Origin of the sequence: Eubacterium barkeri, assembly GCF_900107125.1 — a bacterium.
Taxonomy (GTDB): Bacteria; Bacillota; Clostridia; order Eubacteriales; family Eubacteriaceae; genus Eubacterium_O; species Eubacterium_O barkeri.
In genome coordinates this window covers 1-57,671 of record NZ_FNOU01000018.1, presented here as the reverse complement: position 1 = coordinate 57,671, position 57,671 = coordinate 1, and the positions used below count along the sequence as shown (strand labels likewise).

Annotated in this window: 53 protein-coding genes (1 of these 53 running past the window's edge); 15 read left to right on the top strand and 38 right to left on the bottom strand. The window is 51.2% G+C overall.

Going from position 1 to position 57,671, the window contains the following annotated elements:
* The 15 genes from BLU30_RS10615 to BLU30_RS10545 all read right to left on the bottom strand — a co-directional run.
* Positions 1-806, bottom strand: partial view of a YitT family protein gene (locus BLU30_RS10615; protein WP_090246239.1) — the 5' portion only. Its footprint begins 97 nt before the window's first position; 806 of the gene's 903 nt are visible here — the first part of the coding sequence; its start codon is at positions 804-806; the stop codon falls past the left edge of the window.
* 121 nt (positions 807-927) lie between these two features.
* The gene (locus BLU30_RS10610; RefSeq protein WP_090246237.1) at positions 928-1,245 is read right to left on the bottom strand and encodes a cupin domain-containing protein; all 318 of its coding nucleotides are present in this window, start codon (positions 1,243-1,245) and stop codon (positions 928-930) included.
* A 47-nt stretch (positions 1,246-1,292) separates the two neighbouring features.
* Complete coding sequence (locus tag BLU30_RS10605) at positions 1,293-3,005, bottom strand: hydantoinase B/oxoprolinase family protein (RefSeq protein ID WP_090246235.1); 1,713 nt, start codon at positions 3,003-3,005, stop codon at positions 1,293-1,295.
* On the bottom strand, positions 2,998-5,052 hold the full coding sequence (locus BLU30_RS10600; RefSeq protein WP_090246234.1) for a hydantoinase/oxoprolinase family protein: 2,055 nt from the start codon (positions 5,050-5,052) through the stop codon (positions 2,998-3,000). The genes BLU30_RS10605 and BLU30_RS10600 overlap by 8 nt, the downstream gene beginning before the upstream one ends.
* Before the next feature lie 157 nt (positions 5,053-5,209).
* Positions 5,210-6,139, bottom strand: coding sequence for a transketolase family protein (locus BLU30_RS10595; RefSeq protein WP_090246233.1), 930 nt, complete (start codon positions 6,137-6,139; stop codon positions 5,210-5,212).
* Positions 6,136-6,993 carry a transketolase gene (locus tag BLU30_RS10590; protein WP_090246231.1) on the bottom strand — a complete coding sequence of 286 codons (858 nt, stop codon included), beginning with the start codon at positions 6,991-6,993 and terminating at the stop codon, positions 6,136-6,138. Before BLU30_RS10590 ends, BLU30_RS10595 begins: the two co-directional genes overlap by 4 nt.
* A gap of 13 nt (positions 6,994-7,006) precedes the next feature.
* Complete coding sequence (locus BLU30_RS10585; RefSeq protein WP_090246229.1) at positions 7,007-8,308, bottom strand: transaldolase family protein; 1,302 nt, start codon at positions 8,306-8,308, stop codon at positions 7,007-7,009.
* Positions 8,309-8,442: 134 nt separating this feature from the next.
* Positions 8,443-9,165, bottom strand: a complete 723-nt coding sequence (deoC, locus tag BLU30_RS10580) for a deoxyribose-phosphate aldolase (RefSeq protein WP_090246228.1) — start codon at positions 9,163-9,165, stop codon at positions 8,443-8,445.
* 145 nt (positions 9,166-9,310) lie between these two features.
* Positions 9,311-10,831, bottom strand: a complete 1,521-nt coding sequence (locus BLU30_RS10575) for a xylulokinase (protein ID WP_090246226.1) — start codon at positions 10,829-10,831, stop codon at positions 9,311-9,313.
* Positions 10,832-10,849: 18 nt separating this feature from the next.
* Positions 10,850-11,572, bottom strand: coding sequence for a deoxyribose-phosphate aldolase (gene deoC, locus BLU30_RS10570; protein ID WP_090246224.1), 723 nt, complete (start codon positions 11,570-11,572; stop codon positions 10,850-10,852).
* Positions 11,573-11,603: 31 nt separating this feature from the next.
* Positions 11,604-12,323, bottom strand: coding sequence for a deoxyribose-phosphate aldolase (gene deoC / locus BLU30_RS10565; protein ID WP_090246222.1), 720 nt, complete (start codon positions 12,321-12,323; stop codon positions 11,604-11,606).
* A gap of 207 nt (positions 12,324-12,530) precedes the next feature.
* Positions 12,531-13,265 (bottom strand): GntR family transcriptional regulator, encoded by a 735-nt coding sequence (locus BLU30_RS10560; protein WP_090246221.1) that lies wholly within the window; start codon positions 13,263-13,265, stop codon positions 12,531-12,533.
* Between the two features lie 107 nt (positions 13,266-13,372).
* Positions 13,373-14,092, bottom strand: a complete 720-nt coding sequence (gene deoC, locus BLU30_RS10555) for a deoxyribose-phosphate aldolase (RefSeq protein ID WP_090246219.1) — start codon at positions 14,090-14,092, stop codon at positions 13,373-13,375.
* A gap of 27 nt (positions 14,093-14,119) precedes the next feature.
* Positions 14,120-14,791, bottom strand: a complete 672-nt coding sequence (locus tag BLU30_RS10550; protein ID WP_090246217.1) for an HAD family hydrolase — start codon at positions 14,789-14,791, stop codon at positions 14,120-14,122.
* Complete coding sequence (locus tag BLU30_RS10545) at positions 14,791-16,581, bottom strand: ketose-bisphosphate aldolase (protein WP_090246216.1); 1,791 nt, start codon at positions 16,579-16,581, stop codon at positions 14,791-14,793. The genes BLU30_RS10550 and BLU30_RS10545 overlap by 1 nt, the downstream gene beginning before the upstream one ends.
* A 182-nt stretch (positions 16,582-16,763) precedes the next feature.
* Between BLU30_RS10545 and BLU30_RS14110 the strand changes: the two genes are divergently transcribed.
* Positions 16,764-17,267: a MerR family DNA-binding protein gene (locus tag BLU30_RS14110; RefSeq protein WP_143024235.1), complete on the top strand. Its 504-nt coding sequence runs from the start codon at positions 16,764-16,766 to the stop codon at positions 17,265-17,267.
* Here the strand turns inward: BLU30_RS14110 and BLU30_RS10540 are convergent.
* The 5 genes from BLU30_RS10540 to BLU30_RS10520 form a co-directional block, all read right to left on the bottom strand.
* Entirely contained in the window at positions 17,196-20,792 is a 3,597-nt protein-coding gene (locus BLU30_RS10540; RefSeq protein WP_176770911.1) for a PAS domain-containing hybrid sensor histidine kinase/response regulator, read from the bottom strand. The two genes, BLU30_RS14110 and BLU30_RS10540, sit on opposite strands and share 72 nt — an antisense overlap.
* On the bottom strand, positions 20,785-24,228 hold the full coding sequence (locus BLU30_RS10535; RefSeq protein ID WP_090246212.1) for an EAL domain-containing protein: 3,444 nt from the start codon (positions 24,226-24,228) through the stop codon (positions 20,785-20,787). Before BLU30_RS10535 ends, BLU30_RS10540 begins: the two co-directional genes overlap by 8 nt.
* Positions 24,229-24,409: 181 nt before the next feature.
* Positions 24,410-24,763, bottom strand: a complete 354-nt coding sequence (locus BLU30_RS10530; RefSeq protein ID WP_176770910.1) for a tetratricopeptide repeat protein — start codon at positions 24,761-24,763, stop codon at positions 24,410-24,412.
* Positions 24,764-24,934: 171 nt separating this feature from the next.
* Positions 24,935-25,636 carry a response regulator transcription factor gene (locus tag BLU30_RS10525; RefSeq protein WP_090246208.1) on the bottom strand — a complete coding sequence of 234 codons (702 nt, stop codon included), beginning with the start codon at positions 25,634-25,636 and terminating at the stop codon, positions 24,935-24,937.
* Positions 25,623-26,696 carry a sensor histidine kinase gene (locus BLU30_RS10520; protein WP_090246206.1) on the bottom strand — a complete coding sequence of 358 codons (1,074 nt, stop codon included), beginning with the start codon at positions 26,694-26,696 and terminating at the stop codon, positions 25,623-25,625. Before BLU30_RS10520 ends, BLU30_RS10525 begins: the two co-directional genes overlap by 14 nt.
* A 181-nt stretch (positions 26,697-26,877) precedes the next feature.
* Here BLU30_RS10520 and BLU30_RS10515 point away from each other — a divergent pair, with 181 nt between their 5' ends.
* Positions 26,878-28,242, top strand: a complete 1,365-nt coding sequence (locus BLU30_RS10515; RefSeq protein ID WP_090246204.1) for an MATE family efflux transporter — start codon at positions 26,878-26,880, stop codon at positions 28,240-28,242.
* A 101-nt stretch (positions 28,243-28,343) separates the two neighbouring features.
* Here BLU30_RS10515 and BLU30_RS10510 read toward each other — a convergent pair whose 3' ends face one another.
* The 6 genes from BLU30_RS10510 to BLU30_RS10485 form a co-directional block, all read right to left on the bottom strand.
* A complete protein-coding gene (locus BLU30_RS10510) occupies positions 28,344-29,627 on the bottom strand; it encodes a sensor histidine kinase (RefSeq protein WP_090246202.1) in 1,284 nt (427 codons plus the stop codon).
* Complete coding sequence (locus BLU30_RS10505; protein ID WP_176770909.1) at positions 29,624-30,364, bottom strand: LytR/AlgR family response regulator transcription factor; 741 nt, start codon at positions 30,362-30,364, stop codon at positions 29,624-29,626. The genes BLU30_RS10510 and BLU30_RS10505 overlap by 4 nt, the downstream gene beginning before the upstream one ends.
* A 264-nt stretch (positions 30,365-30,628) precedes the next feature.
* Positions 30,629-32,905, bottom strand: a complete 2,277-nt coding sequence (locus BLU30_RS10500) for a hydratase (protein ID WP_090246198.1) — start codon at positions 32,903-32,905, stop codon at positions 30,629-30,631.
* A 204-nt stretch (positions 32,906-33,109) separates the two neighbouring features.
* The gene (locus BLU30_RS10495; RefSeq protein ID WP_090246196.1) at positions 33,110-34,030 is read right to left on the bottom strand and encodes an exopolyphosphatase; all 921 of its coding nucleotides are present in this window, start codon (positions 34,028-34,030) and stop codon (positions 33,110-33,112) included.
* 39 nt (positions 34,031-34,069) lie between these two features.
* Entirely contained in the window at positions 34,070-34,261 is a 192-nt protein-coding gene (locus BLU30_RS10490) for a hypothetical protein (protein ID WP_090246194.1), read from the bottom strand.
* Positions 34,262-34,431: 170 nt separating this feature from the next.
* Entirely contained in the window at positions 34,432-35,181 is a 750-nt protein-coding gene (locus BLU30_RS10485) for an ATP-binding protein (protein ID WP_090246192.1), read from the bottom strand.
* Positions 35,182-35,277: 96 nt separating this feature from the next.
* On the opposite strand from BLU30_RS10485, the gene BLU30_RS10480 reads away from it, so the two are divergent.
* From BLU30_RS10480 to BLU30_RS10450, 7 genes are all read left to right on the top strand, one after another.
* Complete coding sequence (locus BLU30_RS10480) at positions 35,278-35,826, top strand: GNAT family N-acetyltransferase (RefSeq protein WP_090246191.1); 549 nt, start codon at positions 35,278-35,280, stop codon at positions 35,824-35,826.
* 31 nt (positions 35,827-35,857) lie between these two features.
* Positions 35,858-36,544: a Crp/Fnr family transcriptional regulator gene (locus BLU30_RS10475; protein ID WP_090246189.1), complete on the top strand. Its 687-nt coding sequence runs from the start codon at positions 35,858-35,860 to the stop codon at positions 36,542-36,544.
* A 101-nt stretch (positions 36,545-36,645) separates the two neighbouring features.
* The gene (locus BLU30_RS10470) at positions 36,646-38,187 is read left to right on the top strand and encodes an ABC transporter substrate-binding protein (protein ID WP_090246187.1); all 1,542 of its coding nucleotides are present in this window, start codon (positions 36,646-36,648) and stop codon (positions 38,185-38,187) included.
* 4 nt (positions 38,188-38,191) lie between these two features.
* Positions 38,192-39,208 carry an ABC transporter ATP-binding protein gene (locus tag BLU30_RS10465; RefSeq protein ID WP_090246185.1) on the top strand — a complete coding sequence of 339 codons (1,017 nt, stop codon included), beginning with the start codon at positions 38,192-38,194 and terminating at the stop codon, positions 39,206-39,208.
* Entirely contained in the window at positions 39,198-40,157 is a 960-nt protein-coding gene (locus tag BLU30_RS10460; protein ID WP_090246184.1) for an ATP-binding cassette domain-containing protein, read from the top strand. The genes BLU30_RS10465 and BLU30_RS10460 overlap by 11 nt, the downstream gene beginning before the upstream one ends.
* Entirely contained in the window at positions 40,100-41,110 is a 1,011-nt protein-coding gene (locus BLU30_RS10455; protein ID WP_090246182.1) for an ABC transporter permease, read from the top strand. The genes BLU30_RS10460 and BLU30_RS10455 overlap by 58 nt, the downstream gene beginning before the upstream one ends.
* A complete protein-coding gene (locus tag BLU30_RS10450) occupies positions 41,103-41,984 on the top strand; it encodes an ABC transporter permease (protein ID WP_090246181.1) in 882 nt (293 codons plus the stop codon). The genes BLU30_RS10455 and BLU30_RS10450 overlap by 8 nt, the downstream gene beginning before the upstream one ends.
* Positions 41,985-42,032: 48 nt before the next feature.
* On the opposite strand, the gene BLU30_RS10445 is transcribed toward BLU30_RS10450, so the two are convergent.
* From BLU30_RS10445 to BLU30_RS10435, 3 genes are all read right to left on the bottom strand, one after another.
* Entirely contained in the window at positions 42,033-42,554 is a 522-nt protein-coding gene (locus BLU30_RS10445; protein ID WP_090246179.1) for a GNAT family N-acetyltransferase, read from the bottom strand.
* Between the two features lie 82 nt (positions 42,555-42,636).
* The gene (locus tag BLU30_RS10440; RefSeq protein ID WP_090246177.1) at positions 42,637-42,963 is read right to left on the bottom strand and encodes a branched-chain amino acid transporter permease; all 327 of its coding nucleotides are present in this window, start codon (positions 42,961-42,963) and stop codon (positions 42,637-42,639) included.
* Positions 42,960-43,661: an AzlC family ABC transporter permease gene (locus BLU30_RS10435; protein ID WP_090246175.1), complete on the bottom strand. Its 702-nt coding sequence runs from the start codon at positions 43,659-43,661 to the stop codon at positions 42,960-42,962. Before BLU30_RS10435 ends, BLU30_RS10440 begins: the two co-directional genes overlap by 4 nt.
* A gap of 263 nt (positions 43,662-43,924) precedes the next feature.
* Here BLU30_RS10435 and BLU30_RS10430 point away from each other — a divergent pair, with 263 nt between their 5' ends.
* Positions 43,925-44,152 (top strand): DUF3006 domain-containing protein, encoded by a 228-nt coding sequence (locus BLU30_RS10430; protein ID WP_143024234.1) that lies wholly within the window; start codon positions 43,925-43,927, stop codon positions 44,150-44,152.
* Positions 44,142-45,026, top strand: coding sequence for a ComEC/Rec2 family competence protein (locus tag BLU30_RS10425; protein WP_090246172.1), 885 nt, complete (start codon positions 44,142-44,144; stop codon positions 45,024-45,026). The genes BLU30_RS10430 and BLU30_RS10425 overlap by 11 nt, the downstream gene beginning before the upstream one ends.
* Positions 45,027-45,091: 65 nt before the next feature.
* On the opposite strand, the gene BLU30_RS10420 is transcribed toward BLU30_RS10425, so the two are convergent.
* Entirely contained in the window at positions 45,092-45,916 is an 825-nt protein-coding gene (locus BLU30_RS10420) for a MetQ/NlpA family ABC transporter substrate-binding protein (protein WP_090246169.1), read from the bottom strand.
* Between the two features lie 102 nt (positions 45,917-46,018).
* Positions 46,019-46,924 (bottom strand): LysR family transcriptional regulator, encoded by a 906-nt coding sequence (locus BLU30_RS10415; RefSeq protein WP_090246167.1) that lies wholly within the window; start codon positions 46,922-46,924, stop codon positions 46,019-46,021.
* Positions 46,925-47,103: 179 nt separating this feature from the next.
* Here BLU30_RS10415 and BLU30_RS14270 point away from each other — a divergent pair, with 179 nt between their 5' ends.
* Positions 47,104-47,280: a hypothetical protein gene (locus tag BLU30_RS14270; RefSeq protein WP_176770908.1), complete on the top strand. Its 177-nt coding sequence runs from the start codon at positions 47,104-47,106 to the stop codon at positions 47,278-47,280.
* The gene (locus BLU30_RS14105; RefSeq protein WP_143024233.1) at positions 47,277-47,669 is read left to right on the top strand and encodes a hypothetical protein; all 393 of its coding nucleotides are present in this window, start codon (positions 47,277-47,279) and stop codon (positions 47,667-47,669) included. The genes BLU30_RS14270 and BLU30_RS14105 overlap by 4 nt, the downstream gene beginning before the upstream one ends.
* Here the strand turns inward: BLU30_RS14105 and BLU30_RS10405 are convergent.
* Genes BLU30_RS10405 through BLU30_RS10380 form a run of 6 tightly spaced genes read right to left on the bottom strand, consistent with a single transcriptional unit; the run spans position 47,664 to position 52,096 of the window.
* Entirely contained in the window at positions 47,664-48,785 is a 1,122-nt protein-coding gene (locus BLU30_RS10405; RefSeq protein ID WP_090246164.1) for a nucleotidyltransferase domain-containing protein, read from the bottom strand. The two genes, BLU30_RS14105 and BLU30_RS10405, sit on opposite strands and share 6 nt — an antisense overlap.
* Positions 48,769-50,430: an ABC transporter ATP-binding protein gene (locus BLU30_RS10400; protein ID WP_090246163.1), complete on the bottom strand. Its 1,662-nt coding sequence runs from the start codon at positions 50,428-50,430 to the stop codon at positions 48,769-48,771. Before BLU30_RS10400 ends, BLU30_RS10405 begins: the two co-directional genes overlap by 17 nt.
* Complete coding sequence (locus BLU30_RS10395) at positions 50,412-50,861, bottom strand: S24/S26 family peptidase (protein ID WP_090246161.1); 450 nt, start codon at positions 50,859-50,861, stop codon at positions 50,412-50,414. Before BLU30_RS10395 ends, BLU30_RS10400 begins: the two co-directional genes overlap by 19 nt.
* Positions 50,858-51,121, bottom strand: coding sequence for a PqqD family protein (locus tag BLU30_RS10390; RefSeq protein WP_090246159.1), 264 nt, complete (start codon positions 51,119-51,121; stop codon positions 50,858-50,860). Before BLU30_RS10390 ends, BLU30_RS10395 begins: the two co-directional genes overlap by 4 nt.
* A complete protein-coding gene (locus BLU30_RS10385) occupies positions 51,111-51,803 on the bottom strand; it encodes a hypothetical protein (RefSeq protein ID WP_090246157.1) in 693 nt (230 codons plus the stop codon). Before BLU30_RS10385 ends, BLU30_RS10390 begins: the two co-directional genes overlap by 11 nt.
* Entirely contained in the window at positions 51,800-52,096 is a 297-nt protein-coding gene (locus BLU30_RS10380; protein ID WP_143024232.1) for a hypothetical protein, read from the bottom strand. Before BLU30_RS10380 ends, BLU30_RS10385 begins: the two co-directional genes overlap by 4 nt.
* Before the next feature lie 381 nt (positions 52,097-52,477).
* Here BLU30_RS10380 and BLU30_RS10375 point away from each other — a divergent pair, with 381 nt between their 5' ends.
* Complete coding sequence (locus BLU30_RS10375; RefSeq protein WP_090246152.1) at positions 52,478-52,753, top strand: type II toxin-antitoxin system RelB/DinJ family antitoxin; 276 nt, start codon at positions 52,478-52,480, stop codon at positions 52,751-52,753.
* Complete coding sequence (locus BLU30_RS10370; protein ID WP_090246151.1) at positions 52,746-53,012, top strand: Txe/YoeB family addiction module toxin; 267 nt, start codon at positions 52,746-52,748, stop codon at positions 53,010-53,012. Before BLU30_RS10375 ends, BLU30_RS10370 begins: the two co-directional genes overlap by 8 nt.
* Positions 53,013-53,057: 45 nt before the next feature.
* On the opposite strand, the gene BLU30_RS10365 is transcribed toward BLU30_RS10370, so the two are convergent.
* Positions 53,058-57,662, bottom strand: a complete 4,605-nt coding sequence (locus tag BLU30_RS10365; RefSeq protein ID WP_479691033.1) for an RCC1 domain-containing protein — start codon at positions 57,660-57,662, stop codon at positions 53,058-53,060.
* Positions 57,663-57,671 lie beyond the last annotated feature (9 nt).

Sequence of the window (57,671 nt, the reverse complement as noted above, 5' to 3'; positions counted from 1 at the left end):
ATCTGCTTAACCTCTCCCCTGGAGACGATGGAGTACACCATATTGCGCTCCACCAATTCATAAGAGCCCACGCCATTTAAAATGGTGGCCCCATGACGGCTAATGGCATAAATGGCCTGGCAAACCTCCTGGGGTTTTTCTGTTAGAATGAAAAGGGTCTGTTGCTGGTACTTATGGTACAGGGTCGTGATTACCTGGGTAAAGGCATATTGGAAGATCATGGAATAGAGTGCCTGATCCCATCCAAAGAGAACCCCTGCCAGCATCAGAATAACAACATTAAATCCCAGAATGATATTCCAGGCATCCATTCCCTTTCTGAGGGACAGATAAATGGAGATAAAATCCATTCCGCCTGCAGTTGCGTCTACCCATAGGCATAGAACCGAGGCAAAGCCACCGATGACCCCACCAAAAATACTGATTAAGAGGACATCATAGGTAATAACATAGGTGGGAATCATGTCCGTGATCACGGCCGCCAGCACAATGGTATAGCATGAATAAGCCGTAAACTTCTTCCCGAGATATCGAAAGCCGATATACACCGGAATGGCATTGAGCAAGATATTAATGGGTGTGTAGCCGATGGCCGTGTTAAAATAAGTGGCCGCAATCCGTTGAATCAAAAGGGTAATCCCACCAACACCCCCGGGGAATAAGTTCCCCGCACTGATGAAGGTCTTTGTATTCACTGCGGTAAGAACGGCTGACATCGTCAAGAGGATCATCCGGAAGGCGATTTTTCTCGCTTTGTCTATTGGTTCCTGGTGTTTGTGATAAAAACCCTTTACTTGTTGTTTCATTTTTCCGCTTCTCCATTCTATTTTACATTGCCCTTATTATCCCACGATAACTCCCTTTTGGCAATGCAGGTATCCTGCTTTCTGCTTCTGTTCCCTTACGAAAAAATGAACAGCCAAAACCTTACTTTCCTACTAACATCCAGACCAAAACACAATCCGCATCCGAATCATTGAAGCTGGAATGGGATTCACCCGCCGGGATAAATCCACTGCAGCCAGCAGTCATGGTGGATACCACACCCTCTTCGGTTTTACATTTAACCTCTCCTGACAGAATATAGGAATATTCGTCAGCGTCGTGGGCGGCAAAGGGGACTACGGTCCCCGGGGGGAAGACCGCATGACCCATGGTGGCATTGCCTTCATCAAATAAAGTAGTCATGGCGACGCCATCCTCCCGGATCAGGGTCGTCATGCATTCCGGTGTCATTACCTTCATAATCGCTCCTTCTTTTATCAACTCAAACCGCTAAAACACCACCGGACCTAGCGACAAAGGGCCGTGACCTCAAAGCTCTTGGGATCGACGATAACGCCATAGTCGGACTTGGCCTGGGCCGGGGTAATATAACCGCCCCGAACATCCTCAGCCACCCGCTTGGGATCCCGTTTCATGGGATCGCCGTAGCCTCCGCCGGTGCAGGTCACCATCCGGACGCTATCGTTCTTATTCATCACCCGACGGGCTGCCATGGCTTGGGGCGGATGTTCCGTACCGTCGGCATCGATGAAGACGAAATAATTAATACTGCCGTCTGCCCCGCCATTGGAGCCCCAGGCCGGGTAACGGTTCCGCCCAAAGGAAGCAGTGAAGGATTCGCCGTCATTCATGGCCCGGTAGGTCCGCACCGCACCGCTGCCGCCCCGGAATTCCCCGGCACCGGCACCATCGGTGTGGAGGCTGTATTCATCCACCTGGATACCATAACGGGTCTCTGCCATTTCCACCGGGACATTGTAGGTCTCACCATCCCCCACACAGAACTGGCCAACTTCCCCATCCTTGCCCTGGGAGGCCCCCCAGCCACCACCGGTGGGCTCGATGATCAGGAAGGATTCGCCAGTGTCCTGGTGGAGGCCCCCCATGACTACCGCACACACTGACAGCATATGGCCGGCACCCAAATATTCTGGAAAAATGGGTGCCAGGGCCTTCCACACCACATCCGTGGCGTAGATCATACATTCGTAGTAACAGGAGGTGGGGGCCGGGCGGGTACAATGGGTCACGCTGTTTTCCTCAGCAATGACCCGCATGGGCCGGAACACCCCATCGTTCACCTCCATGGAGGGATTGATAATGGACATATAGGCCACCTTCACCCCACAGCACAAGGAGCTGTATCCCGTGTTCACCGGACTGGCCACCTGGGGGGAGCTGCCGGTGAAATCCACCAGGAATTCATCCTCGGTAATGGTAATCTTCACCTTCAAACGCACGGGATTGCCATGACCGTCATCATCCATGAATTCTTCCATCTCCCAGGTCCCCTTGGGCATTTCCTTGAGACGCTTCCGGGCCAGCAGCTCACCCTGGTCCAACAGACGGGCCATGGAGCTTTTCACGGTTTCCACACCGTATTTATCACAGAGTTCACCCACCCGCTTATAGCCAGTGCGCAGGGAAGCAATCTGTCCCCACATATCTCCCGTAGCCACATCCGGGAAGCGGGTGTTGCTGCGAATGATGGTGTGGAGGATGGGCGACAGCTCACCGGCATCCACCAGTTTAAGGGCGCTGAAGCACAATCCCTCCTGGAAGACCTCCGTGGAGTCGGTGGTGAAGGAACCGGGAGCCATGCCCCCCACATCCGTCCAATGGGCCTTGTTCCCCACGAATCCAATGAGCTCCTCTTCGTAGAAGATGGGCATCACCATGCCGATGTCTGACAGATGCGTTCCCCCGCCCATGTAGGGATCATTGATGATGTACACATCCCCGGGCTTCATGTTCTCCTTGCCGTGGACAGCAATCACTTCCCCAATCATGGGGGCAATGAGTCCGATGAAGCCGCAGGCCCCGTTACCCTGGGTGAGCAGCTGCCCATCGGCATCGGTGATTCCGCTGGCGTAATCCAGGGTTTCATAAATAATGGGACTCATAGAGGTCCGGGCGAAGGCGTAGAACACCTCATTACTGATGGCAATCAGTGAGTCTTTTACAATATCCAGAGTAATGCTATCCACCGGCTTAGTCATGTTTGTCCTCCTTCATTTCAATCATCAAATTACCGTAGATATCCACCGTCACCTGTTGATCCGGCCCCACCACGGTAGACGCCGTGGGTTCCTCCACCACGGCTGGTCCGCTGATTCGGGCTCCGGCCCCCAGGGCAAGACGATCGTAGACTGCCGCCTGAATAAAGCCGCTATCCTCAAAATAGATATCCCGTTCTGATTTCCTGGCTTGGGCCACATCGCCCTGCTGCTTAGCAATCTGTGGCAGCTCCAGCTTTTCCTGACGACCGTAGGCCACCAGATGGAGGTTGACGATTTCCGTGGGCGTCCCCTCCAATTTGAAGGTATAAAAGTGTTCGTGGGTTTCGTGGAATTGTTCCACCAGCGCCGCTTTATCCGCCTCACTCCAGGGAACCGGCGGCGCATCCACGCTAACGGTGTGTTCCTGTCCGAGGTAACGCATATCGGCCACAAATTTCAGTAAGATATTTTCCCGTGTCACCCCCTGGGCCATGAGCCCGGCCTTCGCCTCCTCAATCAGGGGCTGCCACCAGCTGTTGAGGGTCTCCACCGGGGTGTCCTTCATTCGGCTGATCTTTGTTTGGATATAATCGTTACGCTGATCGGCCATGAGCATCCCCCAGGCTGAGAAGACCGAGGCTGCCGACGGAATAATAACCCGCCGCACGCCAAGCTCCTTGGCCAGGTAGGCGCTGTGCATGGGGCCGCCACCACCAAAGGCCACCATGGCAAAATCCCGGGGATCATATCCCCGGCGAACGGAAATTAGCTTCAGGGCGTTGAGCATATTGGCATCGGCCACACGGATGATGCTCATGGCAGCCTCCAGAGCCGTCATCCCCAGGGGTGTCCCCACCTTATCCAGGATGGCGGTCTCCACCGCCGCCATATCCACTTGATTATCAAAATTATCCGGAGATAAGCGACCCGTCAGAAGACAGGCATCTGTCGTTGTGGGATTGCTACTGCCATTGCCGTAGGCCACAGGTCCAGGCATGGCACCGGCTGATTGAGGGCCCACCTTCAGGGAGCCGGCATCATCAATCCAGGCGATGGACCCCCCGCCATTACCGATTTCCACGATATCCACCACCGGGGCCATAACGGGATAGCCCGCATAGCTTTCGGTCCGCTCAATCCGGTACTCGGTACTGACTTTGAGCTGCCCCTTATCGATGAGGGAACATTTGGCGGTCGTTCCCCCAATATCAAAGGCAATGATATTGGGCTCGCCAACGGCATCCCCCACCACAGCTGCACCAAAGACCCCAGCCACCGGTCCGGATTCCACCATGTTGATGGGACTGATCTTGCTCTGCTCAAAGGTGGTGGTTCCCCCGTTGCTCTTCATAATGTATTTGGGGCAATCCACCCCCAAGGCTTTCAGTTCCCCCTCCAGGCGGTCCACATAGGAGGATGCGGTGGGCATCACGTAGGCATTAAGGGCGATGGTAGAGGTCCGCTCATACTCCCGCCATTCCAGGGTAACATCCCGGGATGCCGTGACGAATACCTCGGGCCACAGCTCATGGATCCGGGCCACGGTACGCTGCTCGTGGGCATCATTGGCATAGGCATGGAGCATACACACCGCAATGGATTCAACCCCCTGCTCCCTGAGATAGGCCACTGCGCCATCGATATCATCCTCGACCAGGGGCGTCATAACCTCACCCTTATAGGACATGCGCTCCTCAACCTCACACCGCAAATGGCGGGGAATGAAGGGGCGGGGCTTGGCGAAGACCAGATTGAACAAATCCGGCCGATTGCACCGGGCAATTTCCAGGACATCCCGAAAGCCCTTGGTGGTAATCAGCCCGGTTTTAGCGCCCTTTCGCTCCGTCAAGGCATTGATAACCGTGGTGGTTCCGTGGAAGAACAGCTCGATTTCCGCTGTGGAAATCCCACTTTTTTTAATGACATCAATAACACCCTTTTCAAAGCGGGGTGGGGTGGTGTGGCTTTTCTCAAAGAAAACCCCACGTTCACCATCCAGAACAACCAGATCCGTAAAGGTACCGCCGATATCGGTTGCAATTCTCATTTTGACCTCCCATACTCCATCATTTGTTGTAATAATTGATAGGTTTACATTATCACAAAATCCTACTCTGGTAAAGCAAAAGAAGCAAATTTCACCGATCCCATCGACGAAAAAGCGGCACTGCAATGCAGTGCCGCCCAGAGCGTAGACAAAGCCCTCAATCCCCTACAATTCGTCGGGTGATCCCCTCAGCATCCAGCCCGTAGTAGGACAGAATCTCCTGGTACTCACCGGAAGTGGCGTAGCCTTTTGGAATACCCAGGCGCTGGACGGTGGTATCCGCCATATCGCTCAGACATTCGGTGACCAAGGTCCCCAGTCCGCCGTCCACATAATGCTCTTCCACCGTGTATACCTTATGGGTTTTAGCCGCTGATGCCCGGACCAGTTCAGTATCCAAGGGACAAACAGTCGGCATCCCCAGATGATCCACCGAAATGCCCTGGGCCTCCAACGCCTTAACCGCTTCCAAGGCAGGACCGGTCATGCTGCCCGTAGAGATCAGGGTGATGTCTGTCCCCTCCTTGAGCTGCTGCCCCTTTCCGATGGTAAAGGGCTTTTCTTCAAAGAGCACGGGAATCTTGGGATTGCCGATGCGCATGTACACCGGACCCTCATAATCAATCATGGCTTTAACCGCCGCCCGGATTTCCGCCGGGTCCTGGGGGGCCAGCACCACCACACCGGGAATCATCCGGATAATGGCAAAATCCTCCAGACTCTGATGGGTTGCCCCCAAATCCGAATAAGTAATGCCGCTGTTGCGTCCCACCACCTTAACATTCTGGCGCATATAACCCAGGTCATTACGAAACATCTCGTAGGGGCGGCAGGTGACAAAGGGGGCAATGGCACAGAATACTGGAATATTTCCTGCCGTGGCCATCCCCGATGCCATGCCAATGGCATACTGCTCCATGATGCCACACTCAAAGTAACGCTGGGGACAGGCCTCCATAAACGTGCCGAAGCCTGAGCTTTTGCCGCTGTCGGCAGAAAAGAGCACCACGGAAGCATTGTCCATGGCGATTTCCGTCACGGCTTTCCCGAATTCCTTCCGGGGATCGTAGGTTTCTCCGATTTTCATGATACGGCCTCCAGTTCTCTTTCAATGGCTGCAATTAAGCCTTTGGTATCGGCCTCCGCCTGATCCAGGTCATCAGGAGTCGGTGCCCAGAAGTGGTAAGCCACATCCCCTTCACCTTCAGTTAAGCCCTTGGCTTTGATGGTCTTTGCGATAATGACCGTAGGTTTTCCTGTTCCTTCAGCCACCAAATCCAAGGTATCCACGATTTGTTCCATGTCGTTGCCATCCATGGTCAGCACATGCCATCCAAAGGCTGAGAATTTATCCGCAATGGGCTCCATATCCATAATGGTGTTCACCGGGCCACTGATTTGCAGGCCATTGTAGTCCAGCAATAAAACCAGGTTATCCAGTCCAAACTTCGGAGCCGCTGCCGCCGCTTCCCAGTTAGAGCCCTCAGGCAGCTCACCATCTCCCATGATAACGTAGGTCCGATAGCTGCGCCCTTGGAGTCTGGCAGCAGCCGCCATACCGCAGGCAATGGACAGACCATGGCCCAGGGCACCGGTATTGGCCTCTATTCCAGGCAGCTTGTGCATATCCGGATGTCCCGGAATCTTCGCATGGAGGCTGCCGTAGGTATCCAGCACCGCCTTATCGAAGTAGCCCTTTTCCGCCAGCACGGCGTACTGGGCCAGGCATTTATGGCCGGCGGAGAGCAGGAAACGGTCCCGATCCGGCCAATTGGGTTTCTTCGGATCCACAGCCATGGTATCGAAGTACAGGGCGGTCACCATATCGATGGCCGACAATGCCCCACCCACGTGGCCGTGGCCGCTGGCCCGGAGCATCCGCAGGACATTCAGCCGGCATTCCTCGGCCAGCCGCTTTAAAGTTAATACCCGTTCATCCATTGTTGGCTGCCCCCTAGGACATGCCATTGGCGGCATTCATAAAGCGGCGTTGATAGGAGACTACCTGGTTGGCACTGGTGAAGCGGGCCAGATAACCCGGCTCTGCCGTGATGACCACCCGCCCGGCCATATCCCCGTATTCGTCCGAAGATAACAGCCGATCGATATCCGGGTAATTATCCGGCCCTTCCATACTGCAGATAATGAGGCGGGTATCCGGCAGGTTACTCTGGCGAAGCAGGCGTAGATTCTGACGGACGCCGTCTAAGCCATCCTGGCCTTCTGCGGTGTTGAATGCCCGATGCTTGAGCATGGTTTCGGCTTCCTTGCGAACGAGGTTGAGATCTACATCCAGATCCGACGCACAGAAATAATCCTTGTCCACCATGAAGCTGCGGAGTTGTTCTAAATACTTCACATCCTTGGTATCCCGGTACAGGCCCAGGAATTCTTCCATGGCAGTGGACTGCACCAGACGGTGCCGGATGAAACTGTTGATGAAATAAGGACGGGCCTGGAGGGCCAGGGCGGTCTGCCAGGGCTCGAACATCAGGGTAAAATTCACCCGGTAGCCGTGCTCGTGGAGCATGAGGGCCAGGTGGTGTCCCCGGAAGGCATCTGCCGTAGAGGGGGCATTATGGCGGGTGGCCAGACGTTTATCCCCGGTGAGGAGGCTGCCCACGTTACCAGCATTGACGGGGCCAGTATGGGGTACCTTAATGACCACCCGGTGTTCTCCCAGCATTTCTTTGAATTTAGCGGCTTCTTCTAAAATTTCAGCATCACTTTTACCAAAGGGATCGTTGAGTTCCACACTGATATCTGCACCAGGTCCCAGAATGCGTCCGATTTCCGCCATGACTTCATCCCGGGTTTTAAACTGCCCGCCCACATTGGCCTTGGGATTATTGATAAAGAGGTCATAAATAATTCCCGGATTACAGGTTAGATTGGCAATATAGTCTGCAATGGGAGCCACCTCGTAGGGATTGGCACTGTCCGCCGAAAAAAGCACGTTAGTGGGGCGCTTTACGCTATTTTTATCATAACTGATGTCCCGGACCAGGTCCACTCGCAGGACGCGCCCCACAAATCCTAAGGCCGCCTTGAAGCCTGCCGGAGTTTCCCACTCCGGAACCGGATAGGTTTCAATGACCTTTTTAAATTCCGGGGTCACGCCAATACGATCAGCCCGACCCGTCAGGTGATTAAATTCTGCTGCTGTCAGCGGCAAATCCTGGACCCGTGCAACCAGGGCTTCTTCGCCGCTGACAACCGGTAAATTTAAATCCTTTAATGTCCAATTAATATTCATCTTCTCTCTCCAATCTTCTGTCAATATTCTTGTACTCCATGTCATCATAACCAGTTAGTACTACTGTGGTTAAAAAAAATGCATGGGAGTAACGGATTCGCCACTCCGCATGCAAAGGGGTTTTAACACATGTATTATTCGGCGTATTTCGGTATCATACCGATCTCACGCATGGTAGACAGCGCCGAAATGATTTCGGGGGCTGCCCTTGTGCCGATCAAATCAGCACCTGCCATAATAAAGGCATAGGCATTTTGTGGCCGGGGGAATTTAACCCCGGAAACTTTAAGCTTTACATCAGAGCCTTCACAAGCCTTCTTCGCTACCAAAAATTGTTCCATGCTCGGCCCTTCAAATTGGCCCGTAGCGGTCTTCATATAATCGATTTGGCACTCGATTAATAAATCACAGGCTCTTTTGATTTCATCATCCGTTAAAAAAGCCATGTCCAGAATCCCTTTAGTAAGGACGGCATCCCCTGCAGCGCCCTTGAAACGCTTCAGTTCATCCCGAACCACATCCAGATCCCCATCCTTCAGGGCTCCAAGATTCAGGCACATGTCAATGGATTTGGCACCGAAGCGTACAGCTTCCACCGCTTCCATTTCCTTTACCGCCGGCGTGCTGCTCCCCCAGGCAAAATTAATGCCGCAGGCGGGCAGCACATCGGAATCGGCTAAGGCGTCCACCAGTACGGGCATCCAATAGGGACTGGAGACATACATGGCGGCACAATTCCATTTTTTAGCTTCTTCGGCACCGTCAAGCACCTTCTGCCTGGTGGTATCCTTGGGGAGGATGGCATAATCAAAGACCTTCCCCAGGCTTTTTTCATCCATTTTTGATAAATCAACCATTTTGGTATCCCTCTTTTTTCTTTCAATTCTACAGAAGATCCGGAACCCAGAGGTTCATCCCTCCAGGTTCCTTCCTTTAATTGACAGGTCTACTGGCAATATGATGGTCTACCTTTGGTGAAAACCATCCCTTCTCTCTGCCTTCCTAGAAAATTTTTCCGTTCAGGGCATCATACACATCGTTGAAACGTTTGTAGGCCTTATCATAGGCTTCGAAATTATCCGGGTTGGGATAATAGGTATCTGTAATCTGAACCGCACGGTCAGCGGCTTCGTGGGCATCCGCATATTCTCCCACACCGATGCCGGCGTAAAGGGCGGCCCCTAAGCACCCGCTTTCGCTGGCGGCCAGGAGATGGATGGGCTGCTTGCAGATATCGGCCAGCATCTGGCTCCAAAGGGGCGACTTCGCAGCCCCACCGGTTAAGCGGATGCCGTTGATGTGGATACCCGCTTCCAGCTCAGCGTTGATAATGTCATACATTTCGTAGCAGATCCCTTCCATGACGGCACGGGCCATATCCGCCTTAGTGGTCCCCAGGCTCATCCCAATGAAGGTGGCCCGGGCCTGGTCATTGAGCTTAGCCCCGGACACGCCCTGGAGATAGGGCAGGAAGGTGATACCATTGGCTCCAATGGGAACGCCGGCAATCTGTTCATTGATGATATCGTAGGGATCCACACCGGAAACCTCACCGGCAATTTTTTCCAGATCCGCAAAGGTATCCCGATACCAGCGGTAGCTGGATGCCGAAGTATTGGAGAAAGCTTCAATGGTGAAGTTGCCCACACCATGGTTGCCCTTGACCACCAGGCGCGCCTTAGGGTCGCGGATGGATTCGTCTGAAGCGATGAAGCAGGAGCCGAAGGTCCCCATGACCATAACGGCGGTCCCATCATCCACAGCACCGGACCCGAAGGTATTACAGTTCTGGTCGTGGGCGCCGATGCAGATGGGTGTTCCTTCAGCCAATCCGGTAAGCTCAGCAATATCCGCCGGAATGTGTCCGACCACCTTACCAGGTTCTGCCACGATTTCAGCCCGTTTGCTCAGGGGAATGCCCAACATGTCGTGATGCTTCCTGGACCATTCCTTTTTATTGATATCCATCATCCCTTCGCGGCTAGCGGAGGAGAAATCGGTATAGTATCCATCAGCACCCAATTCTTTCAGGAAGTAGTCCTGATGAGTGGAGAATAAAGCGGTCTTTTCCCAGTTTTCGGGTTCGTTCTGCTTTAGCCATACCAGCTTCGCGATGCTAAAGCACATTCCCAGGGGATCCCCAGTGATTTGATAATGTTCTTCCCGGGGCATTTGTTCTTCGATCCAGCCAATTTCCTTAGCCCCACCACGAAGATCCTGCCAGCCGACGAAGGGACGGATGAGCTTGCCGTCTTCATCCAATAGTCCGATCACCGATCCCTGGGAGGATAAGCCAATGGCCAGGATGTCTTTAGGGTCTACACCAGATTTTTCAATGGCCGCCTTGCAGGTGGCGTACAATGCCGGGGTCATGTCCTCGGGAATCTGTTCCACCCAGCCTTCCTTGGGGTAATAACAGGGATATTCCCGATAGTTACTTCCCATCAAATTGCCTTCTAAGTCAAACACACACACCTTACAGCCAGTGGTCCCGGCATCCATACCAACTAAATATTTACCCATTACTCTCTCCTTGTTAAATTATTCCCCTACATACTCCGGACACAATCCGCATCGGCGCATATCGTCCACCGCATCTAATATTTCCGCTGCCCCCTGGGTGCCAATAAGTTCGGCCCCCGCAGCGAAGAAGGCAAAGGCATTTTGGGGCCGAGGTGCTTTCACACCGGCCACTTTGACCTTCGTATCCGTTCCCTTTAATGTATCCACCATGAGCATGACATCGGACACGGATGGTCCAGCGTATTGGCCGGTAGATGTTTTTGCCCAGTCAATTCCGGCTTCTGCCACCAGCTTGCAGGCTGTGACGATTTCTTCCTTGGTCAGCATACAGGTTTCGATGATCATTTTCGTCATCACCGGGCCAGCGGCTTTTTTATAGTCTTTGAATTCCTGCAGGACTTCATCGTACTTCTTGTCCTTGAGCGCCCCCACGTTCATGCAATTATCCAAAACCGTTGCCCCCAGACGAACGGCTTCTTCGGTTTCAAAGGCTTTTACCGCGCTGGTTTGCTGGCCAAAGGGAAATCCAATGCCGGCCCCCACCAGCAAATCCGTTCCCTGAAGCTCTTCAACTACCACCGGTGTCCAATAGGATGATGAAAAGCAGAATGCCTTGGCATTATACTTAATGGCATCCCGGCAGCCCTGCCGGATTTGTTCTTCTGTGGTGCTTTTGGGCAGCACCGAATAATCGAAGAGCTTTCCCATATCCCGTTTCGTCATTTTTGACAAATCTACCATTTTCTCTTACCCCCTAATATTTTTATTGTTCTTAGCCTTCATATTCCGGAATCATCTTAATGGCACGCATGGTGTCCAGTGCCTCGATAATTTCCGGTGCCGACCGGGAACCAATGAGCTCTGCTCCGGCTAACAAGAACGCGTAAGCATTCTGAGGCCGGGGGAATTTAACCCCGGATACCTTCACCTTGGTGTCAGAATCCTTCAGGGTTTCGACCATAACCCGTACCTGCTCTAAGGACATTCCATTGTACTGCCCTGAAGAAGATTTCGCCCAGTCAATTTCCGCTTCCGCAATGAGCTTGCAGGCCGTGGCAATTTCCTCATCCGTCAGCATTTCGGCTTCAATGATCATTTTGGTCATGGCCGGCCCAGCGGCTTTTTTATAATCCTTGAACTCCTGAAGAATTTCATCGTACTTCTTATCCTTCAGTGCCCCCACATTCATGCAATTGTCCAGAACCGTTGCCCCCATCCGAACCGCTTCTTCGGTTTCAAAGGCCTTCACGGCGCTGCTTTGCTGTCCAAAGGGAAATCCGATACCGGCCCCCACCAGTAAATCCGTTCCCTTTAGCTCCTCTGCCACTACCTTCGTCCAATAGGATGATGAAAAGCAGAAGGCCTTACAGTTATACTGAATAGCCACCTTACATTCCTTCCGAATAGTTTCTTCTGTGGTATCCTTTGGCAGGATCGCATAGTCAAAACACTTTCCCATGTCCCATTTCGTCATCTTTGTGAAATCAATCATATTACCCTCCTGTTTTGATCTTCACTGACCTGCCCCAGTGGCAGGCATATACTGGTCATAACTGGTATTATGTCTGTATTATAACTAGATATGACTAGTATGTCAAGTAAATTGTTTTCATCTTAAATAAGGTTTTTTGGTAAAAAAAATAAAACATCGAAAATCGAGGCAGTCGATCGTCAATGTTTTATTTTTTTAAGTCGGTTTTCAATTATTTTTATACTCATACCGCAGCTTGATTTTATCCCCGCGGAAGACGACTTTTGAATATTCGTAGGGATGATCCAACTGGTCGTAAAGAACATCCTCTAAAATCAATAGGGAGTACCCTGGGTTAACACCGAAGATGGGGCTTTCCTTCTCCGTTGCAGTTGCGGATTCAAGGGTTTCCACCACCCGGGTCGGTTTCAGACCCCGCTGATGCTCTAAAAGCACACAGAGCTGTTCCTTTTCGAGTAAGTCCTCCCGGATACCTGAGCACAGACCTTCGGGAATATAGGAGTAATGCAGGCTAATGGGTTCACCTTTAACAAAGCGTAAACGACGGATTTCGACAATGGGTGCTCCCTCTGGACAAGCCAGCCGACGGCTGATTTTTCCCCGGGCTTCCACCGTTTGGATTCCCAATACCTGGGTTGAAATTTCATAGCCCATACGCTCAAGCTGCTCCCGAAAGCCCATGTATGCTAAAGATTCCGTCTCAATCTTGGCATCCGCCACAAAGGTTCCCTTTCCGGGTACCCGGTAAAGCAGCCCCTCCTGTACCAGCTGAGAGCAGGCCGATCGAATCGTCATCCGGCTGACGCCAAACATGCGGTTTAACTCGCTTTCAGAAGGAATAGCGGTCTGGGCCTTCCATTCGCCCTCTTCTATTTTATTGCGGATCAGCTCCTCTAATTGGACATATAATGGTTTGGGATTTTCTCTTCTTATCTTTTCCATAACAGCTCCTCCATCAGTTTCCAAACTTTTCCTGACGTTTGTTATTTTGTTAATATCCTAACACAAACCCATCCATTTGGAAAGCCAGGCCCCAATAAAATTCGAACTCAGCCTTGATATGCCGGCACGATTCCAATCTCACGCATCTGGTCCAGGGCATCAATAATCGCAATGGCAGCACGGGTTCCGATGAGGTCTGCACCTGCCATCAAAAAGGCATAAGCATTCTGGGGTCGGGGAAATTTAACCCCAGCCACCTTCAGCTTAATATCCGTATCCTTTAAGGTTTCCTTCATAATCAAAAATTGATCCATACTGGGTCCTTCAAATTGTCCGGTGGAGGTTTTGGCATAATCGATTCCGGCTTCTGCAATGAGCTTACAGGCCGTGGCGATTTCCTCATCCGTTAGGAAATTGACATCCATGATGCATTTAGTAATATTGCCCTGGGCTGCCGTGACAAAGGCATCGAGTCCAGCCTTCACCTCTTTATAATTTTTATCCTTCAGAGCCCCGATGTTCATCACAATATCCAAGGCGGTACATCCTGCCTTAACGGCCTCTTCGGTTTCCAACCCCTTCATCCGGGCTGAGGACACACCAAAGGGAAAGTCCAGTCCACAGGCCACATGGACATCACTCCCGGCAAGCTCCTCCACCACGACCGGTGTCCAATAGGGTGATGCTGAGTAAAAGGCTGCACAATTATAGGCCACTGCCTCCCGACAACCCTTTCGGATATCCTCCTCCGTGGTATTCTTGGGCAGTACCGAATGGTCAAAGCATTTCCCCAATTGCCATTTGTCCAATTTTGATAAATCTACCATAATAAACGCTCCTCTTTGATTAAATATTTACAACACGACCGACGGTAATTCCGCCATCGTATCAATCACATAAGACGGGTCCAGGGCCCGGACCTGCTCTGGCGTGTTATAGCCATAGGTCACCCCACACACGGCAATCCCCGCATTGGTCCCAGTGAGGTAATCGGTCCGGGTATCCCCAATCAGGATAGCCTCCCCCCGGGGGCATCCATAAAAATCGACGATGGCATTGACACAGTCCGGGGCTGGCTTAGGATTCACCACATCATCGGCAGTGACGATGATGTCAAAATAATCCATAAGCCCAAAGACCTCAAAAATACCCAGGGTGGCACTTCGTATTTTAAAGGTCGCCACGGACAACTTTTTTCCCGCCGCTTTGTACTGATCCAGCACCTCCCGGACGCCGGGATACAGCTTAGAATGCACCGCACAATTGACGGTGTAGTATGCCACAAATTTTGGCAGAATTTCTCCATCAATGCGGTCAGCCTCATGCTCTCCCAGGCATTTCAGCAGCACATTCCGGGCGCCACCACCAATACAGCTGCGGATAAAGGCATCCGTTCTTTTTTCAAAACCATACTCCGTGATAAGGTGTTGTACCGTGGCCACAATATCCGGACAGGTATCCACCAAGGTCCCATCCAAATCGAAGATAAGATGGCTATACGAACGCGGTTCACAATTGGCAATCATCAGCTTCTCCTTAAAGCAGACAGCAGGGGGTTCGCATTAAAATATTCTAGGGTGATGCCGCACTCCCCAATATCCCGCAGGTTTTTATCGGTTTTTTTATAGTCCGCATGGTAGTCTGAACCACCAGAAATAATGGCAACCCGACCGGTGTAATCCGATATAACCCTGGCGATGATTTCATCCTTGGCCATGGGTCCACTATAGGTGGTTTTATCGTAGGTATAAGCCCCTTCGATACCATCCAACCCCGCATCAATGAGGGATTCGATGAACACGGCCCGTTCCATTTCTGCATCCTTGGTCACCACCCACTCGTCAATGAGGTAGGGATGGGCCAAAATGGCGATGCCCCCAGTGTCATGGGCCAATCGGATGATTTCTGCGGCATCGGGTTTTTCCCGTTTGACCGAGAATTCCGGATTGTTCCGACATAAAAGCTTGGCTTCGCTCCAGGTCTTGGTATAGCCCTTTTCTGCCATGAGGTTGAAGATGAGTTTTTTCTGGACATCCTCGGGCTTTCTTGGGATGTCGTCGTAATTCAGCACCTCTTCCCAATCCACCGGGAAGCCCTTTTCGGTGAGGCGTTCCGTCAGACGTTGATAGGAATCAATTTTACTTTTCACAATCTTGCGATTCATATCCAACAGTCGGGGATCACTGAAATCACATCCCAGAACGACGATATGGACATCCTCCACCTGGGTTTCACAGGAAAATTCTATTCCCGGAATAAAGGTGAGGCCTTTTTTTGCGGCGTAGGCTACAGGATCGACCATCACCCCACTGACCTCGATTTTTTCAGGGGGCAGTACATCGTGATCCGTGATGGCCAATACCTTCACCCCACGCTCCACTGCATTGCAGATAAGTTCCTTGGGGGTATCGCCACCGTCAGAGCGGGTGGAATGGCAATGGAGATCCACCTCAAAGGGTGCGGTATTGCGATCCATGAGGCTAAAGAAGCGAATGTGTTCTGTGACCACCTGCCGCACCCGGTCGGCCACATAGGCATCCAGCTTCAGGGGATCGTTCTGGGTGGGGTTTTCCGCCATATAATCCTTCATTCCCTGACAATAGGCAATTTTAATGGCCGTGGAAATATTGACCTTGGCCGCCCCCAGATCAATGAGGCGATAGAACATATCATCGGTTAGCCCGGTTCCCCCATGGAGGACCAGGGGGCAGGGTGAAAAGCTATTGATTTCCTGGAACAAATCGTAATCAATATCGATTTCTCCATGATACACCCCATGGGCGGTCCCTACAGCCGGAGCGAAGGCATCTACCCCTGTGGCATCTAAAAACGTGCGGCAATCGTTAGGCTTGGCATGGGCACCTGCCCCTTCCTCGACAAAAATATCGTCCTCTACTCCGACAATGGCACCCAGCTCGCCCTCAACCGTTACCCCCTTGGCGTGGGCATATTCCACAATATCCCGGGTATTTGCAATATTCTGACCCAGGGGCAGCTTGGAACCATCGTACATCACCGAGGACCAGCCAGCATCAATGCAGGATTTGGTAAAGGCCACATCCGTGGAATGGTCCAAGTGAATGGCCACATCTACGGCAGCATGCTCAGCCAAGGGGCGTAAAAAAGCCATCATTTCAGTAATCCCAAAGGATTTCACCGTCTTTACCGAGGTTTGAAGAATGATATTCTGACCCAATGCTTCTGCCGCCTGGATGGCTGCCCGGGCAGTAAGGTCCCCAACGATATTAAATGCCCCGACGGCATAACCGCCCTGACGGGCCTCTTTTAATATTCTTTCTAAATTAACATATGCCATCTGATTTCTCTCCTTTGTCCTATGAATCCATAAAAAATCAATATTCTAATCTTAGCCATCTTATGTGAGTATGACTAGCTATAACCAGTATACTGCTATCTTTTAAAATTGTCAAGACTCTTAAATGAGGGACGCTTTTTCATTTATTTTTATTTTCCCCATGACCTTGACCCTGCAGTATTATGCAGATCCTCTTTTACCGGGAGCTGGAATTTCCCTTAAACCGTATTCGATCCATTCTGACGGCATCGGACTATGCCCGGGAGTCCGCCCTTTCTGAACAACTGCATGCCTTAAAGGCACGTCAAAAACGCATCGAAGCCCTCATCGCTACCGCGACACGGACTCTGAATGCCTTAAAAGGAGATTTAATGATGAAAGATACAGAAAAATTTGAAGGCTTTAAAGCCGAAATCATTGCAAAAAATGAAGACCGCTACGGCGAAGAAATCCGCAGCCGTTATGGCGATGCCACGGTGGATGGGGTGAATGCCCGAATCCAGGGCATGGGTAGGGAAACGTGGCACAAGTTGCCGCTTATTACAATGCCATCGTCCCCGGAGGGGCTGCCTTCCTCCGGGATGCCCTGGTGGCCTGTCTTAGCCAATGATAACCTATTTCCTGGTCCCGGACCAGATTCTTTCCAATGTATCGTAAAGCATCTGAGGGGAAATGGGCTTCGCTAAGTGGTCATTCATCCCGGCACACCGGGATTTTTCCATATCCTCCTCAAAAGCGTTCGCACTCATGGCCACGATAGGGATTGTCCTGGCCGTTTCTTTTTGCAGCTGGCGGATGGTCTTTGTCGCCGTGAGGCCATCCATCACCGGCATGCGGATATCCATCAGAATCATATCGTAATAGCCCACCGGTGCCAGGGTGAACATCTCAATGGCCCGTAACCCATTTTCTGCGACCTCTACTGTCACTTCCTTCACTTCCAACAGACGTTTGGCAACCTCCACATTAAGAATGTGGTCTTCGACCAATAAAACACGCTTGCCTTTAAAATCATAGCACCTCGGTTTGATCGCCTCCATTTCCCTTCCCCTTTTATTGTAGATTCTTTCAAAGGTGGAACAAAGGGAGGCTTTAAAGAGGGGTTTGGTCATGAGTAAATTGACCCCGGCCATCTTCGCCTCGGTCTCAATGCTCGCCCAATCATAGGCCGTCATAATGATGATGGTGACATCCGGACCAACCAGCCGCCGAATTCGTCTGGTCGTTTCAATTCCATCCATTTCCGGCATTTTCCAATCGATGAGGATGACATCGTAGGACTGTTGTCGCAATTGGCGTTTTTCAACTTTATCCAGGGCTTTCTGGCCACTTTCCACCCACTCTGCCACCGCCCCCATTTCCTGGAAAATCCTTTGGGTCTGAAGACAGATTCCCACCTCATCATCCACGATGAGGATAGAGAGGCTGCTCCAATTAATTTGGCTTTTCAGTTGGTAAAGATGCTTTTTATCAGCATTGATTCCCAGGGTAATATCAACCGTAAATTCTGTCCCTACCCCTTCGATGCTGTTAACGGCAATCGTTCCGCCCATCAGTTCTGCCAGATTTTTGCAAATCGCCAACCCTAGCCCTGTCCCGCCATAGGGACTGGTGGAGCCGCTATGCTGCTGCTCAAAGGGCTCAAAAATCCTGGGCATAAAGGACTCACTGATGCCAATGCCTGTATCGTTCACGGTAAAGCGCAAATGGGCTTTGCCATCGTTCACCCCGCTTTGATGGACTATAAATTGCACCTTGCCCCCGGCTGGTGTGAATTTCACCGCATTGGAAATCAGGTTGATGATAATCTGCTGGAGCTTCATGGCATCGCCGAGATAACTCTGTTCCACAAAGCTGGTGATCATACAGTCGTAGTCCACCTCTTTGCCACTGGCCAGCTCATAACCAATGGCATTAATGTCTGCAATAAATTCCTCAAAGGGGATTTCATCCTCTTTGATGGTAATTTTGCCACTTTCAATACGGGACATATCTAAAATATCATTGATCAGGGACAGGAGGAATCGGGCAGAAATCCCTACCTTTGCCAGGTAGTCTGTCACCTGCTTACGATCCTCCACATTTTGAGCTGCCAAGGCAGACATCCCGATAATAGCGTTCATCGGGGTCCGAATTTCATGACTCATTCGGGATAAAAACTCGGTTTTAGCAACACTGGCCTGCTCCGCCTGCTTTAAAGCTTCCCGAAGAATCCCTTGCTGGCGCTCTTGTTGGAAAAACAGCTCGGTGACATCGGAACGAATCATGACAATACGGGTCCGACTTTCATCTAAGTACGTATACTTCCACCGTTTCCGATATTCTTCTCCCTCTATTTCCACGCTAAAGGTACAGGAATAAGCATCATCTTTTTCCAAGCGTTGTTTAATGGTCGACAGAGCAAAGGCGTCCCGGATCATTTCCCGCTGATCCGAGACGATATACCCGTCAATGGTGTGTCCCGTTGCTTCCTCATAATCCACCATAATACCGGCGCCATAGCGATGCCCGACCATGTTATGCCGCATACAGTACAGCGTTTCCTGAGCGGTATCGATGATCCCTAAAAACTCAAAATCGATATCGATCAAGCGATTGATCAATAACTGGGTTGTTCGCTCCTGATCAATATCATAGGTGTACATAAAGGATTTGATATCGCCGCTTTCAGGGTCCTGGAAGGTTCGTACCATCGTATTGACCCAGATCACCCGCCCATCGTGGCTTTTCCTCTGGTAATCCAGAGAATAGCTGGTATCGCCCTTTTCAAAGGCCTTCATCACCCGCTTGGCATTGAGCATATATCGGATATGATCCTGTTCTTTCGGGGTATACCCCGTAGCCGCTAAAGCCTCAACACCAACAGTGTAGGTCATCCCATCGTGGGATATCCCCACCGTATCCCGGGCCATATAGCGCTCAATCCGGTCCTTGGTAAGATTGCTCCGCACTTTCACCAAAACATTGCCGGTAATACCCTGTTCCTGGAAATGAATTTCATCGGAAAAGCGTTTTTTCGCATTCATAAATTCCGTAATATCTTCCCCCACAGCGACACCGATCACCGGTTCACCAGTATTGGAAAAAATCGTTGAATACGTAATCCGCTGCCATTCCACAGGCGTTTTTAGGGTGTTGTAGCGAATGATGGCGGTAGCTGACGGTTTCCCCTGTTCTAAAGCCTGATGGAGCTTAATAAAATCCAATTCACTTTCCGGCATAATATATCCCAGTTCTATCATTCGGGTGTATCCACCGGGTAAGGATGTAAAAAAGCCCATGTTCTCTGCACCTTGATTATTGGATTGGTAAACCCCTGTTTTAATGTCATAGGTCCACATGGAAATACTTGTGGAGGAAATCGCCAGCTCCATTTGCTGCTTCTCTACCAGGGCCTTCATTTCCTGGGTGATATTCCGCCCGATACCAATGGCATAGAGGGGCCTTCCGGTATCATCCCGAATAATGCTGTGGCGAATCCGCTCGCACCACCATCCCTTACCATCCTCTGTTGCAAACCAGATATCTTCACTAACGTTATCTTCCCCTTGACGGACACGCTCATACAATCGCCTGAAATCCTGACGGCTCTCAGGTTTGACATACCCTGAGTCTAAAACCGTCTGAATAAAGTTTTCAATCCTTCTGGGAAAACCGGCATGGGCCTTGATGGACTGGGGAAATTGGATGAGACAATCTGAGTAAAGATCGTATTGCCAAATATTAACATCCGTATTATCCATGGCAATATCGTAGATGGCTTCCTTTTCCCGAAGCTTTTGTTCAATGGCCTTTTGCCTTGTAATATTGTGAAAGACACATTGGAGAAGAGGTGCACCATCTTTTTCTCCAATGCGACATCCCTGAAGATGGACCCACACAATACTCCCATCCCGATGGGTTTTTCGAAAGTCAAAATCCGCTACGGTACCCTCTTCCAATGCTGTATTAAGGGCTTTGACTACCCTGGCTGTATCCTCGGGGTGGGTCATCTCCGCGGCATCCCCCTTGATCCGCTCACGATACTCTTCTATCGTATAGCCCGTAAGCGCCGGAACCCCATCCGAGAAGTAAACCGTCTCGAAAATATCCGTCACCCGGTAGATTGCCACTCCCCCGGGGATGGCATTGATGATATTTTGTAGCTGGAGTTGATTGGCATCAACTGATTCATGGGAGAACCCCATCTCCCCTGTTTTCTTTTTATTCATACTGAGCATCTACCTCCCTGGAGATTGGTGAATCCGAAACAACATCGGTTAGATCGAACACCATCTGAATATGGGCTTTTTGACCATAATAGTTGATCCGTTTATCCTTTAAGAAAAATGGCCGTTTGAGAATCGGATGCTCACAGGTCCAACAGTAAAAGTCTTGCTCCAAGAGCTTATCCCGAATACAAAAGGGACAGGGCGACTGGCGTTTCTGGATCACTTCATAACATTTTTTCCCATGGTAATCAACGGTATCAAATAAGGCCATGGCCCCACGGCTCATATAGAGAACCTCGTCCGTTTCTTCACTAAAGATGGAGATGGCATTATCCAGTACATCAATGAGCCATTCCCGGTTGAAAATTGGCTCTGGGGCATTCACCATAAGGTATTCGCCGTAAAGGGTCGCAATGTTTTCTCCCTGATGTTTAGAATGAACCAACGCCGCCTCTGCTTTTCCATAAAGATCTTCAAAGGATTCCCTCTGCCCCTGGCTAATGGCAATCCCAAGGGAACAGACCAAATGGACCCCGGATTCACCTAAAAAAATACGGTCTATCGTATTACACAAATCCTGACATTTTTTGAGGACAAAATCTTCTGAGGGCATGTCCTCTAAAAAGATACAAAACTCCTCCCCCCCATAGCGTCCGATGAAATCAACCTTCCTGAAAAAGCCTTTAAGGGCCTCGGAAAGCTTAAGGATGGCCTGGTCCCCATAGTGATGCCCCAACCCATCATTAATCGCTTTGAAATTTTCCAGTTCAAGCATGATAAGCGTATGAAGGGATTCTCCCCCCTCAGTGAGGGCCTGGCTGATCTTTTCTACAATGGCCTGACGGTTATATAGCCGGGTAAATGGATCCAGCTGGGCTTGAATCGCAGTACTCTCATAAACCCGGACGATCTCCTGGATCCGCTGCTTGGCTTCCATCACATTGAGTACCCGGCGCAATGCGACCTCGGGAATGAAAGGCTTCGTGATACAATCGTTGGCACCAATGGCGATGGTATGAATTTGTTGCTCCACAGAATCATCGGCCGTAATCATAATCACGGGAATATCCATCAATACGTCATGAGCACTCCGATATTCCATGAACGCTAAGCCATCCATTTGGGGCATCATAATATCCAGCAGAATCAAGTCGATATTATTCTGTTTTTCTGACAGGATCTTTACGGCCTCTTTGCCGTTGGATGCTTCACAAACCGTAAAGTATGGATCAATCAGAGTCCGTAAGATGACCCGGCTGGATTCTTCATCATCGACAATCAAAACCTGGTTGGTCTGATTTCCATCACGCTCTAGTGATTTTTTGTATTTCTTCAGCTCCGCTTCAATTTTCTTTTGACCTGTGATGTCGGCCAGGGTCCCCATCAGGATTTGTTTATTTCCCAGGGAGCTGATGTACTTTAGTTTAAGATCCACCCATCGCGGAGGGTGATCCTCCGTTTTTAAACAAAATTCACATTCCCCATAATCCTGGGTATGAATGGCCGTCTCAAAGGATGCCATGACTGACGCCTGATGTTCCAACGCAACCATCTTAAGGGGATTTCGCCGACTCATGGCATGGTCCTCTTCAAAAAGCTGATCAAAGGCTTTGTTCACCCGGAGAATATCAATATAACCATTATCAAATTCACAGATGCAGGAGGGCAGGATGGCATTAAAAAATAAAATCTCCATTTGAGGGTTGGATGCCCACAGGGCATCTGCTTCAAAAACGGGAGCATCTACAGAAAGGACCCGACGATCTTCCTTCGCCATAAGCACTTCATAATCAACAGCAGGCATGGGTCGGCCATAATGGTAACCCTGTGCATATTCACAGCCAATACTCCGTAAAAACTCGGCCTGATGCCCATCCTCTACCCCTTCGGCAACCGTGGGTATTCCCAGCCATTTAGCCATACGGACAATGGAAGCAATGATGTTTTCTGCCCGACCGGAATGATCGGTATCCCTCAAAAAGCCCAAGTCAATTTTCAGAATATCGATTTCGATGTTTTTTAACATATTTAAGGACGAATATCCAGACCCAAAATCATCCATATGAATGGGAAATCCCTTCCCCCGAAGGCGATGGATCACGTCCTGCATAATCTGCGGGTTTTCCATATAAGCGGATTCCGTCAGCTCCAGCTGTAAAAGACCCGCTGGTATATGGTACGCATCGACGAGCTTACAGAGGTTCTCCACCAGATTCGGATTATAAAAATTAACCTGGGAAACATTCACGGAGACGGGAACTGGCTGGCTCCCTTCTCTTAGCCATTTGGCCAGGAATCCACAGGTTTTTTCCCAAACATAATAATCTAACCGGGCGATAAAGCCGTTGGCCTCGAAGACGGGAATAAAATCCCCGGGAGAAATCATTCCCTTTTGGGGATGATTCCAACGCACCAGGGCTTCGGCCCCACTTAAACCTCCCGTCATCAAATTGTATTTTGGTTGAAAATAAACACAAAATTGGCCGCCCTCAAGGGCTGGCAGCATCTCATTGACCATTTCCTGTTGCAATTCCAGCTCATGACTCATGGCCGGTTGGTAAACGGCAATGTGATTCATGTAATTGCCCTTACAGGTCCGGGCTGCTAACGTGGCTCGGTCCAACATAATTCCAACAGGTATGGTATAATCATCCAAATAATAAATCCCAAAGGAAGGAATAATGTTAAAATCGCTTTTATAGACCCCAAAAAACTCAACAAACTGACCAATCATCTGCTCTAAACGATCTCTCGACGTATACGCCACACAAACGGCAAAAATATCCGCCTCCATCCGACCATAGACGCCTAAAGGATAGGCTTTCATCAGCCCTTTAAGCTTTCCAGCAAGACATTTAAGGAAAGCATCCCCTGCTTCATCCCCATAAAACGCGTTGAACAGCTGAAATCGGTCGATATCGAAACGAATAAAGGCAAAGGGATACTCCGGGTTCCCTTCCAAAAGCTCCCGGACCGCTATGGAAAATTTGGATTTATTGTAGATATCCGTCAGCGTATCATATTCCGCCAAATACTTCAGACGCTCAAAAGCAGCCATCTGACTCCGCTCAATAACATGGCGCAGGCGGAACTTCAAAATCTCGGGAATGTAAGGCTTAAATACAAAATCCCAGGCCCCTAAGCTAAGGGCATGCTTTTCATCCTCCTGATTATTGCTCCCAGTGGATACGATAATCGGGGTATCCTTAAACTCCGGCATCTCATTGATTTTGGACATGAAAGCAAAGCCATCCATGATAGGCATTACAAGGTCTAAGATAACGGCTGCGGTCTGGGGATTCGCCTGTAACATGGCCAAACCCTCTTCCCCATTCTTAGCCTCGAGCACGTTGTATTCATCTTCTAGTATTTTATAAAGGACCTTGCGATTAACAATGTTGTCTTCAATGACTAAAACAGTATTTGTAGACGGCATATGGCATTCTCCTTCTCCCTATCCATTCTAAAACATAGAATATTAATGGTTTCTTAATTAAAGAGAGTATCATAACCCCTTTATTTTTACAAGCTTTTCAAAGTATCCGACCGGCAATTTCATCCTTTTTATTTACAGATTAAAGCCCAATAAAAAAAGCCCAAAAGTGGGCTTTTCAAAACTAACTCCGGGCAATATGGCCAACCCCGGTGGTATCAAAGAAAAGGTAGGCTTCACAATTATTTTCCGGTTGACAGTCCGATTCATCGAAGGCACAAAGACCCGAGGGTTTCAGCCTTGCAAAACGTTCCATATTTACCTGGGCCGGTACATAGGTTGGGTCCAGAGCCCCAGCTGCCTGAAAATGCTTCATTGCCCGGATATGGTCTCCGGTTTTCTCATAGATAATGCCCAGTAAATTGTGAGGCTCCGGTGCGTCGGGATAATCCCCCAGGGCCTGGGCTGCCACCGTCTTACCCTGCTGATAATCCTGATCTGTCACCAGTGCACGTATCCTCTTGATTAAGCGGATCATTTCCTGATCCCCTGAGTAATGATTAATGGGTTTAAAAAATGACATTTGATGATCCCTCACTTTTCGTACTCACGTACCTTTTTTCTTGATGACTTTATTATACCCGGTACGGTGTGAGAATGGTGTGAGGATACCCATCACCGTGTGAGAATGGTATGAATTCTGCACCACTTATTCATCCAGCAGCCGATAGCCCACCCCCACTTCGGTTTTAATATAAGCCGGCTTGCCAGGATTCTTTTCAATCTTACGGCGCAGACCTGCCATCAGGGCCCGCAGTGCCTGGGTATCCTCCCCATAGCCCCTGCCCCAGATGGCTTCGATGATGGCGGCGGTGGTCAGCACCTTACCGGCATGGCGGGCCAATAGGGTAATCAGCTTAAACTCGTTGGGTGTCAGATGGATTTCCTTTCCCTCCATGGACAGGGTGTGGCGGTCTAAGGATAAAGTAAGGCCCCGAACACGATAAACCTCCGGCGCCTGCTGCTGAATTGCATTTTTCCGGTGCCGAAAAGCCACCCGAATACGAGCCATGAGTTCCATGGCAGAAAAGGGTTTGGTGAGGTAATCATCGGCCCCCGCCTCCAGGGCCTCTACCTTCTCCCGGTCCTGATCCCTGGCGGATACCACGATGATTGGAACCGCTGACCACTCCCGCACCCGTTTTAGGATCTCCATACCATCCATATCCGGCAGTCCCAAATCCAGCAGCATTAAATCGATGGGACCGCCAAGCATTTTAGAGAGGGCATCTTCCCCGGTTCCCGCGGTCAAATAGCCATACCCCTCTTCCTTAAGGGCATAGCCAATAAAATGACGAATTTGGGGATCATCCTCAACGATGAGAATCGTTTCTTCTTTATAAGCATTCATTCTGTTTCTCCTCTACAGGCAGGGTGATGGTAAATACAGCACCACCCCCTGGGCTGTTTGCTGCGGTGATGGTCCCACCATGGGCCTCAACAATGGCTTGGCAAATGGGCAGGCCCAGACCGATGCCTTTTTGAGAATCGCTGTTTCCCGCTGCCTTTGTGTAGAACATTTCAAAGAGGTGAGGCAGATCCTCCGGGGCAATCCCCTCCCCACGATCTGCCACCGTAAAAATCGCTTTATCCCCACTGCGCCTTAACGTAACCGTAATAGGCTGATCAGGGGGCGTATGCTTGACGGCATTGCCCAAAAGGTTTAAAAGCACCTGCTCCATCAGCCGGGCATCCATGGGCACAAAAAGAATCTCTTCGGGCATTTCCGCCTGGATAATGTGGTCCGGTGCCCGGGCTGCCGCCAAAACCACGGCACTTCCAATGATTTCCTCCGCCACCTCCGGGGTTCGGATCAAGGTAGCGCCGTCATCCTGGAGCCGGGTCAGGCTCAGTACATTTTCCACCATCTCCTGGAGCCAGTTGGCGTCCTGATGGATTCCCTCTGCCATGGCATAACGGGGATCTGTCCTTTCGGTCATTTGCAAAATCATTTCTGAGGTTCCTTTAATCCCCGTCAGAGGGGTACGCAGATCATGGGAGATGGATCGCAGCAGCTGATTACGATAATGCTCGCGCTTCGCCTCGGCCTCCACCTGGACACTCTCCTGGAGCCGGACATTCATGGCCGATATGATAATTGCTGTTGCCGTCATAATAAAAAAGGTAATCCAGTAGGTGGGATCATCCACCGAAAAGGAATGGAAGGGACTGGTAAAAAAATAGTTAAATGCTGCGGTTGCCAAGACGGCAGCAATAATGCCCCAGAGATACCCCGGAGTCAATCGGGAGATGAGGATAACCGACAAAATGTAAACAACCACCATATTCGTTTCAGAAACATCCATCCTCCGCAACCAAAATCCTAAAGCGGTGGCGACCACTAAACCCAAAATAATAATCAGGAAAGCCCTGATTTTCTGATGATGTCCCTGGTTTTCTTTAATCACCATGATGCTATTCCTTTCTCTTTATTTTCCTCTATTTTATCAAAAAAATATCTCAATCGATTAAAAATCTATACCTCTCCTTTAAAATTCTTCTTTTTCTTAAAGATTAAATCCATTTGAAGGTGCTATAATAGCTTCAATTCAGTAAGTTCTTCTTAAATTCTAAGGAAATCGGGTGGATGCGATGCCTCTTTTAAATGAAAAGCCTAAGTCATTACTCTTTAAGTTTATCACTGCTTCATTAATCGGCGCCCTAATGATTTCGCTTTACAGCTTGATCGATATTATTTTTATTTCCATGGTTGAAGGTTCCATTGCGGGGATCATCCTCAGCCGGACGATTCCGCTTTGGATGGTCATCAACGGCTTTGGCTATCTCTTTGGTATTGGCGGCTCTATTTTAACGGCGGTAGCCGCTGGCCGAGGGGATGATTATGAAGCCAACCAATATTTCATGGTCACCATGATTGCAGCAGTCATTCTCTCGGTCACTTTGTGGTTTAGCTTTAATTTCTTTCAAGACGCTATTTTATCCTTTTTAAGCGGTGGGGACCACGCAGTCCTCCAACTCATGCGCCTCTATACCTTCTATATGCGGCTAGGTTTTCCAGTCTACATTCTTTTTATTACGACCGCCTGTTTCGTACGATATGACAATTCCCCCTACTGGGTTGTCTTGGCCACTGCCGTGGCCTCGGTCTTTAATATTTGTGGAGACTATTTTTTCATCTTTGTTCTGGAATTGGGCATCGTGGGCATTGGTCTTTCTACTACCCTCGCCCAAATCATCGGACTCATTATTCTGATGCTCCACTTTTTTTCCTCCCGTTGTACCATCCATCTTGTGACGCTGACACATTTTGGGCGCAAACTGTGGAATATTATAAAGATAGGGGCCCCCACCCTCATTAGCTATTGGTCCCTTGGGACCCTCGTCGCCCTGCTCATCATCGTCTCCAAGGCCAAGGGTACCCTCCCCGAGGCCTATTACTACGCCATTCCCATTTCCAGCTTTATCTGGAATGTTTTAACGGTCATGCGTTCCTACGCCTTCGCCATTGGTCGTGCGGCCACCCCTTTATTAGCTAAAAATTACGGTGCAGGGTTTGCGCCCCGGGTATCCGCTTTAAACCGCCGAACCATCGCCATCTGCTTTGTGATCTGCGGTATCGTCGCTACCACGCTCTGCTTTTTCCCCAGTGAGATTACGCTTTTATTTATCCAAAGCACCTATCCTGAGATGGATGCCATAATTCCAGTTATTTTTAGGCAATTCTCCCTGGCCTTTATTTTTGCCTTCTACAATATTTATGTGATTTATTACTATCAATGTGTCCTTCGTCCGGGGAAGGCCCTCCTGATAAGCCTCCTCCAAGGGATTATTCTTCCGGGATTATGTGTTACCCTCCTGCCCAGGCTCTTTGGCATGTACGCCCTAAGCTACAGCATCCCTATTTCAGAATTCCTGGTAGCCCTGATTATTACGGCCTTTTTAGTCCTCGATTATCGACGCACCTCTCTGGTTCCCGATTCTATTTCAAAGGCTTAGTCCCGGCACCCCCTTTCTTTGGCAATAAAAAAACAGAACCAGCAAAGGGTTCTGTCACCACCAGTACAAATTTATCACAGCTTTTACCATTTTTGCATTGCTCATACCATCAATCGCACGATAAATACCCCGGATTCCACGGTGTAGTCAAAGGCGGCATCATACCGTTTGGTAAAAGCCAGGACGCTCTGAAGACCCAATCCGTGACCATCACCCTTGGAAGTCAGAGGCAGCGCAGTACCATCGGTACTCATCTGACTACTACAGGTATTTCGAATCTCAAAAACCAATCGCCCTTTAAAACGATTTGCCGTGATTCTGACCCAGCGATCCCCCACTACCTGGGCAGCGCCCTCTACAGCATTCTCTAAGAGATTGGAAATAACCGTAGCCAGTTCAAATTCTGGTACAGCCAAGGTCTCCGGAATGTCCAGGGCCGTGGTCAGGGTGATTTTCGATTCGGCGGCCATGACGGCCAGATAACTCACAACTCCGTTAATGGCACTGTTCTCACAGTAGCGCTCCACCCGAATCGCATCCAGACTTTCTTCCACTGCCCTTAGAACATCCCGGGCCTGCTCCACCTGGCCCATTTTGAGGTAACTATCGATAATCCGTACCCGATGGCGCATATCATGGCGTAAAATGGCGGTCGCCTCTTCCCCCTTTCGGATATTCTCACTTTCCCGCTCCAAATGCTTGGTGTAACTCTGGAGGTAATCATTGGCCCGGAGTAAAGACATCTCCTTCCGGTTTTGACTCAGGATCTGAAAAATCAAAGCGTAGTCAATAAACAGGATGAGAAGCACCATCAGGGTTCCCAGGCCGTTAGTAGGAACCCTATAAATGTTGGTCGGCCAAACCACCAGGGTGTAAACCGCCGCATAGAATAGCGCCGGTACCAGACATAGACTGCCCCATCCCGTTTTTCGGTGACGCAGCTCTTCAAAATAATGCTGGCGCAGGAACTTCCCAAGGGTAAAGAAAAGAAGGATATAGGCCCCGGCCTGGACGAATAGTGCCAGTCGATCATTTCCAGTGAAAATATGGATTAAAGACCAGCAGACACTTCCCACCAAAACGTAGGCGGCACCAGTAATTCCTGTGAAGAGTCCTCTAAAATCCCGATATTGATTAATCCAAAGAACCGTTCCCTGGGTTACCAGAATGGTCAGGATGGTAATGAGAATCATGGTCTCTTCGCTCACCCCACCAAAAAGCATAACCCAATCCCCCACACCAATGAGGACAAAACAAATCCCTGCAATAATACAGGTTTTACCAAGGCTGTAGCGGCGCTCTGAAAAGTAAATGGTAAAGGCCAGCATGACCAAGAGGGAAAAAAGATACTGCCAAAATTTTGGTTCTACAAGGGTCATCATCATCCACCACTCATTCCCTGGGCCGCGGCGTAGGCTAACCAGGCCCGTCGCACAGGAGTTACCTGGCTACGACTCACAGGAATCCGCTGCCCATTGTCTAAAAACAGGCTGTCCCCCATAAAATCATTGACATAGAGCAGGTTGACCACAAAGGATTTATGGCATTGTACAAAGCCTGGGGATTCCAGCAGATCAGCTACAGAGGTTTCAAAGCTGCTCCGATTAGTGACTCCCACCAGTCGTTTGCCACCTGCCAAAACGAGATTCACACAACGGGACACATTTTCCGCATAACAAATTTGGTTAATGGGGACCTCTCGCTTATTCCCCCGGATATGGAGACAAAACGTCTTTTCATCCTGGGCAAGGCGTTTAGCCCCCCGCTTAAGGACATCGATCACTTTTTCCAGCTCCACAGGCTTGATTAAATAGTCCATGGCATGGACGCGGTAGGCATCCAGGGCGAATTCCGGGGAGCTGGTCGTGTAGGCGATATCTGCCCTTTCATCCCCCAGGCGGATCTGCTGACCCAGATCAATGCCATGGATATCCGGCATGAGTAAATCCAGGAAATACAAATCAAAGGTCTGTCCCTCCTGGAGCTTTTCCATAAGGGCTGCACCCCCTTCAAAAACACTGAGCCCAGCCGGCCGAATTTTAAGAAACTCCCGGGCCGCTTTTACCGTCTGGCACATCCATTTTAAATCCTCTACATTATCGTCGCAGACAGCGATTCGCATCCGCCTCACCCCTTTACCCTTCATTCAGCCACAGTAAGTACTTCCTGTGGCTTTCCTTTATGTATTAGTATAATATAATCCCTGGGGTTAGCGCATAAAAAAACAGAAATACCCCTGCAAATTCTACGCAATTTTGTGCTTTTTTTGCACATTTCTCTTTACAAAAAATCAAAAAACAGAGCGTTCCTAATCGAAGCAAGCTCTTCGAGGAACGCCCTATTTTAAATTTTACACTTTTATTCACTGAGGGACGATAACCCTACCCTAACGGTTGCGATTATAATTAATCAAGCATCCCGCTTTGACGATCTTCTTTTCATCCTCGGTCATAGGGGCAATGTAAAGGGTAATTTCTTTAACGGTATCCCCCAGCACATAAGCCTTGATATGATCCATATCCCCCTCCAAAGCCGCTCTGACTCCGGGGATGTAGATATAATCCCCCACCTCGAAATCCGGCTCCCCTGCCATCTGGAAGGGTAGCATCCCCCAGTTCATCACATTGGAACGATAGCGCTTCGTGGCATATTCTCTGGCGATGTTGGCCAAGCCGCCAATGACCCGCTGGCAGCTGGCGGCCTGTTCCCGGGCGGAGCCATCCCCTGGCTTCACACAGTAGATCATGCTGCCGATTTCGATGGCCTGGCGATCCGCATCCGGGGTGATACTGGCGATCTGATCATAGATGGGAGTCAATGTCCCTTCCACCTGCACCGGATCGTCCCCGGCCACCCGGGCCTTTTCGATGCGGTCCACCACCTTGCTGCGGCCCACGTATTCCGGGTCCCTCCGGGAGAGGGTGAATTCCGCCAGGCCCAAGGGGTTGGAACGGTAGGAGGACGTTTCCCCAGAGGGGATGAGCTCATCGGTGGTGGTGACCTCATCCATGATTTTGGAACACACCTTTAACAGGATGTTGTCCGCCAATGGACTCATTTCCGGCCAATCCTTAATATTGGGGCCATAAACCAGGCTGTCCTGGGTTTCTGCCTTGTCAAAGCCCTGGTACACCCGGACCTTGTAGGGTGCATCGTCATAATGGTATTCCGGCGCCACATAGTCATCGGCGTAGGCCGTGGCAGCCGTCAGTACCCCACCGTTTGCCGCAGAGGCAGCAATGGACCGGGCATCCATCAGCGCCACAGCGGAAAGCTGGCCCACACCAGGCTTGGAGCCTTCCCGGTTGGGAAAGTTTCGGGTGGTGTGGCGGATGGACAGGGCGTTGTTGGCCGGGGTATCCCCTGCCCCAAAGCAAGGGCCGCAGAAGGCAGTCTTAATGGTAGCCCCTGCCGCCATCAGGTCCGCAATGGCCCCCTTCTTCACCAGATCCAGGAAGACGGGCTGGGAGGAAGGGTAAACCGCCAGGGTAAATTCATCATTGCCAATGCCGGCGTTCTTTAGGATATGGGCGGCTTCCATAATATTGGAATACGTCCCCCCGGCACAGCCCGCAATAATCCCCTGCTGGACGGTCAGCTTGCCATCGACAATTTTATCCGTCAGGGAGAAGTGGACATCCGTCCCGGCGGTAAATTCTTTGGCATCCTCTTCCACCTTATGGAGAATGTCCTTCAGGTTGGCGTTGAGCACATCGATTTCGTAGGTATTGCTGGGGTGGAAGGGCAAAGCGATCATGGGCTTAACCGTGCTTAAATCCACATAGACCATCCCGTCGTAATAGGCCACCTCTTGAGGCGCCAGCTTCTTGTAGGCATCTGCCCGGCCGTGCTGTGCCAGGAAGGCCCGGGTATCGTCATCGGTCTGCCAGATGGAGGTGAGGCAAGTGGTTTCCGTGGTCATTACATCCACACCGTTACGATAGTCCGTCTCCATGGAGGCAATCCCCGGCCCCACAAATTCCATCACCTTATTCTTCACATAGCCGTTTTTAAACACCGCCCCGATAATGGCCAGAGCAATATCCTGGGGTCCCACCCCGGGCTGGGGTGCGCCATCCAGATATACCGCCACTACCCCGGGATAATTGATATCATAGGTATCGCAAAGGAGCTGCTTCACCAACTCCCCACCGCCTTCACCAATGGCCATAGTGCCCAGGGCACCGTAGCGGGTGTGGCTGTCCGAACCCAGAATCATCTTGCCACAGCCCGCCATGGTTTCCCGCATGTATTGGTGGATCACAGCTTGATGGGGGGGAACGTAAATCCCACCGTATTTTTTAGCCGCGGACAGGCCAAAGACATGATCATCCTCGTTAATGGTCCCCCCCACCGCACACAGGGAGTTGTGGCAGTTGGTCAGTACATAGGGAATGGGAAATTTTTCCATCCCCGAGGCCTTGGCCGTCTGAACAATCCCCACAAAGGTAATATCGTGGGACGCCATGGCATCGAATTTGACTTTGAGGGCCTCCATATTATCCGAGGTGTTATGAGCCTCCAGGATGCTGTAGGCTATGGTTCCCTTTCGGGCTTCCTCCACCGTCATTTTTTTCCCCGTAGCGGCCAAAGCCGCCTGGGCATCCTCCACAATATCGGTGCCATTCACCAGGAATACACCGTTTTCGTACAATTTTACCATGTTCTTCCTCCTTGCTTTCCTTAACCTCTAAACGAATCGAAAAGCTTTTCGTCCGTTATGTATTTTGTATCCAATTTGAATTGCTTTTATTATAGCATAGGATGGTTTTTTTTCTAAGGGTTTCTTTCCCATAATAAAGTGCAATCGTCAACAAGTTACCTTTAAAAAACACCCTGGAAAACCCTCCAGGGTGATATCTGTTATTTATTCATTCGCCAAAGCACACAATTCATCCAACATAGCCGATAACCCGGTCTCCATGGTTTCATCCGAAAATTGGCAGGTGCCCACCCGCCGGTGTCCGCCACCTTGGTATTTTAACATCAGACTCCCCACGTCAAGGGTAGCAGTGTCGTTTAAAATACTGTAGCCCACAGCCGCACTGCAGCCCTGCCCGCCACGGCCACTGACAATCCAGGCCGAGATGTTCTGCTCCGGGTACATGCTGTAAATCATAAAACGATTCCCGGAGTAAATGGGGTCTACTCCCCGGAGGTCCGAAATAATCACCTTCCCCTGGGTCCGGGTATGGGCCTTAACCATTTCAACAAACTTCGTGGTCTGTTCCTGGTATAGCTCGATGCGTTCCACCACATCGGGGAGGGCTAAGATGTCATCGGTAGTCATGGTCCGACAGGCATCAATAAGTTTTTCCATGAGCTGATAATTGGAGATGGTAAAATCCCGCCAACGCCCCAGCCCGGTCCGGGGGTCCATCAGATAACCAATTAAAATCCATCCTGTGGGATTTTGGATTTCATCAATGGTCAGGTTGGCAGAATCCACTTTATCCACCGCCGCCATCATTTCCGTAAACTGAGGGAACCGTTCCTCCCCTCCGTAATAGTCGTAAATGATCCGGGCACAGGAAGGCGCAATTCGGCTTTCCCCCTTGTATTTTCCCGCTAGCTCCAGGCGCTCGTACTCGCTGGAATGATGGTCGAACCACAGGCCGCACCCCGGTACATAGGGTACATTGGCCAGACAATCATCTCCATCAACGGGTACCAAGCCATCCTGTAGATCCTTGGGATGGGCAAATTTCCAATGGTCGATGATGCCCGCTTCCTTTAGGAGGGCACCGCAGGCCAAGCCGTCAAAATCTGAACGTGTGACTAAACGCATTCTCTCACCTTTTTCTTTTTTCTTTTTCTGCCGCAAGCTTTATTGGGTTATTCCCCGGTCCTTCAAAAATACCGAAAGGTTCCGGTCATGGAGGGCTTCCCCCTCTGTGCTGAAGAAACATCCGGGAAGCTGTCCCTTGTCCCGATGGTGGGCCACACAGTCACAGCATTTGCCGTGGCGCCCACAATTGGCGGTGCAGGGACAGGGACGGGTATTGTCGCAGGTTGACATGAAATTCACCTCGTTTCTAATGAATATTAAAAAATAATTACTGAAAGGATAATCTGACTTTTAGAATATTTTTATTATACCACCTTTTTTAAACAATAAAAAGAAGCTGAAATAGAAAAAAGCCCTATTGCTAAGGCTTTTCACAAGAAGCGGAGCGAATAGCACGGCGTCTACCGATCCAGTATCCGCCCATCTGTCCCTATAACCACAACTTGCCAGGGTATCATCTTCCCACTATTCTGAAGTGCCTGCTTCACCGCATTCTCAATCCCACCGCAGCAGGGGACTTCCATCCGCACCACCGTCAGGCTTTTGATGTCATTTTGGGCAATGATGGCGGTGAGCTTTTCGGCATAGTCCACCATATCCAGCTTTGGACAGCCGATGAGGGTCACCTTATCTTTAATGAAATCCCGGTGGAAATTGCCGTAGGCATAGGCGGTACAATCCGCCGCCACCAGGAGCTTGGCACCGTCGAAGTAGGGAGCATTGACGGGGGCCAGCTTAATCTGAACCGGCCAATTACCCAGCTCTGCAGGGGCCGGACCTGCTGCGACCGGGGCGACCGGAGCAGTCGAAGCCGCTGGCGCATCCCGGTGAATGGCCCGGGACTGGCTGCCGGGGCAGCCACAGGGCAGGGCTTCTCCCTGGACATTGAAGGGAGCTTTGGACTGAGCCTTCCTGGCCTCCATATTGGCCTGGACGGCCGCTTCGTCGTAGGCATCGGCCTCCCGCTCCACAAAGGTAATGGCTCCAGTGGGACAGGTGGGCAGGCAATCCCCCAGCCCGTCACAATAGTCATCCCGCAGCAGCTTCGCAACGCCGTCGACCATCCCAATGGCGCCTTCGTGGCAGGCATCGGCACAGGCTCCACAGCCATTGCATTTTCCCTCATCGATTTGTATAATTCTTCGGATCATATTAAGTCCTCCTCTTTGTACTTGATTTTATGTTCCCATTATACTAAACTTAAGGGCATCAATCGGTTGTTTTTACAACATTACAGGAGTTTTAAGATGAATCATACATTAAATCTGCGAATGGCAGCCCCCGGGGATGCCGAAGCCCTTCTCAACATATACCGCCCCTATATCACTGCATCCTCGGCCTCCTTTGAAACCGAGATTCCGGATCTGGCTGCCTTTAGGGCCCGAATTTGCCACACCTTAGAGACCTACCCCTATCTGGTGGCCGAAATGAATGGACAGCCTGTGGGTTACGCCTATGGAGGTGCCCTCAGGGGCCGGCCAGCCTACGATTGGGCGGTGGAAACCACCATCTATCTGAGTCAGGATGCCTGGGGTCAGGGTATTGGCCGGGCTTTATACCACGAGCTCCTTGGTCTTTTGACCACCCAAAATTTTACCCGGGCCTACGCCTGTATCACCGGAAGCAATACCGGCAGTATCGCCTTCCATAACGCCTTTGGTTTCAAAATGGTTGGCCGTTTTTCAGGCTGTGGCTACAAGCACGGCCATTGGGAGGATGTGTGCTGGCTGGAGCGGCCATTGGCGGCAGCCCAAAACCCACCCCTTCCCATCGTTCCCCTATCCCATATGGCTTAGATCGCACCTTTCAAAACCAGGAGGCCCTCCCATGACGAATCTCACCCCGGATCACTTTGAATTATTAACCCACTCCCCTTTATTTCGCAGTATTCCCCCGGATCACTTGTCCCAGGCCCTTTCCTGCCTGGGTGCCCGGGTAAAGGCCTGCGCTAAGGGTAGCCGTCTTTTTGAGGTTGGAGTCCCCTCTGTGGAGCTGGGCTTTGTCCTCTCCGGTGGGGTGGCGCTCTCCAAGGAGGACTACTGGGGTAACCGGATTCTCCTGGGGCAATCCGGCCCGGGGCAGATTGTGGGTGAAGTCTACGCCTGTCTCCCCGACGAGCCCATGGATGTGACCGCCACAGCGGTGGAGGATTCCCTCATTTTATTCCTGCGGGTGGACTGCCTTTTGGATGATACCAGACACTGCACCTGGCAGCCCTTTCTAAGCCGAAACCTCATCACCGTCCTCTCTCGAAAGACCCTGGGACTCACCCGAAAAATTGAGCATTCCTCTAAACGGACCATCCGTCTGAAGGTCCTGTCCTACCTTTCTGCCCAGGCCACCCATGTCGGGAGTCCCACCTTCACCATCCCCTACAATCGTCAGGGGCTGGCGGACTATTTAGCCGTGGACCGCAGTGCTCTGTCAGCGGAGCTGTCCCGTATGAGTAAGGAGGGGCTCATTACGGTACACCGCAACCATTTCACCCTTCACGCCCCGTCCCACCGCCAATAAAGTTAGCGATCCTAAAAAAATCACCCCATCGGGGGCTTGTAAACGTCCTATCCTCTGTTATACTGCAAATGAACGTTAAATATGTAACAGAGGAGGAATTTATGAAACGAATTTTAGCAACCCTGTTGGTGCTCGCCATGGCCCTGGGCTTTGGGGCCTGCGGTAAAAGCACAAACCTGAATACCGAACCGGATACTTTGGTCTATGGTAGTGGGGACTATACCCGAATTAATCCGGCCATGGACGAACACGGGGAAATCAATGTCTTGATTTTTAACGGCCTCACCGCCCACGACGGTGAAAACAAGGTGGTTCCCAGCCTGGCCAAAAGCTGGGAATTCGACACAGCCTCCAATACCTACACCTTCCACCTGGTGGACGGGGTAAAATGGCAGGATGGCGAACCCTTTACTGCCGAGGATGTTAAATTTACCATCGAAGCCATCATGGACCCTGAGAACGCTTCGGAAAACGCCCCGAACTACGAGGATGTGCAAAAAATCACGGTGGTGGATAAAAACACCATTACCTTCCAGCTGGACGCCCCCAACGTGGCTTTCTTAGATTATATGACCATGGCCGTTTTACCCAAGCATCTTTTAGAGGGCCAGGATATGCAGGAATCCGATTTCTTTAGAAACCCCGTGGGAACCGGTCCCTATAAAATTGAAAACTGGACCAAGGGCCAGGCCATCACCCTGGTGAAAAATACGGATTATTTCAAGGGTGCCCCCCATATTGGCAAGGTGATCTTTAAGATTGTCGATGATGATAATGCCAAGGCCATTCAGATGGAATCCGGGGAGCTGGATTTAGCCCTGCTGACACCCAAGGATGCCCAGTCCTTCCAGGGCAAGGAGGGCTTTACCGTTTACGATCTTAAAACGGCGGATTATCGGGGAATTATGTACAATTTTGCCAACACCTATTGGCAGAAGAATAAGGATATCATCCCGGCCATCAACTACGGGATCAATCGCCAGGCCATCATTGATGCGGTGCTCTTAGGACAGGGCATGGCGGCCTACGGCCCCCTCCAGCGCAATATCTACAATAACGCCAGCGTGGAGCATTACGACTACAACCCGGAAAAGGCCAAGGCCCTCCTTGAGGCGGCTGGCTGCAAGAAGGGGGATGACGGGTTTTATTACCGACATAATGAAAAGCTGGGCTTTGTCCTCAGCGTCGGTGCCGGAGATCAGGTCCGGGTGGATATCGCCCAGGCCGCTGCCCAGCAGCTCAAGGAAATCGGGATCGATGTGACGGTGGACATTCCTGAAAAGGTGGACTGGAATGGACAGATGGCCTATCTTATCGGCTGGGGCAGTCCCTTTGATGCCGATGACCATACCTACAAAATCTTTGGGACGGATAAGGGGGCCAATTACTCCAGCTATTCCAATCCCTTAGTGGACCAATATTTGCTCGAAGCCCGTCAATCTGATGATCCCGCAGTCCGTAAGGCCGCCTACGATGCCTTCCAGACGGCCCTGGCCAGTGATCCGCCCTATACCTTTATCTGCTACATCGATGCCAACTACGTGGCTAACAATACCGTCCAGGGCATTTCCCCGGACACGGTCATGGGGCACCATGGCGTCGGCATTTTCTGGAATATTGCCGACTGGACCCTGGCGGAATAAATTCATGCCCTCATTACTACAGGTTCAGAACCTGTCGGTCAGCTTTCACACCCCCCAGGGTGAGGTTCAGGCCCTCCGGGGCATTGACTTTGACCTTGCCCCAGGGGAAATTCTGGCGGTGGTAGGGGAATCCGGCTGCGGCAAAAGCGTGATGTGCAAAACCCTCATGGGGCTGCTGCCGGATACTGCTGCCATCAAATCCGGCAGTATCCGCTTAAAGGGCCAGGACATTACCCACCTAAAGGAACGGGAGCTCCAAAAACTCCGGGGAAATCAGCTGGCCATGGTCTTCCAGGACCCCATGACGGCCCTGAACCCCACCATGACCATTGGAAAGCAGATTGCCGAGGCCATCCTCATCCATACACCCCATCTGACCCGGGAGGCCCTGGAGCACCAGATCATCGCCCTGATGGAGCTGGTGGGCATTGAGCACCCTCGGGAGCGCATGGCCCTCTACCCCTATAATTTTTCCGGAGGAATGCGCCAGCGCAGTGTCATGGCCATCGCCCTAGCCGGAAATCCAGAAATCCTCTTGGCGGACGAGCCGACCACAGCCCTGGATGTCACCATCCAGGCCCAGATTTTAGATTTGCTGTTAGATATACAGACCCGGCTGGGCACAGCCACCATCCTGGTCTCCCACGATTTAGGGGTTGTGGCCCGGGTGGCCAATCGGGTGGCGGTGATGTACGCCGGAAAGATTGTTGAAATCGGACGGGCCGAGGAAGTGTACTACAGTCCCCGACACCCCTATACCTGGGGGCTGCTGCGCTCCCTCCCGGCCCTGTGCCAGGGAGCTGACCGGCTTTACACCATTCCCGGAATGCCCCCATCCTTAATTAACCCACCCCCGGGGGATGCCTTCGCCCCCCGGAACGAATACGCCCTGGCCATCGATTATGTGGAGGAACCACCACTTTTTAAAATCACCGATACCCACTACGCGGCCACCTGGCTTTTAGACCCCCGGGCACCCAAGATTACGCCCCCCATTGGAGGTGCACCCCATGACCACTGAATCGATTTTAGACGTTAACGGCCTCACCCATACCTTCCCCCTGACTAAAAAACAGGTTATTCCGGCGGTGGATAACATTTCCTTCACCATTCCCCGGGGGGAAATTTTTGGATTGGTGGGCGAATCCGGCTCCGGTAAATCCACGGTTGCCCGATGTATCATGAATCTCTATCGTCCCGCCCCGGGGCAAATCCGCTTCAAGGGTATCGACCTTGGAGATCCCAAATCCCTTCGGCAGCACAAAAAAATCCTGAATACAAAGCGGCAGCTTATTTTTCAGGATTCAAACTCCAGTCTCAACCAACGAATGCGGGTGGCAGATATTATCACCGAGCCCATGAAAATTAATCACATCCCCTATCCCCGGGGCTCCGCCCGGGCTGAGGCCGAATTCCAGCTCCGGACTGTGGGCCTGGATACAGGTACCCTGGACCTTTACCCCTCGGAGCTTTCCGGGGGACAGCGTCAGCGGGTGGCCATTGCCCGGGCCCTCTCCATGAACCCGGAGCTGCTGGTTGCCGACGAACCCATTGCCTCCCTGGATGTTTCCATCCAGGCCCAAATCGTCAATCTCTTTAAGCATCTTCAGGAGGAGCACGGCTTTACCTTTTTATTTATCGCCCACGATTTGGCCATGGTGGAATACCTGTGTGACCGGGTGGGTGTGATGGTCTCGGGGAAGCTGGTGGAGATTGCGCCCACGGCGGTGCTGTTTAACAATCCCATGCACCCCTACACCCAGGCCCTGCTTTCCGCTATTCCTAAACCTGATCCCCTCCGGGAACGGGCCCGGCAGATGGGGGCCTTCTCTCCTCCGGGTTTCCATTCCCAGGGGGTGATGGAAGCCGTCGGACCGGATCACTATATTTTAACAGAAAGGGGGGCCACGGGATGCCCAAAGGCAATGCCTTCATTTACTATGGAAAAAAGGTTCTCGTCTTCCTGCTGAGTATCTTTGTTCTCTCTATCATGGTCTTTTATATCGCCCGGCTGGCTCCCGGGGACCCCCTGGTTTCCTACTACGGGGATCGGGTGGAGAAGATGACCCCGGCAGAGCACCAATGGGCCGAAGAAAAGCTGGGCCTGACCGCCCCCATCCATGTCCAGTACCTTCGGTGGCTGGAATCCGCCGCCCAGGGTGATTTTGGCATTTCTTATAAATACAAGCAGGATGTGGTCCAGGTCATGGAGGGCCGGCTGGCCAATACCCTCATTCTGGGGGGCATCGGCTTTATCCTCATTTTTGTCCTTGCCTTACTCCTGGGGATGCTCTGCGCCTGGAAGGAGGACGGTTTGGTGGACCGTCTCATTTGCAAGATTGGCACCTTCACCAGCTGTATCCCCGAATTCTGGTTTGCTTTGGTCCTCATCCTCATCTGTTCTGTGGAGCTCCGGCTTCTCCCCAGCAGCGGGGCCTATACCATCGGCCACCAGGGGGATCTTGGGGATCGCCTGGCTCACCTCATCCTCCCCATGACCGTCGTGGTGATGGGGCATCTCTGGTACTACGCCTATATGATTCGCAATAAAATCCTCGAGGAGGTCCGGGCGGACTATGTGCTTCTGGCCAAGTCCAAGGGCCTGAGCAAGGGGCAAATCCTCTTTCGGCACTGCCTCCGGGGCGCCCTCCCCGCCTATTTGAGCATTATGGCCATTGCGGTTCCCCATGTGCTTATGGGGACTTTTATTGTGGAAACGGTGTTTTCTTATCCGGGTATTGGCCTGCTCTCCTACGAAAGCGCCCGGTATAAGGACTACAACCTGCTCATGCTCCTCTGCCTCTTCTCCGGGGTTATTGTGATTCTGTGCAACCTCATTGCCCAGACTATTAACGAGCATATCGATCCCCGGATCAAGACCACCGTCCAGACTGAAAAATCGGAGGTAAGCCATCATGAATGATCCCTTTAAAATCGTCGGCATCCAGGAGCTGCCCGCCGCGCCGGTCCTCCGGCCGAAGTGGTATCAAGGGAAGCCCATCCTCTCCATGGCTATCCTGGGTCTGATTGTGCTGGGATGCCTGTTCTGCCAGCTCATTATGACCAAGGACCCCACCTACATGAATCTCATGGATTATAATCAGGCCCCCAACCGCACCTATCTTTTTGGGACGGATACCATGGGACGGGATATTTTCTCCATGATTTGGTATGGTGGCCGGATATCCCTCTTTATCGGCTTTTTTTCCACAGCCATTTCCACGGCCATCGCCATTGTCTTTGGGGCCGTCAGCGGCTGTGCTCCCCCATGGCTGGATACCCTGCTTATGCGCCTGACGGATATTATCCTCAGTATTCCCGGACTGCTCCTGACCATCCTCGTCCTGGCCATCCTGGGTCAGGCCAATGTACTGACGATTTCCATCGTCATTGGGCTGACCAGCTGGACCAGCATCGCCAAGGTCGTCCGCACCGAAGTTCAGCAAATCCGAAACAGTGAGTATGTCCTGGCGTCCCGGTGTATGGGAGGCGGGTTTTTCCACATCCTTTGGTATCACCTCACCCCTAATTTCATTTCTTCCATTATGTTTATGGTGGTGATGAATATCCGAAGCGCCATCGTGGCGGAATCCACCCTTAGCTTTATGGGTCTGGGCCTTCCCCTGGAGATTATTTCCTGGGGGAGTATGCTCTCTTTATCAGAAAAGGCCCTGTTGACCAATTCCTGGTGGATCATCCTGATCCCCGGCTTTTTCCTGGTCCTCACCCTCATGTGCGTCACCAATATCGGTAATTACCTCCGAAAATCCAGCAACCGCAGCCAAAGTAATCTGTAGGGGAATGATTTCCAGGCAGGGCTTTAAGGATAAGCGCTTCCCTTCATCTTATTTTTTCTGTCCGTAGACCTTCTGGAAAAATTCCTCCCGGGCTGCCTGGAAATCCCCTGGGGACAGGGGTTCCGGCCAGCTCATTACCCGGAGGGGAACAATCTCTCCACCGGGGGTTAAAACCGGCTGGTCATAGGCCACCTCGGTGAGGTGGAAGCCGTTGCGCTCATAAAATCCGACACGGCGTCTGGCCATTTCAGATACCTCTGGCTCCTCCACCTCTAAAATTAAGGGCTTGTGAAGAACCTTGAAGGTTTCCCCCAGGATGGTTTCCCCCATGCCCTGATTACGGAAAGCCGGGGAAACGGCAAAATGCTCGGTAAAGATGAAGGGCTCCAGCTCCCACAAGGCCATAAAGGCCGCCAGCTCCCCACCCTTCTCATAGCCATAGAGGGTATAGTCCTCCTCCTCCAGAAGCTGACGCTGGCCGTGGTAAGGCCGCCGCTCTGAGACCGGAAAGGCCTCCTCCATAATGGCATATACCGCATCAAAATCCTCTGGTCCAATTGTTTTCAGCATACGATCTCCTTCATCCTCCTGTTTGTCCGGCAATCCTCCGGGAATTTCTTTTTATCTTACCATAATGACCTAAATGGGCCCTTTAAAAAACCATCTGGACCAGCACCATATACACCAGGGTGCCCGCCGCAATGGATAAAAGCATCTGACGCTTCCACAAATGCAGGCCCACCACCACCCCAGAAGCGATGATCACCGGCAATCCCTGGGAAAGATCCATAAAGGCAACCCCCTTGTAGCTATAAACCACCAGCAGCCCCAGGGCCGCCCCGGGAAGCACCCTCCCCAAATACTCAATGATCTTCGGGGTTTTCTTCCCTGCTGGAAAAAGAATAAAGGGCAGAAACCGGGTGAGTAAAGTGCCCAGAACCACCATGGCCACGGTAATAATCTGCTCTGTAACCGTCATTTCTCCACCTCCTGATCCAGCCGACTCCGAAGTAAGATGAGCAATGCCAGAATGAAAACCATGGCTGGGATGATAAAGGTACTCCCCCCTAACAAAATGAGGGTAACCACCGACACCACAATGCCAATGACGGCACTGGTGTGATTCTTGTCCTTAAACCACTGCTCCAGGAAAAGCACAATAAATAAGGCCGTCATCACAAAATCCAGGCCCTGGGTATCAAAGGGGATAATGTTCCCAATCAGGCCCCCCAGAGTGGCCCCCAGCACCCAATAGATTTGATTGAGAAGCGTAACAAAAAACATAAACCACCCGGCATCCACCCCCTGGGGAATGGCCGCCGTACAATTAATGGAGAAGGATTCGTCGCACATCCCAAAGATCAGATATCCCTTCTTCTTTCCCGTATTCCCATATTTACCCAGCATGGCAATGCCATAAAACAAATGTCTTGCATTCACCATCAGAGCCAATAAAAAAGCCCCCAATGGATTAAAGGCCCCCAGGAGCAAGTCCATGGCCACAAATTCCATAGACCCTGCAAAAATGGTCAGGGCCATCACCATGGGATAGACAAAGGAGAACCCCAGGGAGTGGGCATAGATTCCATAGGCCATCCCCAGAAATAAAAAACCGGCCAGAATTGGCAGGGTATGGGGAAAAGCAGCCTTCAGCGCCAACTTTTTTGTATTTTTCATTCCGTCAACCTCCTTTATCACCTCGGATATTATCAACAATTTGTACTCCGATACACAATGACTTTATCCACAGAAAACAAGAAATTCTCGACTTATACACAGATAAAACAACAGAATCCCTCCGGATTTTTCTCATTTTTTTAAATTTTATCCACATTATCCACAGAAATTGTCCACAGTTTCCACACATTCTAAAAAAAGCTATCCCCACCCTTCCCTTTCCGTTATAATAGTCACACATCATCCGAAAGGGGGCCATTCATTTGACCAATTATACCATAGACCGTTTTGAAGGCGAAACCGCCATTCTCCTGGATTTTGAAACCGGAGATAAACAACGCCTCATTCCGAGAGGCCAACTTCCCCCAGAAGCTGCGGAGGGGGATGTGCTGACCACCGATGGCCAGACCTTTACGGTGGACACTGAAAAAACCGCCCAGGCCTTGGCCGAGGCCCAGGCCTTACTGGAAAGCGTGACCCATGGCCGGTAGAACAAGCCACCCCAGAATCTTTTTACTCCTGATCTGCCTTCTGATTACCCTATGCCTTCCCCTTTGGGGCTGCTCTCTTTTAGATACGAGAACCGCTTCTGCCCCACCAGCCACCGGTGAGGTCCGGGTAACGATGCTGGATGTAGGCCAGGGCGATGCCATCTGCATCCAAGCCGGTGACGGCAGCACCATGCTCATTGATACTGGGGATACCCCCACCAAGGCCCAGCTCGTTACGGATCTTAGGGCCCTGGGGGTCACCCAGCTGGATTATTTAGTCCTCACCCACGCCCACGCCGACCATATCGGCGGTGCCCAGGCCGTCATCGAAGCCTTCCCCATCAAGAAAGTACTCATCAGCCCCCAGGCTGCCACCTCCAAGGTGTATACCAACACGCTCAAGGCCCTCCAGGCCAAAAATATCCCCACCAAGCGCCCCGCCGTCGGCGAAGCTTTCACCCTGGGAGATGCCCAATTCACCTGCCTGGGGCCGGCCCAGGATCAATACAGTGACATCAATAATTCTTCCATCGTCCTCCGCATGACCCACGGGGACAAGGCCTTCCTCTTCACCGGGGATATGGAAGCCCTGGAGGAACGGGAAATTCTGGCCACCGGTACCGACCTGAGCTGCGATGTCCTCAAGGCCGCTCACCATGGCTCTGATACCTCCACCACGGACCCTTGGCTGGCCGCCTGTGGTCCGAATTTAGACACGATTCTCATTTCCGTTGGTGCGGATAATGACTACGGCCTTCCCGGCAAACGGATGCTGGCCCGGGGTGAAACCTACCGCCTTTACCGCACGGATTTACAGGGGGCGGTGACAGTGGTGAGTGATGGACAGACCATTTCAATCACCAGCGAGCATTAAAGAATACTTTGAAAGAAAACAACCGGAGAGCATCGCTCATCCGGTTGTTTTTATAAAGACTTGTCCTAATCGATGCTCACCACCGCACCACTGTAATTCTGGGTGATATAATCCTTCACCGCATCGCTTTTCAGGGCTTCGATAAGGGCCTTGGTCTTGGCACTGTTTTCCTCACCCTTACGAACGGCCACGATGTTGGCGTAGGTCTTGGCCGCTTCAGAATTCTTTTCTTCCTTGGCCAGGGCATCGGTTACCTTAAGATCGGCATCCAGAGCGTAATTTCCATTGATGACGGCCAGGTCCACATCCCCAAGGGACCGGGCCAGCTGAGCGGCTTCCAGCTCCTGGATTTTCAGGTTTTTAGTATTTTCCACAATATCCTTAGGCGTAGCAGCCAGTCCAGCCCCTTCCTTAATCTTAATGAGTCCCTGGGCTTCCAGAAGGAGTAAGGCCCGGGCTTCATTGGTGGTGTCATTGGGGACGGCGATGGTGGCACCATCTGCCAGATCCGCGATGGCCTTGGCTTTACCGGCGTAAATCCCCAGGGGTTCGTAGTGGATGGCCCCGGCAGACACCAGGTCGGTGCCGTTCTTTTCATTGTAATCCGTCAAATAGGGCTGATGCTGGAAGTAGTTGGCATCCAGCTCCTTATTGGACAGGGCCTGGTTAGGCTGCACATAATCCGTAAATTCCTTGATGACCAGGGTGTAGCCCGCTTCTTTAAGGACCGGCTCCGCCACCTTCAATATTTCGGCATGGGGTGTGGGGGATGCCCCCACCGTGATGGTTTTGTCATCCGAACTGGTGCTGCCTCCGCCACAGCCTGCCAAAACAGTAGCGACTAAACCAGCTACCAAACCGAGTGCAATACATTTTTTGAGTGATTTCATGATGCTTCCCTTTCATTCAACATATTTTTGTAGGTCCTATTATACCTGTAATGACACAAAGGGTGTTAATACATGAAATCCATGACTGGTTATAGGTTTTATCTATAGCCAGGTGGCTGCATATTCTTGAAGCTCCTGGATAAAAAGCCTGCCTAAACGGCTGATGGGTGCCCCACGATGGCTGATAATGCCTATGCGCATTTCCTCACTTTCGGCCAAAGGGACGGCAATACAGGTGTCTCCATTGAGCTCCTCACTGACGAAGCCCGAGCACAGGGTGTAGCCGTTAAGCCCGACCATGAGATTGAGCATGGTGGCCCGATCGTCGGCCTTGATGGTCCGGGCGTGGTCCGTGGTGCTTTTCATTTCCTCTGAGAGATAAAAGGAATTCTGCTGTCCCTGCTCAAAAACCAGACAAGGATAGGGCTCCAACTCTGCCATGGTAATGACCGGCTGGGAAGCCAGGGGATGCTCCCGCCAAAGATAGACATAGGTCCCGCAGGTAAAGAGCGGTGTAAAGGACAGGCCGTTTTCCCGGAGGATCTTCATCATGACGGCTTCGTTAAAGTCGCTGAGGTAGAGCACCCCCAGCTCACTTCGAAAATGTTTCACATTCTGGATCACCTCAAAGGTCTTGGTTTCGTGGATGGCAAATTCATAGGCCTCCATCCCCACCTTCTTCACCAGCTCCACAAAGGCCTTCACCGCAAAGGAATAATGCTGCATGGAGACGCTGAATTTCTCCTTTCGCTGGCCCAGGGTGTACTTCTCTGTCAATAAGCTGTATTGATCCACCACCTGACGGGCATAGCCCAAAAATTCCTCCCCCTCGGTGGTCACCGTAATCCCCCGATTGGAGCGAAGAAAGAGCAACACGCCAATTTCTTCCTCTAATTCTTTAATGGTGGCGGACAGACTGGGCTGGGTGATAAAAAGTCTGGCCGCCGCCTGGTTCATGGAGCCACTATCGGCCACGGCAATGGCGTATTTCAATTGCTGTAAGGTCATGGGGTCCTCCTTTTTTCCTTCATTATATCCATTCTCCCGCCATTTCGCCATCCCTTCAGAAATTAAAGCCGCCGCCTGCCTGAAAATTGCCTTTTACTACCCATTATGTTAGAATGAAATTCAAAATTTTACTAAACCATTCCACGCCCTACCTATGATACCCCTTGAAAGGATTTGCCATGAACTATCTTCTCTACGATCTGCCGGATCAGGCCTTGGCACCGGCCTTCGAAGCCTTGGCTGGCCCGGATTTCATGCCTCTGGATGCCGCCTGGCCCTGGACACCCTGGCCTTGTGGTGTCGCCGCACCCATTTGCAGTGGTGCGGCGGCCTGGGTGTCGGCAGCGGTGTCATGATCGGGTTCATCCGGGTACTGCCCGTCATCGGTCTGAGCATCACCCTCCTTCAGTGGCTCATTTCCACCATCCTGCTGGCGGCCCAGGGCAGTCTGACCACAGCAGGCACCCTGGCCGGCTTCCATCCCGCCAACCTCATCATCCAGTGCCTCTTATTCCTCCTGTTCACCCTGGGGGTCTTCGTCCACTGCCGCCGTCTGGCCCGGGCCATGGGGCGCGGTGCCGCCTTCGGCCCCCAATACACCACCGTATGGTTCTGCCCCCGGTTCCTTTTCGTCCTCATGGCTTCCCTGTACTGGTTCCTCCGGGCCCTCTTCCTCCATGGCCGGCTGCCCTGGCAGCTCTTCCGGGCACCCCGGCGCCCTGGGGACGGGGATTCTGCGTCATAGCCCCATCGTCACCAGGAATTCATAAAAAGACCTTTTGATTTTTAAAATTCCCCGGGCCAAACGTCTGGCATAAGCCAGGGGCATCAAAAGAGGGTGCTCTTTCAGGGGTGGATACCATAGGCACATAAAACCGTAATCTGGAAAGAGCCGATGGAAAACATACAGACACTTTTGGGGGATGCTGAAGGGCTGCGCTGCATCCCCCTGGATCAAGGTATTTCGAATCCGGTTCTCCACGGTGCCATAGGTTCCGCTGGTTAGGATATAGGAAAACAAGCCCTTAGATTGAGCGTTTAAAGGCCGGCCAGCCATCACATCATCCAGCAGGGACACCAGGTCCTGATGCCAATGGCGAAGCCCTAAGGCCTCAAGGACGGCCTCCATCTGATCCCAATCCACCGGTCTTTGACGCAGCAGGTATAAATCCACCAATCCCCGGATGCCGCTTCCTCCCCCATCCAGATGCTTCTTAAAATGCATTAAAAAATAGAGATAAAAATCCCTCTCCGTCATGGCATAGCCATCGCCTCCATGGGGATGGACCAGTCTTTCCCAAGGATCTGCCCAATAAGCGGCAAAGGGACTGGATTCGGGGAACAAGGCCTTATGCATCTCAAAATTAAAGATGGGTGCTTTATGGAAAACATCATGGTTCCCCTCCAGGCTGATGGTTTCATAGCCCAATGCCGACATCACCGCCACCACCGCCGCCTGCTGGGTGCCCTGGTACAAAATATCATGGTCCGACATCCATCGCATCCCGGGCCGGGGATAGAGCTTTTTTAGAACGATGCCTTTTAACGGGAGATAAGCGATTCCCTGCGCATCAAACCGTCCATACAATTTTTCACGTTCCACATCAAAGCGGATTTCCCGCACGATGGCTTGATCCCGTTCCTCCTTCCAGCGCTTGGCCAGGGCCTCCGGCAGCGGGATGGCCGCTTTTTCCATGGCGAACCATGCCAAATTCGCCACCCGATGAAAATGGGCCAAGGCATAAAGCCTTTCCCACTGCACCTTAGCCACAAATGGTGGCAGGGGTCCTTCATCCACCGCCGCCTTCAAAACCGCCATCAGCACCCGTCCATCCTCAAGGCAATCATTCTCCCAATCCATTTTCCACCAGCCTTCCCTGCTTCAATACAAAATACCGATTGCAAATCCTTAATGCGCTGGGGCGATGGGTCACGATGATGCAGGTCCGGTGCAACGCTTCTAAATTGTGAAGCACCGCCGCCTCCGTATCCACATCCAAGGCACTGGTTGACTCATCCAGCAAAAGAATGGGGGCCGGACTGGCCACAGCCCGGGCAATGGCGATCCGTTGGATTTGCCCTTCGGATAATCCCACCCCCCGTTCTCCAACGCCGGTATCCAGGCCCTGGGGAAGCTGCCGGACGAAATCCCCGGCGCAAGCGATATCCAGAAATTCCCACAGCTGATCATCCGTCGCCTCTTCATTAAGCAGGCGAAGATTCTCCCTCAAGGTCCCGGACATTAAAAAGTGTCCCTGGGGAACCCACGCAAACAATTGCCGTGTCCATGGTCCTCCAGTCCTGAAATGATCACCACACTCTATCCAAATCCGCCCATTATCCGGTGCGTAAATTCCCATGAGGAGTAAAAACAAGGTCGTCTTGCCTCCGCCCGAAGCACCCTGTAAAGCAATCCGCTCACCCATGCGGATGGTTAAATCAATCGCCCTGAGTACCGGTGTCTCCGGATCGTAGCCAAAGCACACCTTTTCCAATGCGATTGTGTCAAAATCCACTGGCTTATCCAAATGGGTCTTTTTTTCTTCATCCGGTAATGCATATAATGCCATCAATCGTTCAGCCGAAGCCACCATGGCAAATTGGCGCGGCAGTAATCCCGATAAACCGGCAAAGGGGTTTTGAATCTGCCCCACGAGCTGGAGCATGGCCATCAAGGTCCCGTAACTCATACCCCCGGGGGTCCACAGCATTCCTGCCCCTCCAATCAGTAAGGCGAAACAATAGCTATAGTTAAACAGGACATCCATGGCGGAACTGGAAGCCACTGACAACCCGCGCCGTTTGAGGTGCTTTTTTAAAAATAGCCGCTGGACATCAGCAGCCTCCCCTTCCATTGTCGCCTCGACCCCAAAACACTTCACCATTAACCGGTTTTCCAATGCTTCCTGGAAAAAAGACCGCATCTCTCCCTCCGCTTGCTGTGCGTGTTGATGAAGGGCTTTAAACCGTCGGCGGAGGAAGGTTAATGCGCTGATTGCGCCCATTCCACCGAATAAAAAAATTAGAAGGACCCACTGCTTCATCCAAAGAAGCAGCCCAATGGCCCCCAATATCCGAAGACTTAAATTGACCAGCGTCGGCAGAATACCCACCGAGCCATCCACCACGACCGTCACATCAGAAAACAGGCGATTCAGCAGCTCCCCACTATGAAATGTCGACAGTGAAGGGTAGGTCTTTAAATAGAAGCAATGAAGCAGTCTCTGGCGAAGCACCACCCCCAGCCTGGCCCGCAGGACCTCATCCAGGATATTGCAGCCCAGACGCAGGCATAAATATAGGGTGATGATTCCCAAAAGGCACCCCCCGGCCCCATAAAAGCGGCCTTGATTCCCCGCCACCGCACTGTCAATCACCCATCGGCATCCTAAAGCAAAGGCCAAAGCCGTCAGCGCGATAACCCCATTTCCAACGATTAACAAAACCATCCACCGCTTATGACCCCGCCATTGATCCCCAATCCATCCTAATGCCGCTTTATCCATCGTCTCAAACCCTCACCCTTAAGAAAAATACGGCGAACCCCAGCGAACTTCCAAGCCCATCGGTAGAGCCCGTAGCCCCAATCTTCCCAGGCTACATCCTTGGCCCCCCGATACGCCGTCTCCACCACAGCAATCACCTGATTCATCCCGATGGGGCCCTCAGGCTCTATTTGATGATCCCCCACGCACCATAGCCCCTGGCCATCCCCATCGACGACACGATGAAGGACATAGGCCCCTCCACGCCGCCGCCGATATAAAATAATGGCCCCCATGGGCGGGTATCCCCGCACTGCCCTTAACACTACCGAATCCTGCCCAGGCCTCAAAAAAGGCAGCATGCTTCCGCCCCTGGGATAGAGCCGAAACACACCGCCTCCTTCGAACACCTGCTTCATAACAGGAATCATATCTTCAAGATTACCCATCATTCCAGAATAGTCACTTCCTGAAGCTCTCCGATAAACCCCTCGACATCCAAAAGTGCCTGTTCTTTGGATACCTCAAAGTCGTCTACCACCGTGTCCACCACTTCCTCCAGGCTTTTTCCCACCTCCAGACATCGCCAGATACAAACCGCTGTGGGATTCAGGCGGATCATCCCATTAAAGGTCGTGCTGGCTTCACCCGCCGCCACGACAATGGACTCTCCCCCTAACTGGGTCAATATAAAATCCGGTTTAATCTTCATCCTTCACCATCCCTCCATAGGCGACCTGGGCCGCTTCCAATGTCCGGTCACACCACAGGGCATAACAGGGCACCTTTTTTAATAAATCCTCTAATAAATCCAGTGTATCCTTTAACATCGCCCGATCCCGGGGACGATATACCTGGTTTAGCAGCGCCGACACCACGCTTCCCCCCTCCACCGGTGCGATCCGATTCGTCGTACCACGGTGTAAAAAGCATAATCCCGCCAAGGGCACTCCCATATTGGTCTGCCACCCCTCCTTGCCGCACCAAGGTGTGCCGTAGGCGTAGAACACCCCATTTCGCCGCCGCACAATGGGCTTATCCCCATTGACAATGATGGCCTTCTCACCAAAAAACTTTCGCCACAGGGCGACATGGGTTGACTTCCCTGTCCCACTGGGGGCTAAGAAAGCATAGCCCCATCCATCCACCGCCACCACAGCGGCATGGAGGATCAAGGCATCATAGGCCGGGAGTCCCTCGCCGATTTGGCGGTAGGCAGCGAGGGATTCGGCCTCTTTATGAATATCCTCGGGCTCTATACAAACTGAAAGATCCACCTCGGAATAATCTTCGGTTTTGTAGCCCTCACACTGCTTCTGAAGTGCACTGTACTGATGGTTTACTTCTACAACAAAATCCGCTAAACAAATGACCATCTTCCGCTTATTGTTCACCGCACCAAATCCTCAGGCAGTTCATTCTCTCGTAGTTGTGGCGCATTGCTCTCGGGTTGCGTGGGACTGGGCATCGGAGCAGTGCTCGGGAATGGATCCGGCTGCGGATTGGCATCGGACGTTCCTCCCTCCACTTTCTCGGTTGCGTTACCCGATGTCCCACTGTCAGCATCTTTATCCGTCACTGTTTCATCCATGGGGAGTGCATCCTTTTTGGGCGCTGGTGTCTCCCATGGCAAGGTAATCCCCGCCACTGCATCCGATACCGCCTGGGGACTGGCGATATTTGCCACAATTACTATGTCTACTACGCACAATAAAAGCGTCGTCGCAATAATCCAAGATGTTTGCTTTTTCATTTCATTAGCGACAGGTTCGTAGGATCTGGCTCCGTTTCATTACTGTTCATAATGATATCTTCCGTTTCAAAGACCTCTACGCTCATTTCCGGTTTTTCATAGACTTGCTTTTTCATCTTAATCTCCTTTAATTATAATTAAAATAGGCTTTTGCCTTGCTGTTATACTCCACCATGGCCTGCATCAGGGTTACTAAAGAGGCGTTGGTGTTCTGGGTAATCTTATTTCCTTAAATTATTAAATCTTAAACACAATCGTATTGTTTGACATTGTGTAGTAATCAATATACAATGTCCTTACAAGGAGGTGTTTTAAGTGGCAAATACAACTATCAACATTCGCTTAGACCAAGAGGTCAAAAAGAATTTCGATGCCATCTGCAATGATATGGGCATGAACATGTCCACTGCTGTTAATATCTTTGCAAAGGCGGTGATTCAAAAACGGGGAATCCCCTTTCAGGTTACCGCTGGTGATCCTTTTTATAGCGCATCCAATATGCATGCCTTAGAGATGTCTTCCCAGCAAATTAAAGAGGGGAAGATTGTCACCAAAACCATGGATGAATTAGAGGCCATGGCAGATGAGTAAGCTTACTTTTTCTGAGATGGCCTGGGCAGATTATCTCACCTGGCAAAATGAGGATAAAAAAACGCTCAAACGTATCAACCAACTCATTAAAGATATTGAACGCCAAGGCCCTTTAACCGGTATTGGCAAGCCCGAGCGGTTAAAGGGCAACCGCCATTCTGAGTATAGCCGTCGCATTAACAGTTTTGATCGGCTTGTTTATGAGATTGAAGAAGATGTCATCATCATTAAACAGTGCAAAGGCCATTACAATGATTAATCCCATCCTGGGCAGATTTTCAATAATCTGCCCAGTTTTTTTATTTTAGTTGTAATTAAAATAGGCTTTTGCCTTGCTGTTATACTCCACCATGGCCTGCATCAGGGTTACTAAAGAGGCGTTGGTGTTCTGGATAATCTTATTTTTGGCATAGGCCATGGGGCCGTAGGTTTTCATTTCACTGATGGGCTCCCCGTTTTCCATTACCTGGGCTTCCATCATATTTCCAAGCGCCTTGGCCGGGATGTTGGTGATTTCTGCGTAATAGCGGTTGCCGTTGTACGGGGTCAGGGGCAGCTGCGTATAAGTATCCTGGGTCCCTTTCCGCCGAAGGGCTAGGGTGATGTTGCTTGGGTCAACGCCTTCGTTCAGGTCAATGTAGTAGCGCAGGGCGGTGGCACTTTCCAAAATCAGTGAGTTGCTGTAGATGCTGGCTTTGGGATTTTGGACGGTTCCGCTGGTAATGGCCCCAGCGTATTCCTCCCCTAAGGTTACTGCGGGTATGGCCTTCTGTGCATCGCTAAGGTCGGCGTTGGCGAATGCCGTAGTGTTATAGGTAAAGTACTGCTGGGCCGATGCCCCATAGTTAAGCATGGGGACGAGCAGGGCCTTCAGTCCGTCACTGGCTGTCGTACTGGCCAGCATGTTCGTGGCGTAGGTTTTAACGGAGTAGTTAAAGGTGTCTCCGGTCTGGGTTTCTTTCCCATCTACCATGACCACGGGTTTAGCGTTGATGGTGTCGGCCATTTCTTTCGCAACCACTAAGACGGTGAAGCCATAGTATTTCTTGCCGTCTTTTTCTTTGTAGAAGGTGGCATCGTAGGGGATGCGTTCAGCCTGGCTTTCTTGGCCGTCTTTCCAGTATTTTAAGTAGATTGTTGCCGGGTCGATGCTGCTGTCCAGTTCCATGTAGAAGTTGATGCCGATGTTGCCTTCCAGGGTCAGGGTCCGGGAGTAGAGCCGTGCGACAGGTATGGGTTTGACCGTCACCACGCACTGCTTAGTGGCATCACTGGCAATGGCGGTAATGGTGGCCGTTCCGGGGGCCACGGCGGTGATCTTGCCGGTGTCGTCGACGGTGGCCACGGTGGTGTCATCGCTCACCCAATGGGTGGTGCTGACGGCGTCGGCTGGCTTGAGGGTGGCTTGAAGCTGTGCGGTGTCCCCTGCCGTCAGGGTAACGGCTTCTTGGTCCAGTGCAATTTCTGTCGCCACCACCGGGTCCACTAAGAGTTCGTTGGTATTGTTGGCGTAGTCGCTTTCGACGCTGGTGGTTTTCGCATCCAGGTAGAAGAGCTTACCGTCATATTCATCGGCGCAGGTCATCTGTTCTTTGGATAGAGCGTAAGTGAGGTTTTTGCTTTGACCAGCATCAATGTTTCCAATGACCTGCTGGCTGAGCTTTGTACCACTGGTCCCGTCTTTGTATAGGTCAACGGTGACCCCTTCGGCATTGTCGATTCCGGTGTTTTTCACGGTGACGGTGATGGTGCCGGTGCCGTCTGTATTTTTCGTCAGATTACCGGATTCCAAAGCCACATCACTAAAGCCGTATTCCATGGTGGCGGTGTTGTTGTCCAGGCTATCTTCGGTGATAGTTGCTGCTTCTACCCTTAGCTTCATGGTTTGATGGCTTAGGGGGTTGGGTAGGGTATAGGTCGTGGTGACTTCTGCGGTTTCTCCGATTCCAATGCTTTGAGATTTTGTTATAGCTGGTCCCATTTCCTGGTCGTTGGCATCCAGCCAGGTCAGCTTCAGGCTCTCAATGGCCTGGGTACTGGTATTGGTGACTTCTGCGGTGACATTGATGGTAGCACCGGCTGCCAGAGCAGTGGTGTCGTAGTAGAGTGTTTCACCCACTGCTAAATCATAGCGATCCTCGGCAGAGGTGATAATGAAATCCGTATTGCCGTAGGGGCTGGTTCCCGCCGTGCCGTCATAGGCATCATTTACGCCAACCTTATCCATGGCCAGGATGATATTTCCATTAGCATCGGCTGTGGCATCGAAGTAACGCAGAAAGCTATTGTATGCGGTGAGGGGGACGGCGGTGCTCCATGTGCCATTTCCATCTTTGGTGGTGGTGTAGACTTCGTTTTTAAAGCCGGTCTTCTGGGTAAAGAGCAGTGTCTGCCCCACCATATCATAATTGGTGGTACAGAATGCCCCGGTATCGGTCAAAGCCCCATCCGCTAAGGTCCATAAGGTGCCATTATTAATGGCATAACCCGTGCCATCGATGGCTTTTAAGGTAGTGCCTGCTCCTAGATCGGTACTGGTGCCATCCAAAGCCATGGTGCAAATGGATTCATTGCCCTCGGTGGTGGGATCGGCATCCACACTGTAATAGACCAGCTGGTTTTCACTATCCACCACAGTACTGGTGACATAACCGACGTTTGTATTTAACACCTTGGCATCGCTCCAAATTCCATCGCTTAAGCTACGGGATATCAAGCTATTGGTACCATTTGCCAGATAGGAATCATTTGTACTGTTCTCAATCCAGCTGACCATGACCTTGCCATTGCTGGCATCCATGGCTGCAAGCTGTTGAAGCTTTCCACTGCCCTCGGTGCTGACGGTAACGGGTGCACTAAAACCGGTGTCATCAAAGTGACTGTAAACTAGGTTCATTTTGGAGAGCATTTCCGTCATGGTGATATTGTCCGGGAAAACCTCTGCACCATTTTGCCACAGCACATGAACAGTGTTCCCATCAACGGCGACGACGGGTGTTAGCTCTGCACGCTCACTATTCGCAACAGCTTTAGCTTCACTCCATTTCCCTGCCGTATCCCGGATGGTGTACATCAGGGTGGTGCGGTTGGCACTGCTCTTTTCGCCATTATCCCCAATCCACAGGGCCATAAGCCGGCCATCGGCCAGGGTGACGATTTTGGGATTGCCATAGGGGTAGACGCTGCTTTGGCTAAAGGCGATGTTATCACCGTCCAGGGCCATGGTGCTGAGGCCGTAGAGATAGTCTCGGTCAGGCAGGTGGTAACTATCATAATCATTTAAACTCATAAGTGAAAGCGCATTGGTTTGGGGATAGAGCTGCCACTCGGCCAAGGTCATGCTTTGATCCGTCTCCCAGAAGCCCAATAAACTAGCTTTAACATAAAGGCCCGCAGAAATGGTTGCGCTCAAGGCGCTTTCCAAGGTATTTGGATTATCTTCAGTTTGCTCATGAAGGGAAACGCCTACCTTAAATTTACCTTCCAGGCCACCTTCTGCATAGGCAATGCCCTCCAGGCCTGCACCAACCCCGACCTTAATCCCTAATGCCAAGCTGAGGTTTGCCAGCATCTGAGGATCATTGATATTGCTATCGACTACCTTCATCTGTATTTGACCGTTAAACTCGCCAGTAATCTTTAATTTTACGTAGCACAGGTTGGCGGTTTGTGGAATACCCTGTTTAAAATCCACACTGGCCCCGGCGACTACCAGCATGCCACTCTCTTCCAGCTCCATCTTACCGGAGGCATAGCTGTATTTCATATAGCCAATCACGGATCCCTTTAAATCCACACCCATTTTAATATCCTGGCTTTTCAGGCTGCTTTGAATTTCCCGATACTTATTATAGAATGCAGCATCCGTGCTTTTACCCGCCAGATTATAAAGAGTTTTAATATTCTGATAGGTGGATTCGTCGGAAGACCCCTCGACCCCAAATTGATAGGTGATGGTTTTTTTCTCTGCGTCTACCTTCTTTTTTGACTTAATATTTCCCAGATCCATCCCCATATCCATGCTGAAGATGGGGAGTTCTCCCCAATCTCCTAGAGATACGGTTGGGCCATCTACGGTAGTGGTTCCGAGATTAAGATTAAGTTCGCTTTCTGGTGTTTCTGATGGTGTTTGCTCTAACTGTATCGTATTATTCTCATAGGCCTTCAAATCCTTTACGGTGATGGTTTTATCTTGATACCCTGATTTGGTAAAGGTAATGGGAGCATAAAGAATATCTCCAGCCTTAAGGGTGAGCAAGCCGTTTCCATCACTGGTCACGGTTTGGCCGTCATAGGTGGCGGCGACACTAGATAAAGCGGTTCCTGTTGATGCATCCTGAAATGTTAAGTGGTACTGAGTATCGGTAGCGGAGCCATCTATAATCTTTGTGGGAATATGTCGCTCCGTTGTGGTGCCATCTCCCAACTGACCATACTTGTTACGTCCCCACATCCACAAACTACCATCTTTTTTTATGGCGGCAAAACTAGCCCCACCTAAGCTGACACTCGCCACATTATCAATAATCTTTGTGGGAACAAGTCGGTCCGTTGTGGTGCCATCACCTAACTCACCATTACTGTTATATCCCCACATCCACAAACTACCATCGGTTTTTATTGTGGCGGAGTGTGAAAGACTCAAGCTGACGCTCTCCACATTATCCATAATCTTTGTGGGAACAACTCGGTTCGTTCTGGTACCATCACCTAACTGACCTTCTCGGTTCCATCCCCACATCCACAAACTGCCATCGGTTTTTATGGCGGCGGAATGAAATTCTCCCAAACTGACACTCGCCACGTCATCTATAATCCTCGTGGGAACATGTTGATCCGTTGTGGTAGCATCGCCTAACTCACCATCGCCGTTATCTCCCCACATCCACAAACTCCCATCAGTTTTTATGGCGGCGGA

What these genes read in the sequence shown, in the direction of transcription:
- BLU30_RS10610 (WP_090246237.1), bottom strand. Translation starts at nt 1,245, where the DNA reads ATGAAGGTAATGACACCGGAATGCATGACGACCCTGATCCGGGAGGAT.
- BLU30_RS10605 (WP_090246235.1), bottom strand. Translation starts at nt 3,005, where the DNA reads ATGACTAAGCCGGTGGATAGCATTACTCTGGATATTGTAAAAGACTCA.
- BLU30_RS10600 (WP_090246234.1), bottom strand. Translation starts at nt 5,052, where the DNA reads ATGAGAATTGCAACCGATATCGGCGGTACCTTTACGGATCTGGTTGTT.
- BLU30_RS10595 (WP_090246233.1), bottom strand. Translation starts at nt 6,139, where the DNA reads ATGAAAATCGGAGAAACCTACGATCCCCGGAAGGAATTCGGGAAAGCC.
- BLU30_RS10590 (WP_090246231.1), bottom strand. Translation starts at nt 6,993, where the DNA reads ATGGATGAACGGGTATTAACTTTAAAGCGGCTGGCCGAGGAATGCCGG.
- BLU30_RS10585 (WP_090246229.1), bottom strand. Translation starts at nt 8,308, where the DNA reads ATGAATATTAATTGGACATTAAAGGATTTAAATTTACCGGTTGTCAGC.
- deoC (WP_090246228.1), bottom strand. Translation starts at nt 9,165, where the DNA reads ATGGTTGATTTATCAAAAATGGATGAAAAAAGCCTGGGGAAGGTCTTT.
- BLU30_RS10575 (WP_090246226.1), bottom strand. Translation starts at nt 10,831, where the DNA reads ATGGGTAAATATTTAGTTGGTATGGATGCCGGGACCACTGGCTGTAAG.
- deoC (WP_090246224.1), bottom strand. Translation starts at nt 11,572, where the DNA reads ATGGTAGATTTGTCAAAAATGACGAAACGGGATATGGGAAAGCTCTTC.
- deoC (WP_090246222.1), bottom strand. Translation starts at nt 12,323, where the DNA reads ATGATTGATTTCACAAAGATGACGAAATGGGACATGGGAAAGTGTTTT.
- BLU30_RS10560 (WP_090246221.1), bottom strand. Translation starts at nt 13,265, where the DNA reads ATGGAAAAGATAAGAAGAGAAAATCCCAAACCATTATATGTCCAATTA.
- deoC (WP_090246219.1), bottom strand. Translation starts at nt 14,092, where the DNA reads ATGGTAGATTTATCAAAATTGGACAAATGGCAATTGGGGAAATGCTTT.
- BLU30_RS10550 (WP_090246217.1), bottom strand. Translation starts at nt 14,791, where the DNA reads ATGATTGCCAATTGTGAACCGCGTTCGTATAGCCATCTTATCTTCGAT.
- BLU30_RS10545 (WP_090246216.1), bottom strand. Translation starts at nt 16,581, where the DNA reads ATGGCATATGTTAATTTAGAAAGAATATTAAAAGAGGCCCGTCAGGGC.
- BLU30_RS14110 (WP_143024235.1), top strand. Translation starts at nt 16,764, where the DNA reads ATGCAGATCCTCTTTTACCGGGAGCTGGAATTTCCCTTAAACCGTATT.
- BLU30_RS10540 (WP_176770911.1), bottom strand. Translation starts at nt 20,792, where the DNA reads ATGAATAAAAAGAAAACAGGGGAGATGGGGTTCTCCCATGAATCAGTT.
- BLU30_RS10535 (WP_090246212.1), bottom strand. Translation starts at nt 24,228, where the DNA reads ATGCCGTCTACAAATACTGTTTTAGTCATTGAAGACAACATTGTTAAT.
- BLU30_RS10530 (WP_176770910.1), bottom strand. Translation starts at nt 24,763, where the DNA reads ATGATCCGCTTAATCAAGAGGATACGTGCACTGGTGACAGATCAGGAT.
- BLU30_RS10525 (WP_090246208.1), bottom strand. Translation starts at nt 25,636, where the DNA reads ATGAATGCTTATAAAGAAGAAACGATTCTCATCGTTGAGGATGATCCC.
- BLU30_RS10520 (WP_090246206.1), bottom strand. Translation starts at nt 26,696, where the DNA reads ATGGTGATTAAAGAAAACCAGGGACATCATCAGAAAATCAGGGCTTTC.
- BLU30_RS10515 (WP_090246204.1), top strand. Translation starts at nt 26,878, where the DNA reads ATGCCTCTTTTAAATGAAAAGCCTAAGTCATTACTCTTTAAGTTTATC.
- BLU30_RS10510 (WP_090246202.1), bottom strand. Translation starts at nt 29,627, where the DNA reads ATGATGATGACCCTTGTAGAACCAAAATTTTGGCAGTATCTTTTTTCC.
- BLU30_RS10505 (WP_176770909.1), bottom strand. Translation starts at nt 30,364, where the DNA reads ATGCGAATCGCTGTCTGCGACGATAATGTAGAGGATTTAAAATGGATG.
- BLU30_RS10500 (WP_090246198.1), bottom strand. Translation starts at nt 32,905, where the DNA reads ATGGTAAAATTGTACGAAAACGGTGTATTCCTGGTGAATGGCACCGAT.
- BLU30_RS10495 (WP_090246196.1), bottom strand. Translation starts at nt 34,030, where the DNA reads ATGCGTTTAGTCACACGTTCAGATTTTGACGGCTTGGCCTGCGGTGCC.
- BLU30_RS10490 (WP_090246194.1), bottom strand. Translation starts at nt 34,261, where the DNA reads ATGTCAACCTGCGACAATACCCGTCCCTGTCCCTGCACCGCCAATTGT.
- BLU30_RS10485 (WP_090246192.1), bottom strand. Translation starts at nt 35,181, where the DNA reads ATGATCCGAAGAATTATACAAATCGATGAGGGAAAATGCAATGGCTGT.
- BLU30_RS10480 (WP_090246191.1), top strand. Translation starts at nt 35,278, where the DNA reads ATGAATCATACATTAAATCTGCGAATGGCAGCCCCCGGGGATGCCGAA.
- BLU30_RS10475 (WP_090246189.1), top strand. Translation starts at nt 35,858, where the DNA reads ATGACGAATCTCACCCCGGATCACTTTGAATTATTAACCCACTCCCCT.
- BLU30_RS10470 (WP_090246187.1), top strand. Translation starts at nt 36,646, where the DNA reads ATGAAACGAATTTTAGCAACCCTGTTGGTGCTCGCCATGGCCCTGGGC.
- BLU30_RS10465 (WP_090246185.1), top strand. Translation starts at nt 38,192, where the DNA reads ATGCCCTCATTACTACAGGTTCAGAACCTGTCGGTCAGCTTTCACACC.
- BLU30_RS10460 (WP_090246184.1), top strand. Translation starts at nt 39,198, where the DNA reads ATGACCACTGAATCGATTTTAGACGTTAACGGCCTCACCCATACCTTC.
- BLU30_RS10455 (WP_090246182.1), top strand. Translation starts at nt 40,100, where the DNA reads ATGCCCAAAGGCAATGCCTTCATTTACTATGGAAAAAAGGTTCTCGTC.
- BLU30_RS10450 (WP_090246181.1), top strand. Translation starts at nt 41,103, where the DNA reads ATGAATGATCCCTTTAAAATCGTCGGCATCCAGGAGCTGCCCGCCGCG.
- BLU30_RS10445 (WP_090246179.1), bottom strand. Translation starts at nt 42,554, where the DNA reads ATGCTGAAAACAATTGGACCAGAGGATTTTGATGCGGTATATGCCATT.
- BLU30_RS10440 (WP_090246177.1), bottom strand. Translation starts at nt 42,963, where the DNA reads ATGACGGTTACAGAGCAGATTATTACCGTGGCCATGGTGGTTCTGGGC.
- BLU30_RS10435 (WP_090246175.1), bottom strand. Translation starts at nt 43,661, where the DNA reads ATGAAAAATACAAAAAAGTTGGCGCTGAAGGCTGCTTTTCCCCATACC.
- BLU30_RS10425 (WP_090246172.1), top strand. Translation starts at nt 44,142, where the DNA reads ATGGCCGGTAGAACAAGCCACCCCAGAATCTTTTTACTCCTGATCTGC.
- BLU30_RS10420 (WP_090246169.1), bottom strand. Translation starts at nt 45,916, where the DNA reads ATGAAATCACTCAAAAAATGTATTGCACTCGGTTTGGTAGCTGGTTTA.
- BLU30_RS10415 (WP_090246167.1), bottom strand. Translation starts at nt 46,924, where the DNA reads ATGACCTTACAGCAATTGAAATACGCCATTGCCGTGGCCGATAGTGGC.
- BLU30_RS14270 (WP_176770908.1), top strand. Translation starts at nt 47,104, where the DNA reads ATGAACTATCTTCTCTACGATCTGCCGGATCAGGCCTTGGCACCGGCC.
- BLU30_RS14105 (WP_143024233.1), top strand. Translation starts at nt 47,277, where the DNA reads ATGATCGGGTTCATCCGGGTACTGCCCGTCATCGGTCTGAGCATCACC.
- BLU30_RS10405 (WP_090246164.1), bottom strand. Translation starts at nt 48,785, where the DNA reads ATGGATTGGGAGAATGATTGCCTTGAGGATGGACGGGTGCTGATGGCG.
- BLU30_RS10400 (WP_090246163.1), bottom strand. Translation starts at nt 50,430, where the DNA reads ATGGATAAAGCGGCATTAGGATGGATTGGGGATCAATGGCGGGGTCAT.
- BLU30_RS10395 (WP_090246161.1), bottom strand. Translation starts at nt 50,861, where the DNA reads ATGATGGGTAATCTTGAAGATATGATTCCTGTTATGAAGCAGGTGTTC.
- BLU30_RS10390 (WP_090246159.1), bottom strand. Translation starts at nt 51,121, where the DNA reads ATGAAGATTAAACCGGATTTTATATTGACCCAGTTAGGGGGAGAGTCC.
- BLU30_RS10370 (WP_090246151.1), top strand. Translation starts at nt 52,746, where the DNA reads ATGAGTAAGCTTACTTTTTCTGAGATGGCCTGGGCAGATTATCTCACC.